This is a genomic window from Klebsiella sp. GG_Kp173 (genome assembly GCF_040062415.1).
Classification (GTDB): domain Bacteria; phylum Pseudomonadota; class Gammaproteobacteria; order Enterobacterales; family Enterobacteriaceae; genus Klebsiella; species Klebsiella quasipneumoniae.
In genome coordinates, this window is record NZ_JBEAFZ010000001.1 from 338,100 (window position 1) to 394,762 (window position 56,663).

Sequence of the window (56,663 nt, forward strand, 5' to 3'; positions counted from 1 at the left end):
CCCGGTAAGCGCAGTGCCTCCGGGCAAGGACAGCGGATGGACAGCCGCGAATGTGCCAGGCGACGACGGCGCCTTGCACGGCCTGAGTCCGTGCAAGCGAAGGTTAATGTCGCCGCCGCCATAACCCCTTGCAACTTGCGACAATCCCCCCTTAGTGATAAAAGGTGCCCCTTCGCAAAAACACACAGGGGAACGACGTGAAAGACGCGTCAACGTCGTCGGATGCCGTAGAAGAGAGCGGCCCGACGCTTCATCGCGGTTTACAGAACCGACACATTCAACTTATCGCCCTTGGCGGCGCGATTGGCACCGGGCTGTTTCTCGGCATTGGTCCCGCTATCCAGATGGCCGGTCCGGCGGTATTACTGGGCTACGCCGTCGCCGGGATTGTCGCTTTTCTGATCATGCGCCAGCTGGGCGAAATGGTGGTGGAAGAGCCGGTATCCGGCTCCTTTGCCCACTTTGCCTACAAATACTGGGGCCCGTTCGCCGGCTTCCTTTCCGGCTGGAACTACTGGGTGATGTTTGTGCTGGTGGGAATGGCGGAGCTGACCGCCGCCGGGATCTACATGCAGTACTGGCTGCCCGACGTCCCGACCTGGATCTGGGCGGCGGCCTTCTTCCTCATTATTAACGCCGTCAATCTCGTCAACGTGCGCCTGTATGGCGAAGCGGAGTTCTGGTTTGCGCTGATAAAAGTGCTGGCGATTATCGGCATGATTGCCTTTGGCCTGTGGATGCTGTTTGGCGGCCACGGTGGCAGCAAAGCCGGGTTCGACAACCTGTGGAAACACGGCGGCTTCCTCGCCACCGGCTGGCACGGTCTTATCCTGTCGCTGGCGGTGATCATGTTCTCCTTCGGCGGGCTGGAGCTTATCGGCATCACCGCCGCTGAAGCGCAAAACCCGGAAAAGAGCATTCCAAAAGCGGTCAACCAGGTGGTTTATCGTATCCTGCTGTTCTATATCGGTTCGCTGGTGGTGCTGCTGGCGCTCTACCCGTGGGTGGAGATCAAATCCGACAGTAGCCCGTTCGTGATGATTTTCCATCATCTCGACAGCAACCTGGTGGCCTCCGCGCTGAACTTCGTCATTCTGGTGGCCTCGCTGTCGGTGTATAACAGCGGCGTGTACTCCAACAGCCGGATGTTGTTCGGCCTGTCGGTGCAGGGCAATGCGCCGACGTTCCTCGCCCGCGTCAGCAAGCGCGGCGTGCCGGTGAACTCTCTGCTGCTCTCGGGGATTATCACCTCGCTGGTGGTGGTGCTGAACTACCTGCTGCCGCATGAAGCGCTGGGACTGCTGATGGCCCTGGTGGTGGCGACGTTGCTGCTGAACTGGATCATGATCTGTATGGCGCACCTGAAGTTCCGCGCCGCCCAGCGCCGCAAAGGGCGTGAATCGAAGTTTAAAGCGCTGCTGGCGCCCGCCAGCAACTACTTCTGCATTGCTTTCCTTGGGCTGATTCTGGCGCTGATGTGCACTATCGATGGGATGCGCCTGTCGGCGATCCTGCTGCCGGTGTGGATCCTGTTCCTGTTTATCGCCTTCAAACTGCTGCGCCGCCCGGCGTAAGCGAGATGCCCCGCCGGACGGCGGGGCTGCCTGGCTTTTTATTGTGATCCTCTTCGCAGGTGGGGCATTTGCCTGGCGATCTTCTTTTTGTAATCGATTACTTTTGTTTTGAGCGATTTTGTAATCGATTACTTTTCTGAGGGCGAGCAACATGGTCACAACAACAGAAGGTCGGGAAAGTGTCCGCGTGAGCCACCGTTTTCTGGTGCCGCGGCTGTCGTTAATGATGTTTATGCAGTTCTTTATCTGGGGCAGCTGGTCGGTGACCCTGGGGCTGGTGATGACCCGCTATGAGATGTCATTGCTGATCGGCGATGCGTTCTCCGCCGGGCCGATCGCCTCCATCCTGTCCCCCTTTGTGCTGGGGATGCTGGTGGATCGCTTTTTCGCCTCGCAGAAGGTGATGGCGGTGATGCACCTGGCCGGGGCGGCGATCCTGTGGTTTGTCCCCCAGGCGCTGGTGGCGCAGAACGGCGCGCTGCTGATTGGCCTGCTGTTCGGCTATACGCTGTGCTATATGCCGACCCTGGCGCTGACCAACAATATCGCCTTCCACAGCCTGGCTAACGTCGATAAAACCTTTCCGGTGGTCCGCGTGTTCGGCACCATCGGCTGGATTATCGCCGGGATCTGCATCGGGGTGACCGGCATCTCTGACACCACCGGCATCTTCACCGTGGCGGCGCTCTGTTCGGTGGCGCTGGCGATCTACAGCCTGACGCTGCCCCACACCCCGGCGCCGGCCAAAGGCATGCCGGTTCAGTTTCGCGATCTGCTGTGCGCGGACGCCTTCGCGCTGCTGAAAACCCGCCATTTCCTGATTTTCTCCCTCTGCGCCACCTTAATTTCCGTGCCGTTAGGCACCTATTACGCCTATACCGCGTCGTATCTGGCGGATGCCGGCGTTAAGGATGTCAGCACCGCGATGTCCTTCGGCCAGATGTCAGAGATCGTCTTTATGCTGGTGATCCCGCTGCTGTTCCGTCGCCTCGGGGTGAAATACATGCTGCTTATCGGCATGGCGGCGTGGTTTGTTCGCTATGCCTTTTTCGCCCTCGGGGTCAGCGAAGAGGGGCGCTTCCTGCTCTATCTCGGCATTTTGCTGCACGGCGTGTGCTATGACTTTTTCTTTGTCGTCGGCTTTATCTACACCGACCGCGTGGCGGGCGAGAAGGTCAAAGGCCAGGCGCAGAGCATGATTGTGATGTTCACCTACGGGATCGGCATGCTGCTGGGCTCGCAGATCTCCGGCGCGCTGTATAACCATCTGGTGGCCGGCCAGAGCGTGCCGCAGGCCTGGGTGATCTTCTGGTGGATCCCGGCGGTGGCCGCCGCGGTTATCGCGCTGATTTTCCTTTTCTCTTTCCAGTACAACGAGAAAGAGCCGCACTAATTTTACAGGAGGGGGTATGAAAACGATCAAGGGACCGGGCATTTTTCTGGCGCAGTTTATCGGCCCGCAGGCGCCGTTCAACACTCTGGCGGGGATGGCGCAGTGGGCCGCCGGCCTGGGGTACAAGGCATTGCAGATCCCCTGCAACCACCCGGCGATTTTCGATGTCGAGCGTGCGGCGGCGAGCCAGACCTACTGCGACGAGGTACGCGGCACCCTGGCGGAGCATGGGCTGGTCATCAGCGAGCTGTCCACTCATCTTGAAGGACAACTGGTGGCGGTGCATCCGGCGTATGACGCGGCGTTTGACGCCTTCGCCCCGGCGGCGCTGCACGGCGATCCGCAGGCGCGCCAGCGCTGGGCGGTGGAGAAAGTGCGCCAGGCGGCGGTGGCCTCCGGCCGCCTGGGGCTGCAGGCGCATGCGACTTTTTCCGGGGCGCTGGCATGGCCCTTTTTTTATCCGTGGCCACCGCATAATCAGTCGCTTCTGGATGAGGCCTTTGCCGAGCTGGCCCGGCGCTGGCGGCCGCTGCTGGACCTCTTCGACGAGCAGGGGGTCGATGTCTGCTACGAGATCCACCCCGGCGAAGACCTGCACGATGGCGTGACCTTTGAGCGTTTTCTCGCGCGGGTGGATAACCATCCGCGCTGCAATATGCTCTATGACCCGAGCCACCTGCATCTGCAGCAAATGGATTACCTGACCTATATCGATATCTATCATGCGCGTATTAAGGCGTTTCACGTCAAGGACGCCGAATTTCGCCGCAACGGGCGCAATGGCGTCTACGGCGGCTATCAGCCCTGGCAGCAGCGGGCTGGCCGTTTCCGCTCTCCCGGCGACGGGCAGATCGACTTCAAAGGGGTGTTCAGTAAGCTGACCGAATATGATTTTGACGGCTGGGCGGTGCTGGAGTGGGAGTGCTGCCTGAAGGATGCCGAGACCGGCGCGCGCGAGGGCAGCGAGTTTATTCGTCGCCATATCATTCCCGTTGCCGGACGGGCCTTCGATGACTTTGCTGCCGGTGGGAGGGAATAACATGATTCAGGTCGCGATTATTGGGGCTGGGTTTATTGGCCCGGCGCATCTGGAGGCGCTGCGGCGGCTGGGGGATATCGAGGTGGTGGCGCTGTGCGACAGCAGCCTTGAGGCGGCGCAGCGCAAGGCGCAAGCGTTGAATATTGCCCATGCCTACGACAGCGTGGCAGCGCTGCTGGCCCATCCGGGGCTGCAGGTGGTGCATAACTGTACACCGAACCATCTGCATGCCCAGATTAACCGGCAGATCCTCGCCGCCGGGCTGCACGTCTTCTCCGAAAAACCGCTGTGTATGACGGCGGAGGAGGCGCGGGAGCTGGTGGCGCTTGCCGCCCGGGCCGGCGTGGTGCATGGCGTCAGTTTCGTCTATCGACAGTTCGCCATGGTCCAGCAGGCGGCGGCGATGATCCGCCATGGCGAGGTCGGCAGGATCTTCGCGGCGCACGGCAGCTATTTACAGGACTGGATGCTGCTGGAGACCGATTACAACTGGCGGGTTGATTCGGCGCAGGGCGGCGCATCGCGGACGGTGGCTGACATCGGCTCCCACTGGTGCGATACCGTGCAGTTTATGACCGGTCGGCGGATTGTCGAGGTGATGGCGGATCTGTCTATCGTCTGGCCGACGCGTAAAGCGCCGGTCAATGGCCAAGCGACCTTCAGCGCCGTTCACGAGGCGCAGGGATATGAAACCCGGCCTGTCGATACCGAGGACTTTGGCTCGGTGCTGTTACGTTTTGACGATGGCAGCAAAGGCAGCTTTATGGTTTCTCAGGTGAGCGCCGGGCGGAAAAACCGTCTGGCGGTGGAGGTTAACGGCAGCCGCTGTTCTCTGGCCTGGGATCAGGAAGTGCCCCAGCGGCTGTGGATCGGCCACCGCGAGCAGCCGGATCGGCGGCTCAGCGACGACCCCAGCCTGCTGCGGCCGGAGATCGCTGACAGCGCCCATTACCCCGGCGGCCATATTGAGGGCTGGCCGGACGCCTTTAAGAATATGATGGGGCATTTTTATCAGGCGGTGCGCGCCGGGAAGATGCCGGAGGCCGGGGCCCGGCGCTTCGCCACTTTCGACGACGGCGCCGATGTGATGTACATCATCGAGGCGATCGTCAAAAGCCATCAGCAGCAGCGCTGGGTGAGCGTCGAACGCTGAGGGCGGGGGAGCGAAGGATTATTTCACCCCAAGATAGCCGTCGAGATAGGCACCGGAGAGTTCGTTGCCGAACAGGACGGCATCTTTATTTTCCATTGCATTATCCCATTTGTCGCTGGCGTTGCCGGTAAAGGCGTGCTCGGTGCGGGTGCCCTGCGCCGCCTGCTGTTTGATGGACTCCGCGGTGCGGCGGGCGTCGCTTTCGCTCATGCCAGCGGCTTTATCCTGCTGGCCGCGGGCGTACATCGCCGTGAAGGTCGGCAGGTTTAAACGGTAATTTTCCTGACGGTTGACGGTGAAGTTGCCGCCGACAAAATCGGAGCGGTGGGCGACGAACGCGTAGGCGTGGCGTTCCGGTGACGATTTTGACGAGGTGCAGCCGGTGATCGTTGCCAGGGCACAGCTGAGGGCGAGAATCGCGGTGGAGAGCCTCATGGGGATATCATCCTTAATCATAAAAGAACAAATGGGGCGCAGGCGGTCTGTTGCGCCTCCTGCGCTAATGAGAATATGAAACGGCAAAAGGATGCGCGTTATCGGGGCGGGAGAGAAGCCCTGATTATTAATAGTGTCCCGAGACGCCGTCTCACTGAGCCACGCTTTCGCGCCAGGCTGGCAGGCCAACCAGAGCTCATTTATGATAGCCTGCAGGATCCACCTCTATCGCAGGAAGTGCAGGGTTTATGTCTATTCAGAAAATTGCTCGTCTGGCCGGCGTTTCGGTGGCCACGGTGTCGCGGGTGCTGAACAACAGCGATACGGTAAAAGCCAAAAACCGTGAGCGCGTGCTGCAGGCGATCAAAGAGAGCAACTATCAGCCGAACCTGCTGGCGCGTCAGCTGCGAACCGCCCGCAGCAATATGATCCTGGTGATGGTCTCCAATATCGCTAACCCTTTTTGCGCCGAGGTGGTGAAAGGGATAGAAGAAGAGGCGGAGAAGAACGGCTACCGCATTCTGCTGTGTAATTCCGGGTCGGATCTGGCCCGCTCGACCTCGGGCCTGCAGCTGCTCTCCGGCAAAATGGTCGACGGCATTATTACCATGAACGCGCTCTCCAGCCTGCCGGAACTGACCACCATGATTGGCGATGCACCCTGGGTGCAGTGCGCGGAGTATGCCGACACCGGCAGCATCTCCTGCGTCGGGATTAACGACGTCGAGGCGGCTCAGGGGGCGGTGTCCCGACTGGCCGACGGCGGCCGCCGCCGCATCGCGCTCATTAATCACGACCTCAGCTATCGCTACGCCCGCCTGCGCGAGCGCGGCTATAAAAGCGTGCTGCACGTGCATGGCCTGGCGTATCAGCAGGTGACCTACGCGCAGGATCTTAGCGCGGCGGCCGGTAAACGGGCGATGGAGCAGCTACTGTCGCAAGACGAGAAGCCCGACGCGGTGTTTGCCGTTTCGGACTCCCTTGCCGCCGGGGCGCTGCGGGCAATTGACCAGGTTGGACTGCGGGTGCCGGAGGATATCGCGGTGATCGGCTTCGACGGCACCGAGCTGGCGGAAGTGGTCTCCCCGCAGCTGACCACTGTTGAACAGCCCTCCCGGGCGATCGGCCGCACGGCGGTGGATCTGTTAATGAAACGCATCGACGATCCCGACGCTGCCGTCGAGCGGGTGATGATGGACTGGCGCGTGATAGCCCGCGCCAGCGCCTGAGGTCAGCGGGAGAAGGCGCCCGCCAGCGCGCGAATGTCGTTGCCGGTGGGCGTCTGATGAATGCGTAAGCCAAACTCCTCCACCACGGCGAAGACATGATCGAAAATATCCGCCTGGATCCCCTCATATTCCGCCCACAGCACGGTGTTGGTGAAGCAATAGATCTCGATCGGCAAGCCGTTGGCATCCGGCGCCAGCTGGCGCACCATCAGGGTCATATCCTGGCGGATGCGCGGATGATGACGTAAATACTCCTGCAGATAGGCGCGGAAGGTGCCGACATTGGTCATTCGCCGCTCATTGAGAACCGACTGTTCCCCTGCATACTGCTGGTTCCAGGCGCTAATCTCCTCGTGGCGCGAATCCATATAGGGTTTAAGCAACTTCGCCCGGATCAAGCGCTGCTGCTCCTGTTCATCGAGGAAATGAATGCTGGTGGTGTCGATGTTGAGGCTGCGCTTAATGCGGCGGCCGCCGGAGGCCGACATGCCGCTCCAGTTTTTAAACGAGTCGGAGACCAGCGACCAGGTCGGAATGGTGGTGATGGTATTATCCCAGTTACGTACCTTGACCGTAGTGAGGCCGATATCGATCACCGCGCCGTCGGCGCCGTACTTCGGCATCTCCAGCCAGTCGCCAAGCTTGAGCATATCGTTGGCCGAGAGCTGGATACCGGCCACCAGACCAAGGATCGGATCTTTAAATACCAGCATGAGCACCGCGGCCATGGCGCCGAGCCCGCTAATCAGGATCGCTGGCGACTGGCCTATCAGCAGGGAAATAATCAGGATGCCGATAATAATCGCCGTCACCAGCTTAATTCCCTGGAATATCCCCTTCAGCGGCAGCTGAGAGGCGGCGGGAAATTTCTGCGCCAGCTTTAAGATCACATCCAGCAGCGAGAAGAAGGACAGCATGGCATATATCATCACCCATAGCTGAGCCACGGTGGTTAATATTTCTGCGGCCTCGCTGCCTTTTTGCAGCCACAGCACCGCCTGCACGTTGACGATGATCCCCTGCAGGGTAAAGGCCAGTCGGTGAAAGAGTTTATTCTGCGTGATGATTTGCAGCCACAGATGGCTGCTGGCCAATGCCCGTTTTTCAAAAGCGCGCAGCACCACTTTATGCAATATCAGATGCACGACGACGGCGGTGAACAAGATAATGCCGAAGATAATCATCAGCGAGCGGGTGGGAGTTATTTCGATTCCTAAGGCGGCAATTTGCGATATTAATTCCTGCATAACGTCTCCTGAATATCCAGCGGGTATGATGACCGCTGGATAACGATTATGCAAATCACCGCCGCCGGTATTACGACGCTACCGTCGCCGGCTGTCGGTTGAGATGATGACGCAGCCACAGCGCGATGGCCCCCAGCAACAGCATCATAGCCACCTCGACCAGCAGAAAATCAATCAGCGCCTGCGGATAGTTTCCGCCGCCGCGACGGGCCAGCGCCAGGAACAGCGAGCCGAGGATAGCCGGCCCAAGGCCGAGGGTCGCCTGCTGCAGGGTACTGAGGATGGCGCTCCCGGCCCCGGCGTCGCTGGCGCTGATATCGCGCATACCAATCCGGTAAAAGCTGTTGACGATCAGCGCCTGGCCGTAGCCGATCAGCGCCGTGGCGGGGACCAGCGTCAGGGCGGTGGTGGCGATCCCGAAGCGGGAGAAGGTGGCGCACAGCAGCAGTAGACCGGCGATCTGCACCGCCAGACCGGTCAGAAGGATCCGCCCCATGCTGTAGCGGGCGATAAGCCGCGGGGCATACAGCGCCGAAATAAAATAGGCCACGCCGAGGGCGATAAAGCTATTGCCGGACTGCCACGGCGCCATCCCCAGCCCTTCCTGCATGGTCAGCGCCATGCAGAACATAAAGCCGGACCAGGCGCTGAAAAACAGCAGGGCGATGGCCATCCCTAAGCGGATGCTGGTCAACTGCAGCAGACGCGGCGGCAGCAGGGGATGATCGCCACGCTGCTGCTGGCGCAGGGCGCTCTGACGCATGGCGAACAGCAGCGGCAGGACCGCCACCAGCATCAGCTGCAGCCACAGCGGCCAGCGCAGCTCCGGACCGAGGGCCATCGGGAACAGCAGGCAGCAGAGGATGAGGGCGAGGTACAGCGTGCCCTGCCAGTCAATCCGCGACGGCGTCTCACGACGGGTTTCCGGCACATAGCGGCGGCTCAGGGCCAGCACCAGCAGGCAGATCGGCACATTGATAAAAAAGGCGTTGCGCCAGCCCAGCCCGGCGATGTCCGCCGATACCAGCCAGCCGCCGCCCATCTGTCCGACAATAAAGGCGATCCCGCCGATCCCGCCGTACAGGCTGATAGCCCGGGCGTGGGCCGGGCCTTTGAGGGTGACGTGCAGGGTGGCGAGGATCTGCGGCACAATCAGCGCCGCACCGGCGCCCTGCAGAGTGCGGGCGGCCAGCAGGGCGCTGATGCTGTTCGCTATGCCGCACAGCAGGGAAGCAATGCCAAAGAGCGCGACGCCCCACATAAACAGGCGCCGGCGGCCATAGTTATCGCCAAGCTTACTGCCCATCGCCAGGCAGACGGCAAAGGCGACACCGTAGAGCGCGACGATAAGTTCCAGCTGCGTGGCGCTGGCCGCCAGGGTATGGGTGATGGCGTCCAGCGCCACATTGGTGATCGAGGTATCAATAAGCGGCAGCATCTGGCCGCCCAGCAGCAGCAACAGACCGGCGCGGCCGGGTGAAACAGCAGACGTTTTCATGGGAATCTCCATTGCGTCATTCAGCAGACCGACGTAGCATTACCGATAAATTAAACGGGTACCAGTTCCTGTCTATACTGGTACTGGAACTACCATGCTGGAGGGGTGATGACCACGATGCCGCAACGGGAGTCGACGTTCGCCGTGCCGGACGATCGGCGCAAACAGCTGGGGGCGTTTCTGCGCGCCCGCCGTGAAAGCCTCGATCCGCAGCGCCTGGGGTTACCCCGGGTGGGCCGCCGACGCACGCCGGGTCTGCGCCGGGAAGAGGTGGCGATGCTCGCCGACGTCGGCGTTACCTGGTACACCTGGCTGGAGCAGGGGCGGGAGGTGAATCCGTCGGAGGCAGTGCTGGTGGGGGTGGCGAATGCCCTGCAGTGCAGTCCGCTGGAGACCCGGCATCTGTTCGTGCTCGCCGGGCTGACCCCGCCGGAAGCCACCCAGGTGACGGCGTGCGAAGGCATTAGCCCCGGCACCCGCCGCATGCTGGACAGCCTCATGCCGCAGCCGGCCAGCATTCAAAAACCGAACTTTGATATTGTGGCCTGGAACGACAGCTTCTGCCGCCTGATGGGTGTCGATTTCGCCACCCTTGCGGAAGAAGATCGCAACTGCATTTATCTGTATCTGACCCATGAGACCTGGCGCAGCCGGATTGAAAATCGCGATGTGCTGCCGACTTTTGTCTCCTATTTCCGCGCCGCGATGGCCGAGCACCGTGGCGATCCGGCATGGGAAAACAAACTGGCGCGCTTTTTCGCCGCCTCGTCGGAGTTTGAAGCGCTGTGGCATCAGCGCTACGAGGTGCGCGGCGTGGAAAACCAGATTAAACATTTTAACCACCCGCAGCTCGGGCGATTCAGCCTGCAGCAGATGTACTGGTATTCGGCGCCGCGCAATGGTTCGCGTCTGCTGGTCTACCTGCCGATGGACGAGGCGGGCGAGCAGGCGCTGACGTGGCTGGACCAACATTAATCACAAGGAATCAGATGGCTGGTAATGTGCCATCTTCGGGTATTGCCCGGCCGGCGCTGCTGGACGGTTCCCTCTCCCGCCGGGAGAGGGCCAGGGTGAGGGAAAGCACTGCAGGGAAGTCTTTTATGTTATCTGCGACTTCAGCGCACATTGCGCTCCCGGTTAATTTTTCTTCATTCTGTTTTCCGTGGCGCAGGGAGCGCACAGGGGGCGGCCAGTCGCCGCCGCCACCTGTACCCCGGGCTCTGGCCAGCAACATCGCCACTTCGTGGTGCCTTCGACTTATCCCTGCAGGCTTCGGGTCGGGCCGAGGCAGCGTCCGTGCAAAACACGGCCCTCAGCCCGCATCCATGCGGGCTGCCCCGGCCTGCCGGGAACGTCTCTGCGATGTTGAGGCCGCCAGCACCGGCAGTTTCAGCAGCCCCAGGACCCGCGGTGAGGCCGGGTAAGGCGTACGCCGCCACCCGGCAAAAAGGCGAGCACATTAGCGAAAACAGGTTTGTCATCAGTCTCAAGGAATGCCTATGAACGTAACCCGAAAAGAGCAGCGCATTATTCAGCGCGCGCTGAATGCCTGGCAGGCCAACGGGGAGTTAACCCCGGGGGACAGTCAGCGGCTGGCGCACACGCTGCGCGTCTCCCCCTTCGACTGGCGGCGCCTGAGCCGCTATGCCTTCTGGACCGCGCTGGCCTGCGTGCTGATTGCTCTGGGCAGTCTGTTTGCCGACAGCGAACTGGTGGCGTGGCTGCTGAGCCTGTTCAGCCACTCGGCGCTGACGCGGATCCTGCTGCCTGCACTGCTGGCAGTCGCCTGCTACGGCTGGGGTTTTCGCCGCCAGCGGCGGGAGACGCAGTGGCACTACAGCACCGAGGCGATTTTGTTTCTGGGCGTCGTCTTTACCGCGGTGGCGCTATGGCAGTTGGGTGAACGGCTGGATAACGGCAGCGGCCATATCGCGCCGCTGTTTCTGGCCGGATGCATGATTTACGGCGCTATCGGCTATGTTGCCCGCTCCGGGCTGGTGTGGCTTTTTTTTCTGCTGGCGCTGGGCAACTGGTTTGGCGCAGAAACCGGCTACGTCTCGGGGTGGGGCGCCTACTGGCTGGGCATGAACTACCCGATTCGCTTCGTCCTGTTCGGCGGCGCGCTGCTGGCGCTCTGCTACGGCGCGCAGTCCTTGCTTCGCCAGCGTCAGCTGTTTACCGTCAGCAAGGCGATGGGCCTCACGTACCTGTTTATTGCGCTGTGGATCCTGTCGATTTTCGGCAATTACGACGCTGACAGCTGGTACAACGTAAGCCAGGCGCGACTCTTGCCGTGGGGGCTGCTGTTTGCCGCGGCGGCCGGCGTCTGCATTTTTATCAGCCTGAAAACCGATGACGCCATGCTGCGCGGCTTTGGGTTAACCTTTCTGGCGATCAATCTCTATACCCGCTTCTTTGAGTTTTTCTGGAACGGGATGCACAAGGTGCTGTTTTTCCTGATCCTTGCCGTCTCGCTGGCGGTGATTGGCCGCTATGCCGAGCGCATCTGGCACGCGGGTGAAGGGCGGGGGAAGAACAACTAACCTCGTTTTGAGCATGCTAACCACTCAGGCCGCGCTAAGTCGCGGCTTTTTTTCGTCCCTGATTCCAGTTTTAGCGCATTTTTCTGCGATTGGCTGCAAATGAGCATAGGCTTGCCGGGTATCTCAAAGATTAGCCTTTAAGGCAATTTATCTTCTATGCTAACATTCAGAGGAAGGGAGTCTGATGTTCAGAATGGTTGTGCATGTGGACGTTAAAAAGGAGTTGCAGGCGCTTCCGGCTATTGTCCAGGCGAAGATGATCAGGCAATTAGACAAGTTACGCCAAAATCCCACCGCGCTGAGAGAACCTGATAGTAAACCGCTTGGACAAGGGCTATTTGAAATTCGAGCGTTAGGTTCGGTACAGGGGCGGGGGATCTACGTTTTTCAGCAAAACAAAACGCTCTTTCTGCTACGGGTTTTTGTCAAGAAAACGCAAAAAACCCCGTTATCGGAAATTCGCCTGGCGCTGAAGCGATTAGAGGAGATGCGCAATGAGTAAAAAGATCATTGACTGGGATACGTTAAAAACAGAACTGCTTAGCCAGCCTGAGGTTCAGGCTGCGTTCGATGCGCAAGAACGTCAGCACCGATTACGTACTATGCTGGCACAATGGCGCGAGCAGGCGGGGCTGACCCGAGCCCAGGTGGCGCAGAGGATGGGGGTGAGTGCGCCAACGGTCTCCAGAATGGAAGCCAATATCACCCGCACCAGCCTGGATACCTTAACGCGATACGCGTTAGCGTGCGGTATAAAGCACCCGCAAGTTTTACTTTACTAAATTAGCGCGCCCGGCGGTGCTGCGAGGTGTAAGCCTGTAAGAGGATCCCGTATGCCGGGTCAGGCGCAGCCGCCACCAGGCATAAAATCGGCTCCGTGCCCGTTGTCATCGCCCGGCGGCGCTGCGCTTGCGCGGGCCTACGGCGAGGAGTAACTATCTGATATATGGATGGTTATGTGGGCCGGTTAAGGCCTGGCCGCCATCCGGCACTGACAAGCGGCACCAGAGGCGCCCGGTTAAAGGCGCCCGTGGAGAGATTAAATCTCGGTAATGGTCGTCGACTGCGGCAGACGCGACTTCGGCAGGGTAGCGTTGAAATCTTCCACGCTATGGTGGCCAACCGGGACCACCACCAGGCTGGTGTAGCCCTTGGCTTTCAGGTCAAATTCCTCATCGAGGATCGCAAAATCAACCCCTTCGATCGGCACGGCGTCGAGGCCCATCGCCGCTACGCCCAGCAGGAAATTGCCGACGTTGAGATACACCTGCTTCGCCATCCACTGATCGTCATCTTTCAGCTCTTTGCGATGCATATCGGCAAAGAAGGTGCGACCCTTGTGGTTAGCGGCTTTTGCGTCAGGAGTGGCGAAACGGCCATCGGCCTCTTCCTGATCCACGACGCGCTGCAGCCAGGCGTCGTCCATCGCGGTTTTCGCGCAGAACACCACCACGTGCGAGGCGTCAAGAATTTTACGTTCGTTGAACACGTAGGTACCGCTGGCGGCTTTCGCCACGCGGGCTTTGCCTTCATCGGTGCTGGCAACGATAAAGTGCCACGGCTGGGAGTTGGTGCTTGACGGGCTGTACTGCAGCAGCGTTTTCAGCTGTTCCGCTTCCCCGGCAGTCAGCTTTTTCGTGGCGTCAAAGGCCTTGGTGGAATAGCGCTTCAAAGCGACCGATACGATATCCATAACTCTTCCTCACAGTTTACAGCACCTTACCGGTGCGTTCAGGAGAGGAAGAGTACAGCGAAGATCGCAAAATGATAAGGGTGAAAAATGCGATAACACTTATCGCGTTTGGCTGAAAATCAGCGCGGACGCAGGCGCTGCTGCGCCTTTTTGCTCAGCTTGTTCACCACCTGGTGCCACGAATCGTCAATCAGCTCGGCCAGCAGATCCTCGCTGATGTCGTCGCCCGGCACCACCGTGATCCAGTGTTTCTTGTTCATATGGTAGCCGGGTTCGATACTGCGATAAATTTCCTGATTGAGCAGCGACTTCTGCGGCTCGGCCTTCAGGTTGACCAGCGCCCGCCCGCGAATGGTCATGGTGATCATAAAGATGCGGCCGTCGACCTTAAACACATCGTACTCCGGCCCAAAGGGCCAGCAGTGTTCGGTAAACGGGTAGGTCAGGGCGATACGGTGAGCGCAGGGATGCAGTGTTTCCGGCGTCATTAGGCGTCCGCCTCATGCAGGGCGTTCCACATGGCTTCAAAACCGAGGGCGATAATCTCCCGGGCGCGTTGCGGATCGTGGCTGGCGAATTCGATGGTGGTTTCCGCCAGCGACAAAAACAGGGCGTCGCCAAAGGCGCGATACGCCTCGCTGAGGAATATCTCTTTCACCGACAGCTGGCACATTTCGTTGAGCTCCGGAAAGCTCTCTTTCACCTGGCGGCGGGTTTCGTCAGTGATGCGCTCGCTGAGCGCCATTCGGCGGATCGCCTTGTGCTCCATCGGGTTGCGCACGCCCCAGTCGATATAGCTGTTCCAGATATTGCGCGCGTTCTCTTTCGGGCGCTTCTCGTCCGGATCCAGCCCGGCGATCATGGTGCGCACCAGGCGCAGCTTAATGGCGAGGTACAGTTCGTTGAGCAACTCATCCTTGGTAGCGAAATAGCGAAACAGCGTCCCCTCGGCCACACCGGCGCTGCGGGCGATGGCCGACGTCGAGGCGGCGATGCCGGACTGGGCGAAAGCCGCGGTGGCAGCTTCCAGTAACGCTTGCTTTTTATCTTCACTCTTTGGACGAGCCACTACTTTTTTCCTCACGCAGGTTTAAACAAACCGCCGATCTTTGCACGTCTGACCTGGTTGCTGCAACGGCGGAACGCAAAAATTGAAAATCGTCTTGACGACTTTCATCACATTCCTAATAATGAGTGCGTACTCACTCATAATCAAGTTATATCATAAAGCCTCCGGGATGGGGGCTTTTGTCTGGTCAGGATATGAACCGTGTCACTTTCAGCGTGGTCGCCATCATGTTACTCGCAGCAGCAACGACATTGCCGTTTGTCCTCAATGCCGGTTTTGGTAAGGCGCCGCAGGGGGCACAGCTTAGCCAGGTGGAAGCGTCCCCCCACTACCGGGATGGCCAGTTCCATAACCAGCTGCCCACGCCGGGGTTCACCGGGCAAAAAAATATGCTGGCGGCATGGTGGGATTTCCTGATGACCAAACGGGAAAACGCCCGTCCCGCGCAGCCGCTGCCGCTGGTGAAGACCGATCTGGCGACGCTGCCCCTCGGGCAGGACGTGATGGTCTGGCTCGGCCACTCCTCCTGGTATCTGCAGCTGGCGGGAAAACGCATCCTGATCGACCCGGTGTTCAGCGATTACGCGGCGCCGTTCTCCTTTATTAATAAAGCTTTCCCCGGCGACTATCCGTGGCGGGCGGAAGGGATGCCGGAGATCGATCTGCTGATCATCTCCCACGATCATTACGACCATCTGGATTACGCCACCATCCGCGCTCTGCTGCCGAAAATTAAGCGGGTCATTACGCCGCTGGGGGTTGGCTCGCACCTGCGTTACTGGGGAATGGACGGGGCGCTGATTACCGAAGCGGACTGGCAGCAGGCGATTCCGGTTAACGACGAGCTCACCGTCCACGTCCTGCCGGCGCGGCACTTTTCCGGCCGTGGGCTGAAGCGCAACCAGACGCTGTGGGCCAGTTTTCTGTTCGTTACCCCGCAGCAAAAGATTTATTACAGCGGCGACAGCGGCTATGGGCCGCACTTTAAAGCGATAGGCGATGAATTTGGTCCGGTCGATCTGGCGATCATGGAGAACGGGCAGTATGACCAGGACTGGAAATATATTCACATGATGCCGGATGAAACAGCTCAGGCCGCCGACGACCTGCGCGCTCGCGCGGTGCTGCCTGGGCATGCAGGACGATTCGTTTTGGCGAAACACAGCTGGGATGAACCGTATCAACGGCTGGCGGCTGCCAGCGAAGAAAGGGCCTGGCGTCTGCTGACGCCTGTGCAGGGCGAGCCGGTGTGGGTCGCCGATAAGACGCAATCATTTAACGCCTGGTGGCGCTAAGCGCCAGTGCAGTATCAGAGGAGAGAGCATATGACGATTTCCGCTCAGGTGATTGATACTATCGTCGAGTGGATTGATGACAACCTGCATCAACCGCTGCGTATTGATGATATCGCTCGCCATGCCGGGTATTCGAAATGGCATCTGCAACGGCTGTTTTTACAGTATAAAGGGGAGAGCCTGGGGCGCTATATTCGCGAAAGGAAGCTGCTGCTGGCCGCCCGCGATCTGCGTGACACCGATCAGCGGGTCTACGATATCTGCCTGAAGTATGGCTTCGATTCGCAACAGACCTTTACCCGCGTCTTCACCCGGACCTTCAATCTGCCGCCGGGCGCCTACCGTAAAGAGAACCACAGTCGCGCCCACTGAGGCGCGCCCTTCCTGGTTTAGCGTTCGAGCGAAAACCAGCGACGCCACACCCAGCGCAGCACCAGATACTCAATGGCGCCCAGTGCTAAGAACCACAAACAAAACAACACCGTATAAAGCTGGTTGAGATCCATCATATGGAATGTCTCAACCAGCTTTTGCGCCAGCGTCAGGCCCAGCGACGGCGCGGGCAACAGCAGACAGGAGAGCAGAGCCAGGAGCAGGATCCCGGCGGCGGAGAGGAGCGTTTCCAGCGGATGTTTCATGTCATGTTAATCATCAGTTAAAAAACATATTGTCCGGCAAAATAATCCCTAGCGCAATATGCTTTGTATTTTACTCGCCTTAATGCACCTCTGTTTAATATTATGGTCTGCCTTTTATTCCCATGTTAATTAATCTGAAATAATTTGTAATTAAATTAAAATCAGTGTCCTGTAAATTACTGTCATTATTATGCCAGCGCTTTTACAAAACTATAAGTGCTATATCCCACCAGCGTGGCAGCGATGATGGCCAGCAAGATGTACAGCGCCAGACGGCGTCCGCGGTAGATTCCAAACATATTTAACCTCGTTTAGTTTTGGTTTATTAATATTCTGTAATAGTTGGTTCGTGGAATTAACTTACCACATATTTTTTATTTTGCGAAAAATTTAGGCTTGTATTGGTTCACATTTTTATCGGCTTTTTCGCCACCTTTTACTGCATTGGCCAGGAATGATTTCAGGCTTTCCGACTCACGGAATTTATAAGGAAAATGTAATTTGACCAAGATGAATAACCCAAAGTTTACGACGCCCTCGGGCGACACCGCGCCACGGCAGGTCTGGCAGCAGACCGTTGACGCAGTGCTGGCGCAGACCAAAAGCCAGGCCGCTGGGTTAAGTTCCGCAGACGCCGCCGAGCGCCTGAATAGCTGTGGGCCGAACGCGCTGCCGGAAAAGAAAGGGAAACCGGCCTGGCTGCGCTTTCTTGCCCACTTTAACGACGTACTGATTTACGTGCTGCTGGCCGCCGCGGCGCTGACCGCCATCATGGGGCACTGGGTCGATACCCTGGTGATCCTCGGCGTGACGGTGATTAACGCCCTGATCGGCCATATCCAGGAGAGCAACGCCGAAAAGTCCCTGCAGGGGATCCGCAACATGCTCTCCAGCGATGCCCGCGTCCAGCGTAACGGCAAACATGAGACTATCCCGACGCGCGACCTGGTTCCGGGGGATATCGTTATCCTGCGCGCCGGCGACCGCGTGCCGGCGGACATGCGGCTAATTGAAACGCACAACCTGCGGGTGGAAGAGGCGATCCTCACCGGCGAGTCGACGGTGGTGGATAAAATCACCGACGCGCTGGAAGGCGACCTGCCGCTGGGCGACCGGGTGAACATGGTCTTCTCCGGGACCACCGTCAGCGCCGGCGGCGGCGTCGGCGTGGTGACCGCCACCGGCGCGCAGACCGAACTCGGCCACATTAACCAGATGATGGCGGGCATTGAGAAGCACCGCACCCCGCTGCTGGTGCAGATGGATAAGCTCGGCAAAGCGATTTTCGTCATTATCCTCGCCATGATGGTGGCGCTGTTTATCTTCAGCCTCGCGCTGCGGGATATCCCGATGGGCGAGCTGCTGCTGTCGCTGATTAGCCTGGCGGTGGCCGCGGTACCGGAAGGACTGCCGGCGATCATCTCAATTATTCTGTCGCTCGGCGTGCAGACGATGGCGCGCAAGCGGGCGATTATCCGTAAGCTGCCGACCGTGGAAACCCTCGGCGCCATGACCGTGGTTTGCTCGGATAAAACCGGCACCCTGACGATGAACGAAATGACCGTCAAGGCGATCATCACCGCCGACTGCTGCTACCGGGTGGAAGGCGACAGCTATGAGCCGCAGGGGCGGATCTTCCTTGAGGGGAGCGATGAGCCCGTGCAGGTTCAGCCGGGTACCGTGCTGGAGACCTGGCTGCGCACCATCGACCTGTGCAACGACAGCCAGCTTATCCAGGATGAGCGCGGCCTGTGGGGGATCACCGGCGGGCCAACCGAAGGGGCGCTGAAGGTGCTGGCGGCGAAAGCGAAGCTCCCGGCGGTGGAGGCCCGTCTGGTGGCCAAGATCCCCTTTGACTCGCAGTACAAATATATGTCCACACTGCAGCACATCGATGGCGATGCCCGGGTGTTAATCACCGGTGCGCCGGACGTCATCTTCGGCATGTGCCGTGAGCAGATGAGCCGCCAGGGCGCGGTGCCGTTCGAGGCGCAGTACTGGGAAGAGGAGATGGCGCGCTTCGCCCGTCAGGGACTGCGCATGGTGGCGGCGGCCTGTAAGCCGGCCAGCCTTGATGCCACCACGTTGAACCATGAGGATCTGCAGGAGGGACTGATTTTCCTCGGCATCGCCGGAATGATGGATCCGCCGCGTCCGGAAGCCATTGACGCTATCCACGCCTGCCAGACCGCCGGCATCCGCGTGAAGATGATCACCGGCGACCACCCGCAGACGGCGATGAGCATCGGCCAGATGCTGGGGATCACCAACAGCAGCCAGGCCATGACCGGCTACCAGCTGGAGCACATGGACGATGCGGCGCTGGCGAAGGCGGCGGTGGAGTACGACATCTTTGCCCGCACCAGTCCGGAGCATAAGCTGCGCCTGGTGAAAGCCCTGCAGGATAACGGCGAAGTGGTCGGCATGACCGGCGACGGCGTCAACGACGCGCCGGCGCTGCGCCAGGCCGACGTGGGTATCGCGATGGGTATCAAAGGTACCGAAGTCACCAAAGAGGCGGCTGACATGGTGTTGACCGATGATAACTTCGCCACCATCGCCAGCTCGGTAAAAGAGGGCCGTCGGGTCTATGACAACCTGAAGAAGACCATCCTCTTCATCATGCCGACCAACCTGGCGCAGGGGCTGCTGATCATCATTGCTCTGCTGGCGGGGAACATGATTCCGCTGACCCCGGTGCTGATCCTGTGGATGAACATGGCGACGTCGGCGACGCTCTCCTTCGGCCTGGCCTTTGAGGCCGCGGAGCGCAACGTGATGAACCGCCCGCCGCGTAAAACCGGCCAGCACGTGATGGATGGTTTCGCCGTGTGGCGGGTGGCTTTTGTCGGGTCTATGATTGCTATTGCCGCCTTTATCCTTGAGGCCTGGCTGGCGCCGCGCGGCCACAGTCCGGAGTTTATCCGCACCGTGCTGCTGCAGATGCTGGTGACGGCGCAGTGGGTCTACATGATCAACTGCCGCAGCAGCGACAGCTTCTCCCTGAGCATGGGCCTGCTGCGCAACAAAGGCATCTGGCTGGTGACCGGTGTCCTGCTGCTGATGCAGCTGGTGATTATCTATGTCCCGCTGATGCAGAACATGTTTGGCACGGAAGCGCTGCCGCTGCGCTACTGGTTTGTCACCCTGGTCATCGGCATCGCCATGTTCCTGGTGGTGGAAATCGAGAAGCGTCTGACGCGCCGGTTCCGCAAAACGGCCTGATCGATCTCGCGCGCCTCGCCGCAGGCGCGCGTTACTGTCGCAAGGATCCCCTATGATTAAAACCTTCCGCTTTGCGCTGCTGGCTAGCGCCCTGGCCAGCAGCGCCCTGACGGCCACCGCCGCGCCGGCGGTGCCGGTCCGCGTCGCCACGGCCGAACTGGCTCCTCATGCTGAAGAACGCGCCATCCCCGGACGGGTCGAGGCAATCCGCGCCGTCGACATTCGCGCGCGCACCGAAGGGGTGATTGTTCAGCGCCACTTCCAGGACGGGCAGTATGTGACCGAGGGCGACCTGCTGTTTACCCTCGACGACGCACAGCCCCGCGCGGCGCTGGCCCTGGCGCAGGCCGAGCTGAAAAGCGCAGAGGCCTCATTACGCCAGTCGCAACAGCTGCTCACTCGCTACGAGCGACTCATCAACAACCACTCCATCAGCCGCAACGACGTCGACACAGCCCGGATGCAGCGCGACGTCGCCGCCGCCGCCGTGCAGCAGGCGAAAGCCCGCGTCGAGGCCCAGCAGATTGTGCTCAGTTATACCCGGATTGCGGCGCCGGTGACCGGACGGGTGGGCCACAGCGCCTTTCACGTCGGGACGCTGATTAACCCATCCAGCGGAGTGCTGGTGGACATTGTGCAGCTGGATCCGGTGCGGGTGTCGTTCGCCCTCGACGAAGCCGCGTTTTTCAGCAAAACCGGCCAGCATGCCGACATCCACGCTCTGAAGCAGGCGTGGCTGGCGCAGATTGACGTGGATGGCAAACGGCGCGATGGGGTGTTGACCTCCATCGATAACCGGATTGACGCCCGCACCGGCAGCGTGGCGGTGCGGGCGGAGTTCGCCAATCCGCAGCACCGTCTGCTGCCGGGCGGCAGCGTAACAATCCTGTTCCGTCCGCAGGAGCTGCAGTCACGGGTGATGATCCCGGCCGCCGCCGTGCAGCAGGATCCGCAGGGCTTTTTCAGCTGGGTGCTGAAGCCGGACCATACCGCCGGGCAGCGTCGTCTGACCCTCGCGGGGCAGCAGGGGCAGCAGTTTGCGGTTGAGAAAGGGCTGCAGGCGGGCGAGCAGGTGATCACCGACGGCGCGCAGCGTTTACGCGAAGGCGCCGCGGTACAGGTGCTGAACTAAGTAAGGAGAAGGGATGCTGACCTTTTTTATCCGTCGTCCGCGATTTGCCATGGTGATCGCGCTGCTGCTGACCTTTGTCGGCGCGGTGTCGCTGAAGCTGATCCCGGTGGAGCAGTACCCGGCGATCACTCCTCCGGTGGTGAACGTTACCGCCAGCTGGCCAGGCGCCAGCGCGTCAGACGTGGCGGAGGCTATCGCCGCCCCGCTGGAGACCCAGCTCAACGGCGTCGATCATATGCTGTATATGGAGTCCACCAGCTCGGATGAGGGAACGTACCGCCTGAGTATTACCTTCGCGGCGGGCACCGATGCCGACCTGGCGGCGATCGACGTGCAAAACCGGGTGTCGCAGGCGCTGGCGCAGCTCCCGGCGGAGGTGCAGCAGAATGGGGTCCAGGTACGCAAGCGCGCCAGCAACCTGCTGATGGGGGTGAGCCTCTACTCGCCGCTGGGCACGCTGTCGCCGCTGTTTGTCAGTAACTACGCCAGCACCCAGGTGCGCGAGGCGCTGGCGCGCCTGCCCGGCGTCGGTGAGGTGCAGATGTTTGGCGCCCGGGATTACAGTATGCGCATCTGGCTGCGTCCGGACCGCATGAACGCCCTCAACATCACCACGGATGACGTTGCCCAGGCGCTGCGTGAGCAGAATGTGCAGGGCGCGGCGGGGCAGGTGGGCACCCCGCCGGTATTCAACGGCCAGCAGCAGACGCTGACCATCAACGGGCTGGGGCGTCTGAACGAGGCGGCCAGCTTTGGCGAGATTATCCTCCGTCGCGGCGCGCAGGGACAGCTGGTGCGCCTCACCGACGTGGCGACCATCGAGCTGGGCGCCCGCAGCTACAGCTCCGGCGCGCAGCTCAACGGTAAAGCGTCGGCCTATCTGGGGATCTACCCGACGCCCACCGCCAATGCCCTGCAGGTCGCCAGCGCAGTGCGCGCTGAGCTTAACCGCCTGCACACCCGCTTTCCGGCGGATCTCACCTGGGAGGTGAAGTTCGATACCACCCGCTTTGTGGCGGCGACGATCAAAGAGATCGGCGTCTCGCTGGCGCTGACCCTGCTGGCGGTGGTCGTGGTGGTGTCGCTGTTCCTGCAGAGCTGGCGGGCGACGCTGATCGTAGTGCTGGCGATCCCGGTGTCACTGATCGGCACCTTTGCGGTGCTCTATCTGCTGGGCTACAGCGCCAACACCCTCAGCCTGTTCGCGATCATTCTCGCCCTGACGATGGTGGTGGATGACGCCATTGTGGTGGTGGAAAATGTGGAAACCAAAATGGCGGAAGGGCTGGATCGCCTGCAGGCCACCGCCCAGGCGCTGCGGCAGATCGCCGGGCCGGTGATCGCTACGACCCTGGTGCTGCTGGCGGTGTTTGTGCCGGTGGCGCTGCTCCCGGGGATCGTCGGCGAGCTGTACCGGCAGTTTGCCGTGACCCTCTCCACCGCGGTGGCCCTGTCGAGCCTGGTGGCGTTAACCCTAACCCCGGCCCTCTGCGCGCTACTGCTGCGCCCGCGTCCCGCCCGGCCGGCGGCGGTGTGGCGGGCGTTTAACCGTCTCCTCGACGGCACCCGCGACGGCTATGGCCGGCTGGTTGGCTGGATGAACCGCCGCCCCTGGCTGGCGCTGGCGGCGACGGTCGCGGCGGGCGCGCTGGTGGCGTTCAGCTTTAGCTCAATGCCGAAAGGCTTCCTGCCGCAGGAAGATCAGGGTTACCTGTTTGCCAGCGTGCAGCTGCCGGAGGCGGCGTCGCTGGAGCGTACCGAAGCGGTGATGGCCCAGGCGCGCAAGCTGCTGATGGCTAACCCGGCGGTGGAGGATGTGATTCAGGTGTCCGGCTTTAACATTCTCAACGGCACCAGCGCCGCTAACGGCGGGTTTATCTCGGTGATGCTCAAGGACTGGCATCAGCGGCCGCCGCTGGATACGGTGATGGCGGATATCCAGCGCCAGCTGCTGTCGCTGCCGGAGGCGACGATCATGACCTTCGCGCCGCCGACCCTGCCGGGCCTGGGCAATGCCTCGGGATTTGACCTGCGCATCCTGGCGCAGGCCGGTCAGTCGTCGGCGGAGCTGGAGCAGGTGACGCGGGAGATCCTTCAACTGGCGAACCAGCATCCGCAGCTGAGCCGGGTGTTTACCACCTGGAGCAGCAACGTGCCGCAGCTGACCCTGACGGTCGACCGCGACCGGGCGGCGCTGCTGGATGTGCCGGTGGCGCAGATTTTCAGCAGCCTGCAGACGGCGTTCGGCGGCACGCGCGCCGGCGATTTCAGCCTTAACAACCGTGTCTATCATGTGGTGATGCAAAATGAGATGCAGTGGCGCGAGCGGGCTGAGCAGATTAGCGAGCTGTACGTCCGCAGCCGCGACGGCGAGCGGGTGCGGCTGAGCAATCTGGTCACCATTACGCCGACGGTGGGGGCGCCGTTTATTCAGCAGTACAACCAGTTCCCGTCCGTGTCGGTGAGCGGTTCAGCGGCCGAGGGGGTCAGCAGCCGTACGGCGATGGCGGCCATGGAGCAGATTCTGCAGGCCCATCTGCCGCCGGGGTATGACTACGCCTGGAGCGGCATCTCCTGGCAGGAGCAGCAGACCGGCAATCAGGCGGTGTGGATCGTGCTGGCGGCGGTGGCGATGGCGTGGCTGTTCCTGGTGGCGCAGTATGAGAGCTGGACGCTGCCGGCGAGCGTCATGCTTTCGGTGCTATTCGCCATCGGCGGAGCGCTGCTCTGGCTGTGGACGGCGGGCTATGCCAACGATGTGTATGTCCAGATAGGACTGGTGCTGCTGATCGCCCTGGCGGCGAAGAATGCGATTCTGATCGTTGAGTTTGCCCGCAGCCGGCGCGAAGAGGGATTGTCGATAGTCGACGCCGCGCGCGAGGGCGCCACCCGCCGCTTCCGCGCGGTGATGATGACCGCGGTGTCGTTTATTATCGGCATCATGCCGATGATGCTCGCCACCGGCGCCGGGGCGCAGAGCCGGCGGATCATCGGCACCACGGTGTTCAGCGGAATGCTGGTGGCGACGATGATTGGCATCCTGTTTATTCCTTCGCTGTATGTGCTGTTTCAGCGTATGCGCGAGTGGGCGCATCGGCGGGGGTAAGCGCGGCGCTACCGGTCGGTGACGGGGATACTCCAGGCTGCAACGACTACCGGGCGGTCCCCTCTCCCTTAGGGAGAGGGGTAGGGTGAGGGTGGGTTTTGCGTTCACGTTGCGTTTGGGCGTCAGCCCCGCCTTATCTGCCGACCTCCGGTTCGCCGATTTCAGCGGGAATCGGCCCTGCTGCACGCCCGTAGATTTCAGGGGCCATACCATAGCGAACAGACTCTGTAGGCCCGGTAAGCGCAGCGCCACCGGGCAAGGACATCGGGCACGGCGGCAATACCTTGCCCGGCCTGTCGTTAATTTATTCACTCTCCTGGCTGGAATGGCCGCCCCCAAACGCGCCCGCTATTTCCTCTCCACCGTTATCATGGTCACGAACGGATGATATTGCCACGGCACGCTGCCGCCTTTGCGGTACATCTTCGACAGGGTGCCGTCGAGATATAGCATCTGCCGCACCCCAAGCTTTGATTGCGCATAGCAGGCAAAATCATAAAAGTTGGTCTCGCGATCGCTGAGCATAAACACCACCCGGCCTTGCTTATCGATGCCAACCCCGTTGCGCAGTTTGCGCGAGCTGGCGGAGGGCTTCAGCCGCCAGTTGATGACGCCATTCTCAATCAGCATCGGGCCGGACTGCACCGCATAGCGGATGGCGGGAGAGCGTTTGTACGCCGGCAGCGGCACGATTTTCGCCCGGCCGTTCTCCACCAGGAATACGCCGCCGGGGCGGATAAAGAAGTTCCCGCCGCCGGCGGAGCGGTTTACCGGCGTCAGGCGTTTGCCGTCTTCGATATACAGCCCCAGCGGCGCGTAGGCCTTATCGTAAATGCCGCCGTTCATCGCCATCTGCACCCGGCCATCGCCATCGATACCCGCCAGCAGCGAACGCAGGGAACCCCAGGCTTTGCCGTGCCGATCCAGCCAGTACATTGCAATGCGCTCTTTCTGCGCATCCACCCGATAGCTCTGCAGGGTTAGCGTCGGGTCGGTGAGGGTACAGGCGGCGCTGGCGACGGCGGCCAGGGGCAGCAGCGCCAGGGGGAGCAGGCAGCGTAATAACATGGGCAATCCTTTCTATGGTCTGCGCCGAGTATACCCGCCTCGCTGTCTTATGCCGCCCAAATCTCACAGTGTTTTTGCACCAGCCCGGAAAGCGAACCGCCGTTGGCGATAAACTCGCGCATCTGCTGCGCCTCGCTGTGCGGCGATTTCGCCTGGCGAACCACCGCCTCCAGCGCCGCCGTCGCCTTCAGCTGATGGGCGAAAGGAGCCAGTCGGTCGGCGAGCTGCAGGATCTCCTGGCGGATGCTGCGCTGCTCCCCGCTGCGCACGTCGGTAAGGGTCCCGTCCAGCCCGTAGCGGCAGGCCTGATAGCGGTTAAAAGGGTACAGCAGATAATCGTCAGGCTGGTGCTTAAAAGGACGCTCCGTCAACAGCCAGCAGGCCAGGGTCTGAATAAAGCCAGCGATATGGATCGCCTGGGCGAGGGTCAGGGGGGTGTCCATCACCCGCACCTCGACGGTACCAAACTGCGGGCTGGGGCGAATATCCCAGTGCAGATCCTTCATGCTGTCGATCATGCTGGTGTAGCTCAGCTGGCGGAACAGGCGACGAAACCCCTGCCAGTCGGCCACCCACGGCATCGGACCGTTGTCGGGATAAGAGGAGAAGCGGTTGAGGCGCGAACAGGCGAAGCGGCTGTCGGTGCTGTCGAACCACGGCGAGGCGGCGTTGAGGGCGATGAAGTGCGGCACAAAGCGCGACAAGCCGTGCAGCAGATAGATGGCGTCGTCGCCGCTCTGGCAGCCGACGTGCACATGCTGGCCAAAGACCGTCGCCTGTTGCGCCAGATAGCCAAAATGCTCGACGGTTTTGACATAGCGCGGATTGTCGCTGATCTGCTGACGCTGCCAGGCATGAAAGGGGTGGGAACCCCCGCCGCAGATCTGCAGATGATGATGCAGCGCCGCGCGCTGGACCGCCTGCTGGATGGCGCTGAGCTGGATTTGCGCATGGCTGATGTCGCGGCACACCCCGGTGGCGATCTCCAGCATGCTCTCGGTGATATCGTGCTTGGCTTCTCCCACGGTCAGCTCATGCTGGACGTCGGCAATCAGCGTCGAGGCATCCTGGCTGAGGTCGTAACCCGGCGGGTTCACCACCTGCAGCTCCAGTTCGATACCGAGGGTAAAAGGATCGGAGCGGTGAAAATCGGCTAAAGGCATAGTCTCTCCCGGTCGATGTGTTCCCTGAAGTATAGAAGGGATTGATCCCGACGGAGAATACGCGGCGGCGGAGGACGGGGATGAATAAAAAAGTGACGCAGAGTGATTATTTGAAATTTGCCATATAGCGGCTGGTGCAATTCTGCAACATATTTCCCGCTGGCGGTGCGACGGAATAAGGTGCAATTATTTTCCCATAATTATCATGGTGATAATATAAGTCCTTCTTATTTTATCGGTCGGTTTCGGCCTATTTCCGCCCGCGCAAGAGCTGGTACGCATTTTGCCTGTTAATTCGTGACACTTTATTTAACAGGGATCATGTGATGCACAAAACAACGTTATTTTCGCGTGCCGGTCGTCTCGCCGTGGCGGTGAGCGGCGCACTGGCCCTGGCGGGCGCCGCCTTACCTGCCAACGCCTCCACGCTGCGGATCGCCATGACCGCCGCGGATATTCCGTTAACCCTCGGCCAGCCGGATCAGGGCTATGAGGGCAACCGCTTTACCGGCATCCCGCTGTATGACGCGCTGGTGGAGTGGGATCTGTCGCAAGGTGAAAAGCCCAGCGGTCTGGTGCCGGGGCTGGCGACCGAGTGGCACATCGATCCGCAGAACACCAGCCGCTGGATTTTCACCCTGCGTCCGGGGGTGAAGTTTCATGATGGGACGGAGGTGAACGCCGACGCCATCGTCTGGAACGTGGATAAGGTGCTCAATAAAGCAGCGCCGCAGTACGCCCCGGGCCAGATCGGCAACACCCTGTCGCGCATGCCGACCCTCACCGGCGCGGAGAAAATTGACGACCACACTGTGGCGCTGACCACCTCGGAACCGGACGCGCTGCTGCCGTACAACATCACCAACCTGTTTATTGTCTCGCCCACGGCGTGGCAGAAGCAGTATGACGCGGTGCCGGCCAGCGCGGGGGATAGCGCCGCGCGCAGCAAACAGGCGTGGACCGCCTTCGCCGCCCATGCGGTGGGCAGCGGCCCGTTCAAACTGGAGAAGCTGGTGCCGCGTCAGCAGCTGATCCTCGCGAAAAACCCCGACTACTGGAACAAAGATCGCATTCCCCGGGTGGATAAGGTGGTGCTGATCCCTTTGCCGGAGGCCAACGCCCGCACCGCGGCGCTGCTGTCGAAGCAGGTGGACTGGATTGAAGCCCCGGCGCCGGACGCCATCGATCAGATCAAGTCTCAGGGTTTTCACCTTTACGCCAACACCCAGCCGCACCTGTGGCCCTGGCAGTTCTCCTTTGAAAAAGGATCGCCGTGGCAGGACATTCGGGTGCGCAAAGCGGCCAACCTGTGTCTGAACCGCGCCGAGCTGAAGAGCTACCTCGGCGGCTACATGACCGAGGCCACCGGGGTCTACGAGGCCGACAGCCCGTGGCATGGCAAACCCACCTTCCAGATCAAATATGACCCGGACGCCGCCCGTCAACTGATGACCGAGGCTGGATACAGCGCCGGCAAGCCGCTGCACGTCACGGTGGCCACCTCGGCCTCCGGCTCCGGGCAGATGCAGCCCTTGCCGATGAACGAGTATATCCAGCAGAGCCTGAAGAGCTGCTTCTTCAATGTGGATATTAAAGTGGTGGAATGGAACACCCTGTTCACCAACTGGCGCCTGGGCGCCCGGGATCCCTCGGCAAAAGGGATCGACGCGATCAACGTCAGCGCCGCGGTCAATGATCCCTATTTTGGCCTGATCCGCTTCTCGACCGCCAAAGCGTTTCCGCCGGTGGCGACCAACTGGGGCTACTTCGCCACTCCGGAGACGGAAAAACTCGCCGCCGCCGTCAAACACGCCTTTACCCCGGAAGCGATGAATAAAGCCGCCGGCGATCTGCACGCCGCGCTGGTGGATCAGGTGCCGTTCCTGTTTGTCGCCCACGACGTCGGGCCGCGCGCGATTTCGCCCGCGGTGACCGGAGTGGTGCAACCGCAGAGCTGGTTTATCGACCTCAGCCTGGTGAGCAAAAAAGAGTAATCGCGAAAGGGGCAACCGATGATCAATACGCTGCTATACCGCATTCTGCTGGCTATCCCCACCATGCTTGGGGTGGCGGTGATCTGTTTCATGCTGGTGCAGATCGCGCCGGGCGACCCGCTGGTGTCGGTGATGCCGCCGGACGCCTCGGAGGCGCTGCGCCAGACGCTGATGCAGGCCTACGGCTTTGATAAGCCGCTGCCTCTGCAGTTTATCCACTGGCTGTGGCGGGCACTGCACGGCGACCTCGGTATGTCGGTCGCCACCGGCCGCCCGGTGATAGACGAGGTGATGACCGCAGTGGCTTACTCCCTGCGCCTGGCGCTGCTGGCGACGGCGATCGGCTTCGTCCTCGGCAGCCTGTTTGGCTTTGTCGCCGGCTATTTTCGCAACAGCGTCATTGACCGTCTAGCCTCGGTGTTGTCGGTGTTTGGCGTCAGCGTGCCGCATTACTGGCTGGGGATGCTGTTGGTGATCCTCTGCAGCGTCAAGTTCGCGCTGCTGCCGGCCACCGGCGGCGGGCCGATAGGCGAGGTGGGCTGGCAATGGGACTGGGCGCACCTGCAGTTCATGCTGCTGCCGGCCATCACGCTGTCGGTGATCCCGACCGGGATTATCGCCCGCACCGTGCGCTCGCAGGTAGCCGATATCCTCAGCCAGGAGTTTATCGTTGGCCTGCGCGCCCGCGGCCTTAACGAATCGCGCATCTTCGTCCACGTCATGAAAAATGCCGCGCCAACCGCGCTGGCGGTGATGGGGCTGCAGGTGGGCTATCTGATGGGCGGCTCGATCCTCGTGGAGACCGTCTTCTCCTGGCCGGGGACCGGGCTGCTGCTCAACACCGCCATCTTTCAGCGCGACTTGCCCCTGCTGCAGGGCACTATCTGGGTGCTGGCGCTGTTTTTCGTGTTGCTCAACCTGTTGGTGGATATTCTGCAGGCCACCCTCGACCCGCGCATTAAGAGGAGCTGACCATGGTGGATACGGCAACGACGAAAGCGGTCCCGGCCGCGCCGGCCAACGCTTCCCGGCAAGGTTACTGGCGCGGCGTGCTGCGCCGCTTACTGCGCGATCCCGGCGGCGTGGTGGTGGGGGTAGTGATCCTCCTGCTGCTGGCCCTGGCGCTGTTAGGGCCATGGCTTATCGTCAAAGACCCCTATCAAACGTCGATGTTCCTGCGCCTGAAGCCCATCGGCAGTGACGGCTTCCCGCTGGGCTCTGATGAGCTGGGGCGCGACATGCTGTCGCGACTGATCCTCGGCACCCGGCTGTCGCTGTTTATGGGGATTGTCCCGGTGGTGTTCGCCTTTTTTATCGGCGGCGCCATCGGGATCATCGCCGGCTACATGGGCGGCAAAATCAATACCGTGATTATGCGCACCGTGGATGTGTTCTATGCCTTTCCCTCGGTCCTGCTGGCGATTGCGCTGTCGGGGGCGCTGGGGGCGGGCATCGGCAATGCGCTGCTGTCGCTGACCCTGGTGTTTGTCCCGCAGGTGGCGCGGATTGCCGAGAGCGTGACCGCCCAGGTACGGCATATGGACTATATCGACGCCGCCCGGGCCACCGGCGCCAGCGCGTTGACCATTATCCGCGTCCAGGTGCTGGGTAACGTGCTCGGGCCGATCTTCGTCTTCTCCACCGGGTTGATTTCGGTGTGCATGATCCTCGCCTCCGGCCTGTCGTTTCTCGGCCTCGGCGTGCGGCCGCCGGAGCCCGAGTGGGGGCTGATGCTCAATACGCTGCGCACGGCAATCTATACCCAGCCGTGGGTGGCCGCCCTGCCGGGCCTGATGATTTTTATCACCTCCATTTCGTTCAATATCCTCGCGGACCGCCTGCGTGCGGCAATGGCGATTAAGGAGTAAGCGATGCAACCCTTTATCAATATCGATCTCGGCGGGCCGGCGCAGCCGCTGCTGAAGGTCAATCACCTGCTGAAGTACTTCCGCGGCGGCAAAGGCCGGGAGGTGGTCCAGGCGGTGGACGATATCAGCTTCACGGTGATGAAAGGTGAAACCCTGGGGGTGGTCGGCGAGTCGGGCTGCGGCAAATCGACCACCGCCCGACTGCTGATGCAGCTGCTCACCCAGGACAGCGGCGAACTGATCTTCGACGGGCTGGAGGTTGGCTCGTCGCGTCTGCCCATGAAAGCCTACCGTCGCCAGGTGCAGATGGTTTTCCAGGATAGCTATGCCTCGCTCAATCCGCGCATGACCATGGAGGAGAGCATCGCCTTCGGCCAGCGCGTCCACGGCGTCAGCGCCAGAGAGGCCAGCGAATACGCCCGCTATCTGCTGGCGCACGTCGGCCTTGAACCGGCGCGCTTTGCCGACCGCTACCCGCATGCGCTCTCCGGCGGCCAGCGGCAGCGGGTGAATATCGCCCGCGCGCTGGCGATGAAGCCGCGGCTGGTCATTCTTGATGAGGCGGTGTCGGCGCTGGATAAATCGGTGGAAGCCCAGGTGCTGCAGCTGCTGCAGGAGCTAAAACGCACCCTCGAGCTGACCTATGTGTTTATCAGCCACGATCTGCACGTGGTTCGCTGGCTGTCGGATCGGATCCTCGTTATGTACCTTGGCGAAGTGGTAGAGATCGGCCCGGCGGAGCAGCTGTTTACCGCCTCCGCCCACCCCTATACCCGGGCGCTGTTAAGCTCGATGCCCTCCATGGACCCGGAACACCGCACCCTGACCTCGCCGCTGAGCGGCGATCCCCCCAGCCCCATCGCGCCGCCGAGCGGCTGTCGCTTTCACACCCGCTGCCCGCATGCGAAGGCGGTCTGCGCCGAAGTGAAACCGCGGCTGGAGGCGGTCGGGGAGGGGCACCAGAGCGCCTGCCTGATGGCGCAGCCGGCCTCGCTATGGCATCAGAACATCCCCCTTAAGGAGGTCAGCCATGTCGGATAACGCCTTTGTCCATGTGCGCGATCTGCGGGTCGTCTTTCGCCGCGACGGGCAGACCATCAACGCGGTCAACGGGGTCTCCTTTGACGTACAAAAGGGGGAGGTGATGGCGCTGATTGGCGAGTCGGGTTCCGGCAAGAGCGTGACCCTGCGGGCGCTGATGCGCCTGCACCCGCCGGGGAGCAGTGAGCTCTCCGGCACCCTGCGGGTGGGTGACGACGCGGTGCTGACGATGAGCGCCAGCCAGCTGCGGCGCTACCGCGGCGGGCGCTGCGCGATGATTTTTCAGGAGCCGCTGCTGGCCTTCGATCCGGTCTACACCGTTGGGCAGCAGATTACTGAAGGGCTGCGCCGCCACGAAGGGCTGTCGCGACAGGCGGCCCGGGACAGGGCGCTGGAGGCCCTGCGCCAGGTGCGCATTCCCAGCCCCGAGCGACGGCTGGACGCTTACCCGCACGAGATGTCCGGCGGGATGCGCCAGCGGGCGATGATCGCCCTCGCGCTCTCCTGTAACCCGCAGCTGCTGCTGGCGGATGAGCCGACCACCGCCCTCGACGCCACGGTGCAAATCCAGATCCTGATCCTGCTGCGCGAGCAGCAAAAGCAGCGCGGGCTGTCGATCGTGTTTGTGACCCACGACATCGGCGCCGCGGTGGAGATCGCCGACCGGGTGGCGGTGATGTACGCCGGGCGGATCGTCGAGGAGGCTTCTATGAGTGAGATCCTGCGCCACCCACGCCATCCTTATACCCGGGTGCTGCTGGGCAGCCGGCCGAAAGAGGGGCTTAAGAAAGGCGATGCCCTGCACTGCATTCCCGGCGCGCCGCCGGATCTGGCGCGCTTGCCGCCCGGCTGCGCCTTTGCCGAGCGCTGCCCGCACCGTCGCCCGGTCTGCGAGCAGAGCCTGCCGCCGACGGAATCCGTCGCGGAGCGCCATGCGGTGAGTTGCCACCGCTGGCGCGAGCTGGCGATTGACGCCAACGCGCAGGCCCTGGCCGTCTGACCGGCGGCAACACACCACGATGAAGACCAGGCGCTGATGCCTTTTTTCCCACCGCCGGTTGCGCTGGCGGCGACCTTGATGTCAGGAGACCACCATGAGCTGTGATGTACTTTTTACCCCCGCCACCGACACCACCGGCTGGCGCATCAATGGCGACCGCCTGTGGGCGTCGTTAATGGATCTCGCGCAGATCGGCGCCACGCCGAAGGGCGGCTGCCGCCGTCTGACCCTCACCGACCTCGACCGTCAGGGGCGGGACCGGGTGATTGGCTGGGCGCGGGAGGCCGGGATGAGCGTCACCATCGATAAAATCGGCAATGTGTTTATGCGTCGGGAAGGGCGCAACCCCAGCCTGCCGCCCATCGTCTCTGGCAGCCATATCGACACCCAGCCCACCGGCGGCAAATTTGACGGCAACTACGGCGTGCTGGCGGCGCTGGAGGTGGTGCGCACGCTCAACGATCTGCAGATTGCCACCGAGGCGCCGATTGAGGTGGTGTTCTGGACCAACGAAGAGGGGTCGCGCTTTGTGCCGGTGATGATGGGCTCCGGGGTCTTTGCCGGGGTTTTCCCGCTGGAGGAGACCTGGGCCGTCACGGATAAAGAGGGCGTCAGCGTCGGCGAGGCGCTGGCGCAGATCGGCTATATCGGCGAGCAGACCCCGGGAGAGCATCCCGTAGGCGCCTATTTTGAGGCGCACATTGAGCAGGGGCCGATTCTCGAAGATGAAGCGAAAACCATCGGTATCGTGCAGGGCGTGCTGGGGATCCGCTGGTACGACTGCGTGGTGACCGGTCAGGCGTCGCATGCCGGGCCCACGCCGATGCGCCTGCGTCAGGATGCCCTGCAGGTGGCGACCCGCATTATGCAGGAGGTGGTAGCCATTGCCGGACGCAGCGAAGAGGGACGCGGCACCGTCGGCAGCGTGCAGGTGTGGCCCAACAGCCGCAACGTGGTGCCCGGAGAGGTCACCTTCTCCATTGATATGCGCAATCTCAGCGATGCGCTGGTGGATGAAATGGATCGCCAGCTACGGGCGTTTATCGCGGAGGTTGAGCGGGAAAGCGGTCTGCAGGTGGCCCTGAAGCAGGTGAGCCACTATTCGGCGGCGCCCTTCGATGGCGAATGCCAGCAGGCCATTGCCGATGCCGCGCAGCGGCTGGGCTACCCGGCGCGGCCGATCGTCTCCGGCGCCGGGCATGACGCAGTGTATATGAGCTACCTGGCGCCGACCGGGATGATTTTTATCCCCTGCAAGGATGGGATCAGCCATAACGAAATGGAGTATGCCTCGCCGGAGCACGTCGCCGCCGGCGCCAACGTGCTGCTGCAGGTGATGCTCCAGTACGCGCGGCCGCTGTAGGCGGTCGCCCTCCCCGGCGGGGCGACCTGTTTCCAGCCGTTTGTCATGCGGTAGCCCGGGTCAGCGGTTACGCCGCCGAAACCCGGGACGGCGGATGTAGGGGCGGTCAATCACTGCTCCTGCTCTCTGCGCTAACCCGCCGGCGGCCACATTTGCGCGAGCCCATCACGCAAAGCACCACGCCGAGGGTAACCGCCAGCATCAAGGGGCTGACGGTTTCGTGCAACAGCGCCGCCGACAGGCCAAGCCCGAAGAACGGCTGCAATAGCTGGAGCTGGCCGACGGCGGCGATCCCGCCCGCGGCCAGCCCTTTGTACCAGAAGATAAAACCGATCAGCATACTGAAGAGCGACACATAGCCGAGCGCGGTCCAGGAGGAGGCCGATATGGCATGCCAGGACGCAGGCTGAACCATCAGCGAGGCGGGGAGCATCAACGGCAGGGCAATCACCAGCGCCCAGCAGATCACCTGCCAGCCGCCGAGCTCCCGCGTCAGCTTCGCCCCTTCCGCATAGCCGAGGCCGCAGGCGATAACTGCCGCCAGCATCAGCAGATCGCCGCTGAGCGACGTCGCCGCACTTTGCGTCAGGGCGAATCCCATCACCAGCAGACTGCCCAGCAGCGAAAAGATCCAGAAAGCGCGCCGCGGACGCTCGCCGCCGCGCAGCACACCAAAAATAGCGGTCATCAGCGGCAGCAGACCAATAAACACAATCGAATGCGCCGAGGTGATGCGCTGCAGGGCCAGCGCCGTGAGCAGGGGAAAGCCGATCACCACCCCTGATGAGATGATGATCAGGGGGACAAGCTGCACCAGGCGCGGGCGTTTCTGGCGAAAGCCGACCAGCAGGGCGATGGCAAGCAGTCCGGCGATGGAGGCGCGCAGAAAGGTCAATAACAACGGATCCATATCCTGCACCGCCAGCCGCGTCGCGGGCAGGGAACCGCTAAAAATAATCACCCCCAGTAAACCATGAAACCATCCGGACCAGGGGCCGGGCGCCGATTTATCTAATATTGAATCTACCACGTTAACCTCGCGTTATCTGATTGGGCTGCGCCCGCTTGAGCATCGTCAGTGGCGATGGTAATGTGGCCAATCTGATACAATCAAATTATTGTCATAGATACATTGCACGATGAAAGCTCGATACAAAGCCGTTGTCGACCGATACGCGCAGGCGATCCGCAGTGGGCAGCTACCTGCCGGCAGCCGTCTGCCAACGCACCGTACCCTTGCCGCCGATGAACGCCTCTCGCTGGCCACCGCCACCCGAGTCTACCGTGAACTGGAAGAGATGGGGCTGGTCAGCGGCGAAACCGGCCGCGGCACCTTCGTGCGCGACCTCGCGCTGCCGCCGGGGCATGGGGTCGATCAGCAGGTGGTGGCCGCTGACGTCGTGGATCTTAACTTCAACTACCCTTCGCTGCCGGCGCAGGGCGATGCGCTGCGCGAGGCGCTCAGGCAGCTGGCGATGGCGGGCGATATTGATTCGCATCTGCGCTATCAGCCTCACGCCGGGCGGCTCGCCGAGCGGGACATTATCGCCCGCCATTTGACCTGCCGACACTTTGCGCCGGCCGCGGAAAATGTCCTGATCGTTAACGGCGCACAGCACGGGCTGGCGGTGACCGTTATGGGGCTGTTACGTCCGGGCGATGTGGTGGCGGTTGATGCTCTGACCTATTCGGGCTTCAAGGTTCTGGCGGCGCTCTATCATCTGGAGCTGGCGGCCATCCCCTGTGGGGCCGAGGGGCCGGACCTGCAGGCGCTTCATGCGCTGTGCCAGCAGCGGCGAGTGCGGGCGGTGTATACCATGCCGACGCTGCACAATCCGCTGGGCTGGGTGCTCAACGCCGGGCAGCGGCAGGTGCTGGCCGACCTCGCGCGCCAGCACGATCTGCTGATTATTGAAGATGCGGCTTACGCCAGGCTGGTGAGCCGCCCGCCGCCGCCGGTGGTCAGCTATGCGCCGGAAAGAACGGTGTATGTCACCGGATTTTCGAAAAATATCGCCACCGGGCTGCGCGTGGGGGTGGTGATTTCTCCGCCGCGCTATCGGCCGGAGATTGAGCGCGCCATCCGGGCCACGACGTGGAATACGCCGACGCTGATAAGTTCGCTGATTTGCGCCTGGATTGAAGATGGCACGGTGGCCCGCTTTGAAACACAGAAACGCCAGGATGCGCGACAGCGGCAGCAGGTGGCCCGCGAGGTGCTTTGTGGGCTTCCCGTTGTCAGTCATCCCGATTCGTACTTCGTCTGGCTGCCTCTGTGGGAAGAGAGCCGGGCCGATCGGCTGGCGAACGCGCTGATGGAACAGCGTATTTCGGTGTCGACCGCCGAGCCGTTCTGCGTCTCCGCCACGATTCCACAGGCGCTGCGCATTGCGCTCGGATCGGTGCCTTTCGACAGTCTGCGCCCGGCGTTGCTCAGCGTGCGCGATGCCGTTGAGTACGAACAATATCGCTAACCCATCTGCTCCAGCTGGCCGCGCAGGACCTCCACCCCCTGGGCGATGGCGTCGGGGTTAATGGCGTGGAATCCCATGCGAAAGTAGTTATCCGGCGGCGCGGCGCTGAGAAAATGGCGCGCCCCGGGCTCAATCAGCACGCCGGCGTGGGCGGCGCGCCAGGTGAGCTGCTGGGTGTTGATCTGCGCCGGGGTCTGCAGCCAGAAGGCGTTAGCGTGTTCGCTCCCCGCCAGCGCGCGACAGGACGGCAGATAGCGCTGCAGGGCGGCGTGTAGACGCTCCCAGCGCTGGGCGGAGTCGTAGTGGTAGCGCCGCAGATGGGTTTCATAATGTCCCTGGGCGAGGAAATGGGCCATCTGGTACTGAATGTTGGTCGGCGGATGGCGATAGACCAACCGGCGCAGGGCGCGCGCCTCGTCGATCAGGTCCGGGTCGGCGACCATAAATCCCAGCCGCAGCCCCGGCGATAGCGCCTTTGACAGGCTGCTGACATACACCACCCGGCCGCTGCGGTCGCTGGCCTTCAGCGCCGGCAGCGGGTTGAGGGTAAAGTTACTCTCCGAGTCATAATCATCTTCAATGATCACCGCGTCATGGCGGGCGGCATGCTCCAGCAGCTGGCGACGCCGCGCGCTGCTCATTGCCACCCCGGTGGGCACCTGGTGGCCGGGGGTGACATAGTAGTAATCGCAGGGACGTTCGTTAAGCACGATCCCCTCTTCATCCACCGGGTGCGGCACCACCTCGGCGTCGGCGAGCAGAAAGGTGTTGATGGCTTCGCGAAAGCAGGGGTTTTCGACGCCAATGCGGGTGGTGGAGGAGAGCAGCAACCGGGTCAGCAGGTAGAGGGCGTTTTGCGAGCCCAGGGTAATGAGAATTTCGTCCGGGGCGGCGACAATGCCGCGCTTGGGCAGCACCCGGGTGCGGATCTGCTCGATGAGCATCGGCACATCCTGGTCAATATGGTCGATGACCCACGCCGGGTCGCGCACCCCGCCGTGCAGCCAGTTCGCTGCCGAGCGCCAGGTGGCCAGCGGGAACTGCCGGGTATCGGGCTGGCCGTAGATAAACGGGTAGCGGTAGTGCATCCAGCCCGCCGGTTTGAGGATCGACTCCTGCTGGCTGGGGGTCATCTGCAGCCGGTCGCCCCAGCGTGGTGCAGCTGCTTCGCGCTGCGGTGCACTCTCGACCGCGGGCGGCGAAGCATCGTGATAGTCGGGATGCAGGTAGTAACCGCTTCGCGGGCGGCTTATCAGATAGCCCTCGTTGACCAGGCTTTCGAACACCAGGGCGGTGGTGTTGCGCGAGACGCGCAGCTGGCTGGCCAGCTGGCGGCAGGAGGGCAGCGGGGTGTCGGCGGCGAAGATCCCGCTGAGAATGGCATTCACCAGCGTCTCTCGCACCTGTTCCTGCAAACCGCGGCCAGGCTCAAAATCAACGTGTAACAGGTGACGGATCATACGGGGCTCCTCTGGCAATAACGCATCGCGACCACCCGCTAAGCTCAGCAAATTCCATACCACCCTTCCGTCATCTGACACAGCGATGCGGCCCATCTGGCTCTATACGGAATTGCAAAACGCTCCCACATTAAAAACGCATTCAGCCGCCGCGGACCGGAACCTCCCGGCCTCCATTTTGCATAAACCTTTTCGCGTTCTGGAATGAACCCGTCTGGCCAATCCATCAGGGGTGAAATAATGAAAAAATCATTGGCATCAATATGTCTGAGCGCTGTATTAACGGTTGCTTTTTCTTATCACGCCGTCGCGGCCGATCTGCCGGAAATAGAAAAATCCGGCACCCTGAAAGTGGCGACGGAAGATGATTATGCGCCGTTTAACTTTATGAATAATGGCCAGGCCGATGGCTTTAACAAAGATATGCTTGAGGAGTTACGTAAATACGCCAAATTTCATGTCGACCAGAGCATATTACCATGGACCGGATTATTAGCGGCTGTCTCCACCGGGCAATATGATATGGCCTTAACCGGGGCGGTTATTACCGATGAGCGGCTGAAGGTTTTTGATTTCACCCCGCCGTGGGCCTCTGCGCAGCACTATTTTGTCAAACGCGCTGGCGATACCTCGCTAAATACCATTGCCGATCTCAGCGGCAAAAAAGTGGGCGTGCAGGCAGGCAGCGCGCTGCTGGCGCGTTTGCCGGAGCTGAAGGCGATGCTGGAGAAGACCGGCGGCAAGCTGGGACCGGTGGTGGAGTACCCCTCCTATCCGGAAGCCTACGCCGACCTGGCGAATAAGCGGCTGGATTACGTGATTAACGTGGTTATCTCGGTAAACGACCTGGCGAAAGCCAAACCGAAGGTCTTCGCCAAAGGGCTGGCCGTCTCCGGACCGGGCTATATGGCGTGGCCGATCCCGAAAAACTCGCCGCAGCTGCTGGCCTATATGACCAAGTTTATGAACCACATGAAGGAGACCGGCAAGCTCGCCGAGCTGCAGAAAAAATGGTTTGGCGAAACCTATGACAACCTACCCACCGAGGCGATCACCAGCCCGGAACAGTTTCATAAGCTTGCCGGTCTGTAATGTTCCGCGGCGGGCGACCGCCGCCTGTTGCTGAGAAGGAGGGCCTCATGGATGCAATTTCCTGGCAGTTATTAATCGAAGGCGCATGGACGACCCTCTGGATTTCGGCCATCGCTATCGCCTTCGGCGTGGTGGCGGGGCTGCTGATCGCCCTGGTGCGGATGCTGCGTCTGCCGGTTATCGACCAGCTGCTGGTGGTCTATATCAGCCTGGCCCGCGCGACGCCGCTGGTGACGCTGGTGCTGTTTCTGTTTCTTTCGCTGCCCACGATGGGTATTAACCTCGACAAGAACGTGGCTGCCATCGTGGCGCTGACGCTTAACACGTCGGCGTTTAACGCTGAGATCTGGCGCAACGCCTTCCGCACCTTTCCGCGCGAACAGCGGGAGGCGGCAGAGTCGGTGGGGATGCGCCGCTGGACCTACTTCCGCTACATCATGCTGCCGCAGATGTGGATCGAAAGCCTGCCGGCGCTGGTCAATGAGATGTCGTTTTTGATCAAAGGTAGCCCGGCGATCGCCGTGATTGGCGTGGTGGATCTTACCCGGGTGACCAACCGTATCTCCTCGGTCACCTACGAGCCGCTGTCGCCGATCCTCGCCGCCGGCCTGCTGTATGTGGCGATCATCGGCTGTTTGTTGAAGCTGCAGGGGATCGCGGAACGGAAAGCCAGGCGCCTGGCGCGCTAGCAACGGGAGGTATTATGAATCAGTGGGGCGTTATCTGGTCGGTACGCGATAGCTTTATTGCCGGGTTATTCGCGACCCTCGAACTGTTTATTACCGCCGCCCTGGCGGCCCTTATTATCGGTATTGCGCTGTGCTATTTGAGTGAATATCAAAAGAAAGTCCTTAACCGGGTTATCATTGGCTTTGTCAGCCTGATGCGCGCGATCCCTTTTTTGATCCTCGCCTATCTGCTGTATTACGGACTGCCGCAGCTCGGTATTAGCATGGAGCCGTGGACCGCCGGTTTATTGGCCCTGATTATTTATCATGGCGCCTACTTCTTTGAAATATTGCGCAGCCAGCGGCGGGTATTTTCCGGCGGATATATTGAAGCGGCGATTGCTCAGGGCTTTTCTCGCTATGCCATTTTTCGGCGGATTATTTTACCCAATATCGTCTCTTCCGCCTTACCGCTGATCGGCAATCAGCTGATTATCTGCCTGAAGGACACCGCTTTCCTGAGCATTATTACCGTTCAGGAGATCACCGCCGCCGCCAACAGCGTCCAGGCGACCTATTTTATTCCCTTTAACGCCTTTATCGTCGCCATTGGGCTTTACTGGGCGATCAGCATTCTGCTGGAGCTGCTGATTAAGCGCCTGACCGCCTGGGGAGCCAAACGAGGAATGAGCCATGCCTGAGTCTATTGCCGTAAGCGTCAAAAACGTCTCCAAGCAGTTCGATAATGTGGAAGTCCTGCGGGATATTAACCTGACGGTGGAGAAGGGGACCGTGGTGAGTATTCTCGGCTCGTCCGGGTCGGGAAAATCCACCCTGCTGCGCTGTATGAACTGGCTGGAACAGCCGGACCGCGGTGAAATTCATATCGGCGGTCAGCGGCTGGGGATTGATGAACAGCGCGGTCGGGCGATGTCGCACCGCCAGCTGGCCAAAATCCGCGAGCGGGTGGGGATGGTGTTTCAGAGTTTTAACCTGTGGCCGCATCTGACCGTGCAGCAGAACGTCAGTGAGGCGCTGCTGCGCGTTAAGGGCATGAAGCGGGACGAGGCGAAGGCCATGGCCATGCAGCAACTGGAGAAAGTCGGCATGGCGCACAAAGCCGATGTCTACCCGATCACCCTCTCCGGCGGGCAGAAGCAGCGGGTGGCGATCGCCCGTTCGCTGGCGATGTCGCCAGAAGTCATCCTCTTCGATGAACCGACCTCGGCGCTGGATCCGGAGCTGGTGAGCGAGGTGTTAGGAGTGATGAAAGCCCTTGCCGCCGAGGGCTACACCATGGTGGTGGTGACCCACGAGATGGATTTTGCCCGCCAGGTGTCCAATGAGGTGGTGTTTCTGGATAAGGGGCTGCTGATTGAGAAGGCGCCGCCGGAGAAGTTTTTCACGCAACCTGACTCCGAGCGCGTCAGGCAGTTTCTGCAAAGCAGCCGCTAGACCGGCCTGTACCCCCTGCCGGCAGCGCCGGCAGGGGAAAAACCACGCGCTCGTCTAGTCCCGGTCAATAGCGAACGGCTGCCACGCCTGACGCACCGGCATCACTTCTACCCGGTTAATGTTCATATGCGCCGGCAGCGTGGCGATATAAAACATCTGCTCGGCGATATCGCGCGCGCTCAGCGGCGTGGTGCCGCGATAGAGCTTATCCGATGCCGCCTGGTCGCCCTTAGTGCGCACCAGGGTAAATTCGGTCTCGGCAATCCCCGGCGCCAGATCGGTGACTCGCACGCCGGTGCCAAGCAGATCGCAGCGCAGGTTATAGCTGAACTGTTTCACGAAGGCCTTGCTGGCGCCATAGACATGGCTGCCGGGATAGGGCCACTGTCCGGCGATCGAGCCGATATTGATAATGCTCGCCCCGGTGCCATGGCGAATCAGCGTCGGCAGCAGGGCGTGGGTGACCGTCACCAGACCGGTGACGTTGGTGTCGATCATCGTTTTCCAGTCCTCCAGCGCCACCTCCTGCGCCGGCAGCGGCGACAGCGCCAGCCCGGCGTTGTTGATCAGGGTGGTGACATCGGCGAAATCGGTGGGCAGCGACGCCACGGCGGCAGCCACTGCCTCGCTGTCACGAACGTCAAGCTCAATAATATGCACCGGCACCTTAGCGGCGAGGCTGTCCTGCAAGGCCTTCAGTCGCGGATAGCGGCGCCCGCTCAACACCAGCGACCAGCCCGCGTCGGCAAACACCTGCGCTGCCGCTTCGCCAAAACCCGAGGTCGCCCCGGTGATAAACACTACGTTGCTCGTTGCCATCTCATTCTCCTGTGCGGTTGTCCCTTCACTATAAAAACGCCGGACGGCAAGGCACAGGGCCAGACGACGGGCGGGGATGTGACACCGTGTCACATCGTTTTGCGCGCACTGGCTCTATCCGATTTGCGCGGCCGCGGCCAATGATGAAGCCAACCACTACGACATGAGAGAGGGCAGGGTATGAAGCTGGCAATTCACAACGAGGTCGCGGTAAGCAATGACGAAGTTCGGCAATTGGATCGCGCCTATGTGTTTCATTCATGGTCGATGCAGGGCAATCTCAACCCGCTGGTCATCGCCGGGGCGCAAGGCTGCGAGCTGTGGGATTATGAGGGGAATACCTGGCTCGACTTCAGCAGCCAGCTGGTGAACGTCAACATTGGCTATCAACATCCCCGGGTGCTGGCGGCCATGAAGGCGCAGCTGGAGACCCTGGTCACCATCGCGCCCGCCACCGCCAACCTTGCCCGCGGCGAAGCGGCGAAGCGCATCGTCGACCTGGCGCCGGCGGGCTTCAGCAAGGTGTTCTTCACCAACGCCGGGGCGGATGCCAATGAGAACGCGATTCGCATGGCGCGGCTCTATACCGGGCGCGACAAGGTGCTCTCGGCCTATCGTTCCTACCATGGCAACACCGGCAGCGCGATCGCCGCCACCGGCGACTGGCGCCGGGTGCCGAATGAGTTCTCCCGCGGCCATGTGCACTTCTTCAACCCCTACCTTTACCGCAGCGAGTTCAACGCCGCGACTGAGGAAGAGGAGTGCCAGCGCGCGCTGGCGCATCTGCGGCGGATCATTGAATGCGAGGGGCCGACGGCCATCGCGGCGATCCTGCTGGAGTCCATCCCCGGCACCGCCGGGATCCTCGTGCCGCCGGCAGGCTATATGCAGGGCGTGCGCGCTCTGGCCGACGAGTTTGGCATCGTGCTGATCCTCGATGAGGTGATGGCCGGCTTTGGCCGCACCGGCAGCTGGTTCGCCTTCGAACAGGATGGCGTGGTGCCGGATCTGGTGACCTTTGCCAAGGGAGTTAACGCCGGCTACGTGCCGGCGGGCGGGGTGCTGATTAGCGAGCCGATTGCCCGCTACTTTGACGACCATTTCTTTGCCGGGGGGCTGACCTATTCCGGCCATCCGCTGGCGATGGCGGCGATTGTCGCCACCATCGACGCGATGAAAGAGGAGAAGGTGGTTGAGAACGCGGCCTATATCGGCAATGAGGTGCTGCGACCCGGCCTCGAGGCGCTGGCGGAGAAGCACGCCATTATCGGCGAGGTGCGCGGTCGCGGCCTGTTCCAGGCGCTGGAGCTGGTAAGCAGCCGTAAACAAAAAACGCCGTTGACCGCCGCCGACATGGCCGCGATCAAAGGGGCCCTGACCGAGGCCGGGCTGCTGGTCTTTGTGGTGGAGAACCGCATTCACGTGGTGCCGCCGTGCACCATTACTGCTGAGCAGGTGGCGCAGGGGCTGGCGATTTTTGATGCGGTATTCGCCCGCTTTGCCAGCCTGGCGAAGTAGGGGAGGGGGCCGGATACTGTTGCCCGGCGGCGCGCTTGCCGGGCCTAAACGCCAGCCGGACGGTTCCCTCTCCCTCCGGGAGAGGGCCAGGGTGAGGGGAAGCACTGCAGGTGGTTGTTTATGTTATCGGTGGCTTCAGCGTAGTTTGCGCTCCCGGCTAATCGTCTGCGTTATGTCATTCATGGCGCAGGGAGCGCACAGGGGGCGGCCAGTCGCCGCCGCCCCCTGTACCCCCGGGCTCCGGCCAGCAAAATCGCCGCTGCGCGGTACCTTCGACTTTTCCCTGCAGGCTTCGGGTCGGGCCGAGGCAGCGTCCCTGCAAAACACGGCCCTCAGCCCGCATCCATGCGGGCTGCCCCGGCCTTCCGGGAACGTCTCAGCGATTTTGAGGCCGCCAGCCCCGGCAGTTTCAGCAAGGCTGGTGAATAAATTAACGGCAGGTCGCACGAATCGTAGGTCGGGTAAGCGAAGCGCCACCCGACAAAACAACCGCGCATCCGCTGCCTTCACCTCATTCGGTGTTCTCCGTTGACCAGCGCGTCGCGATCGAAAAAGCGCTGGATCACGCCCTCCGCCATAAACGCTGCCCGATCGGACATATGGGCGATGACGTCGGCATCATGGCTGACCAGCAGATAGGTCATGCCGTGCTCCTGTTTCAGGCGGTTAAGCAGATTGAGGATTTCCGCCTGTACCGACATATCCAGTGCCGAGGTCGGCTCATCCAGCAGCAGGATCTGCGGGCGCAGCAGCAGGGCGCGGGCAATGGCCACGCGCTGCCGTTGACCGCCGGAGAGCTGATGCGGATAGCGGCGCGCGGCGTCGGCGGCCAGACCCACCTGCTCAAGGGCGGTGGTCACCCGCGGGGCAACGTCGCGGATGCCGTGGATCTGCAGCGGCTCCGCCAGGGTGCGCCACAGGGTATGGTTGGGATGCAGCGAAGCATACGGATCCTGAAACACCATCTGCACGTTGCGCCGCAGCTCGCCCTGAAAGCGGGCGCCCGGCGTAATGGCCTGGCCGAGCAGATCCACGCTGCCGCGCCATTCACGCTGCAATCCGGCGAGCACGCGCAAAATTGTCGATTTACCGCAGCCCGAGGCGCCGATCAGGCTGAAGGTTTCCCCGGCGTCGACACGGAAACTGGCGGCGGAGACCGCCGTCTTCGCGCCGAATGTTACCTGTAAATCCTGAAGATTAACGATCGCCATGGGCCATCTCCGTAAAGTCCTGAGTTCTGTCGAGGGTCGGCAGCATCTGGCCGTAAGTATGCGCATTCGGCCGGCAGGTCCACAGGGTGCGGGTATAAGGGTGCGTCGCCGTCGGTAGCGCCCGCGCTGGCATTTCGTCGACCTGTCTCCCCTGGTACATCACCAGCACGCGATCGCAATGCGCGGCCACTAACGGCAGATCGTGGCTGATCAGTAACATGGCCATCTGCCGCTGCGCGCACTGCTCCACCAGCAGCTCGAGGATCTGGTTGCGCAGGCGGGCGTCAAGGGCCGAGGTCGGCTCGTCGGCTATCAGCACCTTCGGGTTATTGAGCAGCGCGAGGGCGATCATTACCCGCTGCCCCATCCCGCCGGAGAGTTCGCCGGGATAGCGGCTGAGGACCGGGAGATCCAGACCGACGGCGGCGATAGCGTCTTTGACCGCCTCGGCGCGCCCGCGGCGGCTGAGACGCTGATGCAGGGTTAACGCCTCTTCCAGCTGCGTCTGAATAGACTGCACCGGATTCAGCGCATAGCGCGGGTCCTGCAGCACCATAGCGATATCATTGCCGCGCAGCTCGCGCCAGCCGCGGGCGCTAAGGGTCAGCACATCACGCCCCAGCACCTCCAGCCGTTCGGCGCTCACTATCCCGGGCTTGCGCACCAGGCCCATCAGCGCCCGGGCGGTCATTGATTTGCCGGAGCCGGATTCGCCCACCAGCGCCAGCCGCTCGTTGCCGAGGGTGAAGCTGACGTTGTCCACCACCCGGGCGGTGGGGTAGTCGACAGCGAGTCCCTGCACGGTCAGTCGGATGTCAGTCATGTTGCGGCTCCAGAATATCGCGCAGGCCATCGCCCAGCAGGTTAAACGCCAGGCTGGCGAGCAGGATCGCCGCGCCGGGGATGGCAGCGATCCACCACTGGTCGAAAATCACCTGCATCCCGTCGGCAATCATCGCTCCCCACTCCGCCATCGGCGGGCGAGCGCCAAGGCCGAGAAAGCCGAGCCCGGCGGCGGCGAGAATAATACCCGCCAGATCGAGCGCCAGCCGGACAATTGCCGACGGCAGACATAGCGGCAGAATATGGCCGACCAGCAGCCGCCCGCCGCGGATGCCCAGCATCTCCGCCGCGGCGAGATAGTCGCTATGGCGCAGGCGCTGAATTTCGCTGCGCGCCTGACGGGCGTAGGCCGGCCAGGTAGTCAGGGCTAACGCCAGCGCGCCGTTGACCAGCCCCGGGCCGAGCATCGCCACGAACGCGAAGGCGAGGATCAACCGCGGCATCGACATCACCACGTCGGTAAACCGCATCAGTATTCGCTCCAGCCACCCGCCATAGTAGCCGGAGAGGATACCCACCAGCAGCCCGACGGGCAGGGTAATGGCGGTTACCAGCGCCACCAGACCCAGCGCCGGACGGGCGCCGTAGAGCAGGCGCGACAGCAGGTCACGGCCGTAGCTGTCGGTGCCGAGCCAGTGCCCCGCGCCAGGTCCCTGCAGGCGGGCGGCGGCATCCTGCCAGTTGGGATCGTGCGGCGCCAGCCACGGGGCGAACAGCGCGGTCAGCACCAGCAGGATCACCAGGGCCAGGCCGCTGAAGGCGGCGGGTGATCGGCGCAGACGGCGTAAAAACAGATAAGTCGGCATCAGCGCACCCTCGGGTCGGTTAACCGCACCAGCAGGTCGGTCAGGTTATTGATCAGCACAAAGCTCACGCCAATCAGCAGCGTGCCGCCCATGATCGCCGTGGTATCCCCCGCGAACAGCGCCGTGGTGAGGTAGCGGCCGATCCCCGGCCACGAGAAGACGGTTTCGGTGAGCACCGCCCCTTCGAGCATCGAGGTCCAGGCGAGGGCGGTCACCGTCAGCAGAGTGCCGCGGATATTGGGCAGGACGTGGCGCAGCAGAATTGTCATCTCACCAGCCCCTTTGGCCCGCGCCAGCAGAATGTACTCTTTGTTCATCTCGCTCAGGCAGGCGGAGCGGGTCAGGCGGGTGATGCTGGCCAACGAGTAATAGGCCAGCACCAGCACCGGCAGCAGCAGATGGCCGATGGCATTTTTAAACGCCGCCATATCGCCGGAGAGCCAGGTGTCGATCAGCGCAAAACCGCTGCGCGGCTCGACGGTGTACTGATAAATATCGTCGAGGCGACCCGGGCCCGGCGCCCACTGTAGCCGGGCGTAAAACAGGGCCAGCATCAGCAGGCCGAGCCAGAAAATGGGCACCGAGTTGCCCAACAGGGTAAAGGTGCGCACCGCCAAATCCCACGGCGAACCGGCGTAACGGGCGCACAGCACCCCGGCGACGATGCCCAGTACCGCGCCGACGATCAGCGCCAGGGTCGCCAGCTCAAGGGTTGCCGGAAAGACCGCCAGCAGGTCATGGAGCACCGGCTGGCCGGTGGCGCTGGCGATGCCAAGATCGCCATGGGACAGGTTGACCAGGTAGTGCCAGAACTGGACCGGCAGCGGTTGGTCGAGACCCAACTGATGGCGAACCTGGTCGTAAGTCGACTGACTGGCATGGTCACCGACGATCTGCAGCACGCGGTCGACCGGCGACAGCGCGGAGAGCGCGAAGGTGACCAGCAGCAGCCCGAACAGCGTCAGCAGCAGGGTAAACAGCCCCTGCAACAGGCGGGTAAGATGAGTGGAAAACGATGGCATGGAAAATGGAAATTCCTGGTGTATCAACATGGTTCCCGGCGGCGCGACGCCCACCGGACCCGGGTGGCGAAACGGTCATCCGGGCAGGGCGAGGCCGCCATGCCCGGTGACATAACCCGCTTACTTGGTGACGTTATCGTACCAGACCATATCGGCGTTCAGCCCCTGCTGATAGCCCTTCACGTTGTCGCGCACCACGATCTGGGTTTTCCCCTGGTCAATAAAGACGTATGGCGAATGCTGCAGCAGGGTTTCCTGCATCGTTTTGTACAGGTCGAGGCGTTTCGCCGGGTCCGGCTCCGCCACCGCGGCGAGGGTGGCTTTATTCAGCTCAGGGATCTGCCAGCCGTTGAGCCCGGCCACGGTGCTGGATTTACCATCGTTCCATGCAAAGGCGCTGGCGTTGGAATGGGCATCAAAGTAGTCCGGGATCCACAGGCGGATCGCCGCCTGATGCTGCTTCGCGCGCACCCGGGCATAGACCTGGCTGCCGGCGGCGGGTAGCAGATCCACCTTCACCCCACCCTGGGCAAAGCTGGCCTGCAGCGACTGGGCGATGGTGATAAACGGCGGTTTGTTCTCCACGTCGAGGGTGAAGTGGGCATCCTTAATGCCCGCTTTATCGAGGATAGCCTTAGCTTTTTGCGGGTTGAAGGTGAACGGATTGGTCTCCAGCGCCCCCGGCAGTCCGGCCGGCAGGAAGCTTTGATGAATAAAGTACTGTCCTTTCAGCAGATTTTTGGTGATGCCTTCATAATCGACCAGCCAGCGCGCCGCCTCCCAGAAGGCCGGATTATTCAGCAGCGGGTTGGCGCTGTTGGCGGTATTAAACACCAGGTAGTTTTGCTCGGCGGACGGGATGCTCAGCACCTTCACGCCGGGTTTATCCTGCAGGGCGGCTATCTGGTCAGCGCCGAGGTCGCGGGCCACGTCGGCATCCCCCTGCTGGATCAGCAGGCGGCGGGAAGCCGGGTCGGGGACGTTTTTAATAATAATGCTCTTGATCTTCGGCGCGCCGGTGGGGGAGCTGGCGTTGGCCTCCAGCACGATGGCCTGATGCGGCTGGTAGACGCGCATTTTATAGGCCCCGCTGCCCGCCGAGTGCATCTTCAGCCAGTCGTTGCCGAAGTCGTTATTTTTCGCGTTCGGTGCCACCTGTTTTTCATCAACGATGGAGGCGATGGGGGTGGAGAGAATATTCAGCGCCACCGCCGGGCTGACGTCGGCGGTCCAGTGCAGCGTCAGGGTATGATCGTCAACTTTTTTCAGCTGGCTGGCGATGTTGTCCGGCTGCCAGCCGAGCACGTTGAGAATAAACGCTGGCGATTTATTCAGCGTCACCGCGCGGGTGTATGAGAAAATCACATCTTCCGGGCGAAGCGGATTACCGGAGGCGAATTTGGCATCCGGCTTCAGTTTAATGGTCAGGGTTTTCGCCGCCGGATCGGCCTGCCAGCTTTCGGCGAGAATCGGTACGATTTTTTCAGGGTTGTTGCGGTCCGGCTGCACCAGACGCTGGTAGAGGCTGGGGACCGTCTGAATGCTGGAGAGTTCGTTCGCTTCCGCCGGGTCGAGGCTGACGATATCGTCGAGACCCTGGGCGACCACCAGCGTGTTGGGCGGCGTGGCGGCATGTGCGGCGGTGGAGAGCGCCGTCAGTACCAGTAAAGGCAACAGTTTTTTGGTCATGTGCAATCCCTGAAAAATGGTTATTTTAATTTTTTATGCCTCGCTACGTTAGGCCGCTTGCGAAAAGGCGTAAAGTCAAAATAAGGATATCCTTATGCTAAAAACGCATAATCAAGAACGACAGGTTATTGCCGGTCGCGCAGAAGCGCCTTTCTCCGCTGCGGGCTTCTTGCTATAACGCATTGTCTATTGCGAGGAGGTGGGTGTGCCGGAAATCAATGAGTTTGGCCAGCAGGTGAACGACCTTGTCCCAGGCTGGCAGGGGGCGCGAGTCCTGCGACGGACGGCGTTAAATGGCCGTTTTTGTCGACTGGAGCCGCTGGACGTTGACCGTCATGCGGCGGATCTGTTTGCCGCCTATGCGCTCGGTGACAACAGCGACTGGACGTGGCTGGCGTCTACGCGGCCGGAGAGCGTGGCGGCGACCGCCCACTGGATCGCGGGCAAGGTGAATGATGATGCCCTGGTGCCGTATGCGGTGATTGACCTCCATAGCGAGCAGGCGGTGGGCATCGTCAGCTATATGGCGATCGAACGGGAAATGGGCACGGTTGAGATCGGCCATGTCACCTGGTCGCGACGGATGAAAAACACCCCGCTGGGTACCGAAGCGGTCTGGCTGCTGCTGAAGAACGGCTTTGACCATGGCTATCGTCGGCTGGAGTGGAAATGCGATTCGATGAATGTCGCCTCGCGCCGCGCCGCCGAACGGCTGGGCTTTAGCTGGGAAGGACGTCTGCGGCAGAGGCTGGTGCGTAAAGGGCGGACGCGCGACAGCGATATGCTGTCCATCATCGACGGCGAGTGGCCTGCGCGCGATGCGGCGCTGCGGGCGTGGCTGGCGGCGGAAAACTTTACTGCCGACGGGCAGCAGATCAAACGCCTGGAGGCGTTTCGCTAACTCTGCAAAGTGAATGGGCAGAGCGCATCACGCCAGCTCTGCCCATACAAAGGCTATTTCTCGATCATCTGAATAATTTGATCCCGGTTAATGGCATGTTCATTTCCCGCGATATCCTCATAGGTGATTAACCCAGTATCGTCATCGACCTCCGGTTTTCCGTGGGTGATAATCATCTCACCATTTTTTTTCTCTAATACATAATCGCTGGAACACCCCGCAACGGTGAACGTTAATAATGCCAAACCGAATACTGCAACGAACTTTTTCATTGTGCTACCTGTTGTAAGAAAGCCACGGTGGGCCGCAGAATATGACAGACTAACCAGTTATCGAAAGTGGGTCATAATTAACACCGAATAAAGTATTAACATGGCGACTAACGTAATAACCACAATACGACGCTCAAGGGGCGTGGCCTTTTTCTTAGATTCATCATCTGGTTTTGTTAACATAATATTCTCTCTGTTAGCCCTGTCAGTGCTCCCGATTCCGACACCGGCAGAGGTGAGTTCTCGGCAATATTGTCGGGATGAACGACTTGCTAGTTGTTATTTAATACCCAGAGTTAAAGTAACGATTCCAGTGATAACCATTCAAAGACCCGTTCAGGCATTTTTGGCTAACACAACATTAAAAATCTCATTTTTATGGCTGAAGCTGGCTATGCCTGCCGCAGACTCTGTTGCGCAGGCAGCACGCTTATTATCTTTTCGCACGTAACGGATAAGAAATGCCTGTTATTATCAATGCTCCGGGGCTGGAAACGGCAAACCCCGGATGACGTTATCAAATGATTCTCACCAAAATATTAATGAGGCCTATTTAAGATGATGAGAATCACAATTCGCCATTAAGCTAATATAATTCTGCAAATAAGCTATCGATTCGTCGGTTTACAAAATAAAGGTACCTTCAATAACCAGACAGGCTTCGCCTGAGAGTTCAACACGTCCGTTATCTTTGATGTGGCAGAAGAGTTCTCCCTTACGGTTGCCACCTTGCTGGGCATGAAGCGTTTTTTTCGCCAGTTTCTCACTCCACAGCGGCGCCAGAAAAGTATGTGCCGAACCGGTGACCGGATCTTCGTTGACTCCCACCTGCGGACCGAACCAGCGAGAACGAAAATCGAAGGTCCGTGATGCGGCGGTGACCACCACGCCACGGGTGTTGAAGGCATTCAAGGCGTTAAAGTCGGGTTTAAGCGCGTCCAACAGCGCTTCGTCATCAATGACGACAATAATATCGGAGGCTTGCCAGGTTTCACCTGCGTCTTCAGCCAGTCCCAGCGCCTTGAACAATCCTTGCGGCGCGGCGATAGGTGACGGAACAACCAGCGGAAAATCCAGGGTATATTTTCCGTCACGCAACGTGACGTCCAGCGCGCCGCTGCGGGTGAAAAAACGCACCCGATCGCGCGCTTGTTGATTGAGCAGCACGCTGGCCGCAGCCAGCGTGGCATGACCGCAGAGATCGACCTCGACGGCTGGGGTAAACCATCGCAATCCGAAACCGTCAGGCTGCCTGACAACAAAGGCCGTTTCCGACAGGTTGTTTTCCGTCGCAATGCGCTGCAGCACGCTATCTTCAGGCCACGCCTCCAGCAAACAAACCGCGGCGGGATTGCCGGTAAAGGGGCCTTTTGAGAAAGCATCGACCTGATAAAAGCGAATGTGCTGCTGTGAATTATTTTTCATTCATCACCTCAAGGTCATTATAAACCGTATATCGTGTTACCCCCAGGGCCTGAGCCGCCTGCTGCACGCCCCCGCGCATTTTAAAAATACCTTTCGTATGCATTTCAGCGACAATTTTCAAACGCTGCGCTTTTTGTATTTTTTTACCCGGCACTGAATATTTATCAATGATTTCCTGGATTGACTGATCGATCAATCCGCCTAAATTAAGATCGACCGCCTCTGCGGCCTCCGCCGGCGATGGCAGCAGCGCGTCAAGGCTCTTGCGTATTTGCTCATAAGGCGAGGGGTCGACATTAATACAGAAGGCGATAAGCGGATATCCCTCTTCGCTGTAATAAATTGTCGATGCGCTATTGAGCGTTTTCCCTGAAGCGGTGACGGTTTTATAATCGCTTATGGTTCTCGGCTTGTTGTTATTCGTCTTCTGCAGAAGCAGCGCAAAACCGGTATCTTTTTCCGGGCCGGCTAATAAATGATCGCCATTACCCCTGCCGCTAACATGACCGTTAATAATTTTGATAATGGAATGTTCAGGGGTAGTGAGATTATGCAACACCACCTCCTGATTCGCTGATAACGTTCCCGCCATGGCGTCCATGGCTGCTTCAAGCGGCCCGGCGATCTGTGCAACCTGCTGTGTGTACTCTGATGTCATGGATGATCCTCTGCTGGAATCGTGGTCAGGAAGCGACCCCGGAACGCCATTTTACCATGGGAGATACGCTGACAGGATTAAGTTATACGCACAATGTTTAATTATCAACAAAAAGTTGAATTTTTAGTGCTGGCAGCGTAAATTCCGCTGCGCAAAGCGTCAGCGCTCATGTCGGGTGCGTCTTTATGTTATGGAAATATAATGAGAATTTTTGGCTTGATAGTCATTGCCGTTCTGCTGGTGGCCTGCGGAGTCATTCACCCCTTCGGCGACAAAACCATCTATCAGACTTATTCGGTATCCGATCGACTGGGGCTGCACTGGCGCTATGACTGCATACGCAGCGCCCTGAAGCCGCAAGGCTATGAGGTTGAGCGCATCATCCCCGAGCAGAATGCGCCAAACTTCTTTGATATTTCGCAGCACGGCACACGAGTCGCCCAGATCGATATGTATCAGGTGGCTGGGACGAGGGCGATAAGTATCACCCTGATATCCGGTGCAAAACAGGAGAATGCTGCTGTTGATAGCATTATTCAGCCGTGCCTTGAGCGCTAAGGGATGCAGGAAAGGTGAGGAGTGTCCTTTCCGCACGGGAAAGGACAAGCGTTGCTTAAACGGTTAGCGGCGAACCGGCGCGTCGCCAGCGACATAATACGCCGCGGTGCTGCGCGGCAGCGGCTGGCGGCCGCGAATGGCGTCAGCCATCTTCTCGCCGATCATAATGGTGGTGGCGTTCAGGTTGCCGGTGATGATCTGCGGCATAATCGACGCATCGATCACCCGCACGCCTTCCAGACCGTGGACCCGGCCTTCGCCGTCGACCACCGCCATCTCGTCGTAACCCATCTTACAGGTCCCGCACGGGTGGAATGCGGTCTCGGCGTGGTTGCGCACAAACTCATCCAGCTCGGCATCGCTCTGGCAGTCAATACCCGGGCTGATTTCGCGGCCGCGATACTTATCCAGCGCCGGCTGGTTCATGATCTCCCGGGTGATGCGAATGGCGTCGCGGAACTCCTGCCAGTCCTGCTCATGGGACATATAGTTAAACAGGATCGCCGGGTGGGCGTGCGGGTCGCGCGACTTCAGGCGCACGTGGCCGCGGCTGGGAGAACGCATCGAACCGACGTGGCACTGGAAGCCATGCTCTTTCACCGCGTTGGAGCCATTGTAGTTAATCGCCACCGGCAGGAAGTGGTACTGAATGTTCGGCCAGGCGAACTCGGCGCGGCTGCGGATAAAACCGCCCGCTTCGAACTGGTTACTGGCGCCGATCCCGGTGCCGCCGAACAGCCACTCGGCGCCGATCTTCGGCTGGTTCCACCACTGCAGCGCCGGGTAGAGCGACACCGGCTCTTTGCATTCATATTGTAGATACATCTCCAGATGGTCCTGCAGGTTCTCACCCACGCCGGGCAGATCGTGCACCACCGGGATATCGAACTGCCTGAGCAGCTCGGGATTGCCGACGCCGGAGCGCTGCAGGATCTGCGGCGAGGCAATCGCCCCGGCGCACAGCAGTACCTCTTTGTTGGCCGTCGCTTTTGACGGGATAGTGCTTTCCCCCTCCAGCCACTCGACGCCCACCGCGCGCTTGCCGGCAAAAATAATATGATCGGTCAGCGCATGGGTGCGGATGGTCAGGTTGGGGCGACCGCGCGCCTGGTCGAGATAGCCGCGGGCGGTGCTGGCGCGACGGCCCTGCGGCGTCACGGTGCGGTCCATCGGACCAAAGCCTTCCTGTTGGTAACCGTTGAGATCGTCGGTGCGCGGATAACCCGCCTGCACCCCGGCTTCAACCATCGCCTCGAAGAGCGGATTATTGCCCGGCTTCGGCGTGGTGACGCTCACCGGGCCATCGCCACCGTGGTAGTCGTTGGGCCCGATATCACGGGTTTCCGCTTTCCGGTAGTAGGGCAGGCAGTCGAGATAGCTCCAGTGTTCCAGCCCTGGCGCGGCGGCCCAGTTATCGAGGTCCAGGGCATTGCCGCGTATGTAGCACATGCCGTTGATCAGCGACGAGCCGCCGAGCCCTTTGCCGCGTCCGCACTCCATGCGGCGATTGTTCATGTACGGCTCAGGTTCGGTCTCGTAGGCCCAGTTGTAGCGCTTGCCCTGCAGCGGATAAGCCAGCGCGGCGGGCATCTGGGTGCGGAAATCGAACCGGTAGTCCGGGCCGCCGGCTTCCAGCAGCAGGACGGTGGTGTTTGGATCTTCAGTCAGTCGTGTCGCCAGAACGTTGCCGGCGGAGCCGGCGCCAATAATGATGTAGTCAAATTGCAAAAAAACCTCCCGGTTAAAATATGGACTGGAATTTACCCATCTCAACCTGGATGGACTTCACCTGGGTGTAACTCTGCAGGGTCATCACGCCGTTCTCGCGGCCAATGCCGGAGTGCTTATAGCCGCCGACTGGCATCTCCGCCGGGGATTCCCCCCAGGTGTTGATCCAGCAGATACCCGCTTCGAGCTGATGAATGGCGCTGTGGGCGCGGTTCAGGTCGGCCGTGACGATACCCGCCGCCAGACCGTAGTCGGTATCGTTGGCGCGGCGGATCGCTTCTTCATCGGTGTCATAGGTGAGGATGGACATCACCGGGCCGAAGATCTCCTCGCGCACGATGGTCATCTCATCGCTGCAGTCGGTAAACACGGTCGGGGCCACCCACGCGCCGTTGTCAAAGCCTTCGCCCTTCAGCACGTCGCCGCCGCACAGCAGGTTCGCGCCTTCTGCTTTGCCTTTGGCGATGTAGCGCAGCACATTGTCACGGTGCGGGAAGCTGACCAGCGGGCCAAAGTTGGTGCGTTCATCGAACAGATCGCCCGCACGGATGCGGCCCACGCGCTCAACGATTTTCTGCTCAAACGCCGCCTTAACCTTCGCGGGGACGAACACCCGGGTGCCGTTGGTGCACACCTGTCCGGAGCTGAAGAAGTTGGCCATCATGGCGATGTCGGCGGCGAGATCGAGATCCGCATCGTCGAAAATAATCAGCGGCGATTTGCCGCCCAGCTCCATCGTCACCTCTTTCAGGGACGAGCCCGCCGCGTTGGCCATCACCTTTTTGCCGCTGGCGACGCCGCCGGTAAAGGAGACTTTAGCGATACCCGGATGCTCGGTCAGGTACTGGCCGGTCTCCGCGCCCACACCCGGCAGGACGTTAAACACGCCGTCCGGCAGACCCGCTTCGGTATAGATTTCGGCAAGTTTCAGGGCGGTGAGCGGGGTCACTTCGCTCGGCTTGAAGATCATCGCATTGCCGGCGGCCAGCGCCGGGGCGGATTTCCACAGGGCGATCTGGATCGGGTAGTTCCATGCGCCAATTCCGGCCACCACACCCAGCGGTTCGCGGCGGGTGTAGACGAACGACGTCTCGCGCAGGGGGATCTGACTGCCTTCCAGCGCCGGGATCAGCCCCGCGTAATACTCCAGCACGTCCGCGCCGGTGACGATATCCACGGTTGAGGTTTCGGAATACGCTTTACCGGTGTCGAGGGTTTCCAGCTTTGCCAGCTCGTCGTTCCGTTCGCGCAGGATATCGACGGCGCGACGCAGGATGCGCGAGCGTTCCATGGCGGTCATCGCCGCCCAGATTTTTTGCCCGCGTCGCGCGCTCTCGACGGCGCGGTCGACATCCTCGCGTCCGGCAGCCTGCACGCTTGCCAGGACTTCACCGTTGGCCGGGTTAATGGTCTCGAAGGTGCGACCACTGGTGGCGGATGTGTAACCACCATGGATATAAAGCTGCTGTTCTGCCATTCGGGACATAAATTCTCCTCGGTTATTCGGTCGGTAAATGCTGGCTGATGAAGTGGCTGGTCAGCGACTGCGCCAGCGTCTTATCCAGCGGTTTGCCGCTCAGGGCGGCGCGCAGCCACAGGCCGTCTATCAGCGCCGCCAGCCCGTAGCCGGCCTCCTGGGCCTGCTGGCGCGGCAGCTCCCGGCGGAACTCGTACACCAGGTTCGACAGCAGGCGGCGGCTGCTCACCTGCTGCAGGCGGTAGAGCATCGGCTGGTGCATGCTGCTGGCCCAGAAGGCCAGCCAGGCCTTCATCGCCGCGCTGCTGATCTGCGTCTCATCAAAGTTGCCGCCGACTATCGCCTGCAGGCGCTCTCTGGCGCTGCCGTCCGGCAGAGCGTGCAGACGGTTGAGCACCGCGTCGCGTAGCTGGCTGGTGATGTCGCGCATGGTCGCCTCCAGCAGACCATTTTTGTCTTTGAAATAGTGACTGATGATCCCCGTCGACACGCCCGCCCGTCGGGCGATCTGCGCGATGGTCGCGTCGTGCATTCCGACTTCATTTATTGCGTCCAGCGTGGCGTCGATCAGTTGCCTGCGCCGGATTGGCTGCATCCCCAGTTTGGGCATTTTTGCCACTCCATTCATCAGCGTTGGTTAACTATTAAAGCGGTTTTTGATTGGACGTTCAATATAAAATGTGTCTTAATTGTTACGTGATTGAATTTTAATAGTTACAAAAACAGTGGGGATACTGGATGACAGATCTTTCGCAAAACAGAGAAAAGGACAAAATCAATCCGGTGGTTTTTTACACTTCTGCCGGACTGATTTTGTTGTT

Annotated in this window: 52 protein-coding genes (1 of these 52 only partly in view); 29 read left to right on the plus strand and 23 right to left on the minus strand. The window is 61.0% G+C overall.

Features of this window, described 5'->3' with window-relative positions; all coding sequences use genetic code 11:
* Positions 1–197 precede the first annotated feature (197 nt).
* The 4 genes from pheP to ABLU50_RS01665 all read left to right on the plus strand — a co-directional run bounded on the left by pheP (position 198) and on the right by ABLU50_RS01665 (position 5,159).
* The gene (pheP, locus tag ABLU50_RS01650) at positions 198–1,574 is read left to right on the plus strand and encodes a phenylalanine transporter (RefSeq protein WP_004202454.1); all 1,377 of its coding nucleotides are present in this window, start codon (positions 198–200) and stop codon (positions 1,572–1,574) included.
* A gap of 187 nt (positions 1,575–1,761) precedes the next feature.
* Entirely contained in the window at positions 1,762–2,967 is a 1,206-nt protein-coding gene (locus tag ABLU50_RS01655) for an MFS transporter (protein ID WP_176391533.1), read from the plus strand.
* A gap of 16 nt (positions 2,968–2,983) precedes the next feature.
* Positions 2,984–4,006 (plus strand): sugar phosphate isomerase/epimerase, encoded by a 1,023-nt coding sequence (locus ABLU50_RS01660; RefSeq protein WP_004202459.1) that lies wholly within the window; start codon positions 2,984–2,986, stop codon positions 4,004–4,006.
* Between the two features lies 1 nt (position 4,007).
* Positions 4,008–5,159, plus strand: coding sequence for a Gfo/Idh/MocA family oxidoreductase (locus ABLU50_RS01665; RefSeq protein ID WP_087832543.1), 1,152 nt, complete (start codon positions 4,008–4,010; stop codon positions 5,157–5,159).
* An 18-nt stretch (positions 5,160–5,177) separates the two neighbouring features.
* Here the strand turns inward: ABLU50_RS01665 and ABLU50_RS01670 are convergent, their stop codons facing one another.
* Positions 5,178–5,594, minus strand: a complete 417-nt coding sequence (locus tag ABLU50_RS01670) for an Exc2 family lipoprotein (RefSeq protein WP_087832542.1) — start codon at positions 5,592–5,594, stop codon at positions 5,178–5,180.
* A gap of 248 nt (positions 5,595–5,842) precedes the next feature.
* Between ABLU50_RS01670 and ABLU50_RS01675 the strand changes: the two genes are divergently transcribed.
* Positions 5,843–6,823 (plus strand): LacI family DNA-binding transcriptional regulator, encoded by a 981-nt coding sequence (locus ABLU50_RS01675; protein ID WP_087832541.1) that lies wholly within the window; start codon positions 5,843–5,845, stop codon positions 6,821–6,823.
* 2 nt (positions 6,824–6,825) lie between these two features.
* Here ABLU50_RS01675 and ABLU50_RS01680 read toward each other — a convergent pair whose 3' ends face one another.
* Positions 6,826–8,070, minus strand: coding sequence for a mechanosensitive ion channel family protein (locus tag ABLU50_RS01680; RefSeq protein WP_087832540.1), 1,245 nt, complete (start codon positions 8,068–8,070; stop codon positions 6,826–6,828).
* A 70-nt stretch (positions 8,071–8,140) separates the two neighbouring features.
* A complete protein-coding gene (locus tag ABLU50_RS01685) occupies positions 8,141–9,568 on the minus strand; it encodes an MFS transporter (RefSeq protein ID WP_087832539.1) in 1,428 nt (475 codons plus the stop codon).
* A gap of 108 nt (positions 9,569–9,676) precedes the next feature.
* On the opposite strand from ABLU50_RS01685, the gene ABLU50_RS01690 reads away from it, so the two are divergent.
* From ABLU50_RS01690 to ABLU50_RS01705, 4 genes are all read left to right on the plus strand, one after another.
* Positions 9,677–10,543, plus strand: a complete 867-nt coding sequence (locus ABLU50_RS01690; RefSeq protein ID WP_057213832.1) for a helix-turn-helix transcriptional regulator — start codon at positions 9,677–9,679, stop codon at positions 10,541–10,543.
* A gap of 524 nt (positions 10,544–11,067) precedes the next feature.
* Positions 11,068–12,111 carry a hypothetical protein gene (locus tag ABLU50_RS01695; protein ID WP_057213835.1) on the plus strand — a complete coding sequence of 348 codons (1,044 nt, stop codon included), beginning with the start codon at positions 11,068–11,070 and terminating at the stop codon, positions 12,109–12,111.
* 184 nt (positions 12,112–12,295) lie between these two features.
* The gene (locus tag ABLU50_RS01700; RefSeq protein ID WP_017899012.1) at positions 12,296–12,613 is read left to right on the plus strand and encodes a type II toxin-antitoxin system RelE/ParE family toxin; all 318 of its coding nucleotides are present in this window, start codon (positions 12,296–12,298) and stop codon (positions 12,611–12,613) included.
* Entirely contained in the window at positions 12,606–12,893 is a 288-nt protein-coding gene (locus tag ABLU50_RS01705) for a helix-turn-helix transcriptional regulator (protein ID WP_017899013.1), read from the plus strand. The genes ABLU50_RS01700 and ABLU50_RS01705 overlap by 8 nt, the downstream gene beginning before the upstream one ends.
* A 257-nt stretch (positions 12,894–13,150) precedes the next feature.
* Here the strand turns inward: ABLU50_RS01705 and nfsB are convergent, their stop codons facing one another.
* The 3 genes from nfsB to ABLU50_RS01720 all read right to left on the minus strand — a co-directional run bounded on the left by nfsB (position 13,151) and on the right by ABLU50_RS01720 (position 14,873).
* A complete protein-coding gene (gene nfsB, locus ABLU50_RS01710; RefSeq protein WP_004202485.1) occupies positions 13,151–13,804 on the minus strand; it encodes an oxygen-insensitive NAD(P)H nitroreductase in 654 nt (217 codons plus the stop codon).
* Positions 13,805–13,923: 119 nt separating this feature from the next.
* Positions 13,924–14,292 (minus strand): MmcQ/YjbR family DNA-binding protein, encoded by a 369-nt coding sequence (locus ABLU50_RS01715; RefSeq protein WP_004202487.1) that lies wholly within the window; start codon positions 14,290–14,292, stop codon positions 13,924–13,926.
* Complete coding sequence (locus ABLU50_RS01720; RefSeq protein ID WP_017899014.1) at positions 14,292–14,873, minus strand: TetR/AcrR family transcriptional regulator; 582 nt, start codon at positions 14,871–14,873, stop codon at positions 14,292–14,294. Before ABLU50_RS01720 ends, ABLU50_RS01715 begins: the two co-directional genes overlap by 1 nt.
* 179 nt (positions 14,874–15,052) lie before the next feature.
* On the opposite strand from ABLU50_RS01720, the gene ABLU50_RS01725 reads away from it, so the two are divergent.
* A complete protein-coding gene (locus ABLU50_RS01725) occupies positions 15,053–16,168 on the plus strand; it encodes an MBL fold metallo-hydrolase (RefSeq protein ID WP_176391531.1) in 1,116 nt (371 codons plus the stop codon).
* Positions 16,169–16,198: 30 nt separating this feature from the next.
* Complete coding sequence (locus ABLU50_RS01730; protein WP_004202492.1) at positions 16,199–16,540, plus strand: RamA family antibiotic efflux transcriptional regulator; 342 nt, start codon at positions 16,199–16,201, stop codon at positions 16,538–16,540.
* 17 nt (positions 16,541–16,557) lie between these two features.
* Here ABLU50_RS01730 and ABLU50_RS01735 read toward each other — a convergent pair whose 3' ends face one another.
* Positions 16,558–16,806 carry a DUF1158 domain-containing protein gene (locus tag ABLU50_RS01735; RefSeq protein WP_002893037.1) on the minus strand — a complete coding sequence of 83 codons (249 nt, stop codon included), beginning with the start codon at positions 16,804–16,806 and terminating at the stop codon, positions 16,558–16,560.
* A gap of 501 nt (positions 16,807–17,307) precedes the next feature.
* On the opposite strand from ABLU50_RS01735, the gene ABLU50_RS01740 reads away from it, so the two are divergent.
* Genes ABLU50_RS01740 through ABLU50_RS01750 form a run of 3 tightly spaced genes read left to right on the plus strand, consistent with a single transcriptional unit; the run spans position 17,308 to position 24,269 of the window.
* Positions 17,308–20,031 (plus strand): cation-transporting P-type ATPase, encoded by a 2,724-nt coding sequence (locus ABLU50_RS01740; RefSeq protein WP_176391530.1) that lies wholly within the window; start codon positions 17,308–17,310, stop codon positions 20,029–20,031.
* Positions 20,032–20,083: 52 nt separating this feature from the next.
* Positions 20,084–21,163 (plus strand): efflux RND transporter periplasmic adaptor subunit, encoded by a 1,080-nt coding sequence (locus ABLU50_RS01745; protein WP_004202498.1) that lies wholly within the window; start codon positions 20,084–20,086, stop codon positions 21,161–21,163.
* Positions 21,164–21,176: 13 nt separating this feature from the next.
* Entirely contained in the window at positions 21,177–24,269 is a 3,093-nt protein-coding gene (locus tag ABLU50_RS01750; RefSeq protein WP_087832536.1) for an efflux RND transporter permease subunit, read from the plus strand.
* 348 nt (positions 24,270–24,617) lie between these two features.
* On the opposite strand, the gene ABLU50_RS01755 is transcribed toward ABLU50_RS01750, so the two are convergent.
* A complete protein-coding gene (locus tag ABLU50_RS01755) occupies positions 24,618–25,337 on the minus strand; it encodes a phosphodiester glycosidase family protein (protein ID WP_004202500.1) in 720 nt (239 codons plus the stop codon).
* Positions 25,338–25,384: 47 nt separating this feature from the next.
* Positions 25,385–26,500 carry a YbdK family carboxylate-amine ligase gene (locus tag ABLU50_RS01760; protein WP_004202501.1) on the minus strand — a complete coding sequence of 372 codons (1,116 nt, stop codon included), beginning with the start codon at positions 26,498–26,500 and terminating at the stop codon, positions 25,385–25,387.
* Positions 26,501–26,826: 326 nt separating this feature from the next.
* On the opposite strand from ABLU50_RS01760, the gene ABLU50_RS01765 reads away from it, so the two are divergent.
* From ABLU50_RS01765 to ABLU50_RS01790, 6 genes are all read left to right on the plus strand, one after another.
* On the plus strand, positions 26,827–28,494 hold the full coding sequence (locus ABLU50_RS01765; protein WP_106479152.1) for an ABC transporter substrate-binding protein: 1,668 nt from the start codon (positions 26,827–26,829) through the stop codon (positions 28,492–28,494).
* Positions 28,495–28,512: 18 nt separating this feature from the next.
* Positions 28,513–29,466, plus strand: coding sequence for an ABC transporter permease (locus ABLU50_RS01770; protein ID WP_017899019.1), 954 nt, complete (start codon positions 28,513–28,515; stop codon positions 29,464–29,466).
* A 2-nt stretch (positions 29,467–29,468) separates the two neighbouring features.
* The gene (locus ABLU50_RS01775) at positions 29,469–30,362 is read left to right on the plus strand and encodes an ABC transporter permease (RefSeq protein WP_032455678.1); all 894 of its coding nucleotides are present in this window, start codon (positions 29,469–29,471) and stop codon (positions 30,360–30,362) included.
* Positions 30,363–30,365: 3 nt separating this feature from the next.
* Positions 30,366–31,403: an ABC transporter ATP-binding protein gene (locus ABLU50_RS01780; protein WP_004202509.1), complete on the plus strand. Its 1,038-nt coding sequence runs from the start codon at positions 30,366–30,368 to the stop codon at positions 31,401–31,403.
* Positions 31,393–32,403, plus strand: a complete 1,011-nt coding sequence (locus ABLU50_RS01785) for an ABC transporter ATP-binding protein (protein WP_004202512.1) — start codon at positions 31,393–31,395, stop codon at positions 32,401–32,403. Before ABLU50_RS01780 ends, ABLU50_RS01785 begins: the two co-directional genes overlap by 11 nt.
* 94 nt (positions 32,404–32,497) lie before the next feature.
* Complete coding sequence (locus ABLU50_RS01790; RefSeq protein ID WP_069135125.1) at positions 32,498–33,766, plus strand: Zn-dependent hydrolase; 1,269 nt, start codon at positions 32,498–32,500, stop codon at positions 33,764–33,766.
* A 106-nt stretch (positions 33,767–33,872) separates the two neighbouring features.
* Here ABLU50_RS01790 and ABLU50_RS01795 read toward each other — a convergent pair whose 3' ends face one another.
* Positions 33,873–34,796 carry a DMT family transporter gene (locus tag ABLU50_RS01795; protein ID WP_087832535.1) on the minus strand — a complete coding sequence of 308 codons (924 nt, stop codon included), beginning with the start codon at positions 34,794–34,796 and terminating at the stop codon, positions 33,873–33,875.
* A gap of 109 nt (positions 34,797–34,905) precedes the next feature.
* Here ABLU50_RS01795 and ABLU50_RS01800 point away from each other — a divergent pair, with 109 nt between their 5' ends.
* Positions 34,906–36,240, plus strand: a complete 1,335-nt coding sequence (locus ABLU50_RS01800; RefSeq protein ID WP_087832534.1) for a PLP-dependent aminotransferase family protein — start codon at positions 34,906–34,908, stop codon at positions 36,238–36,240.
* On the opposite strand, the gene ABLU50_RS01805 is transcribed toward ABLU50_RS01800, so the two are convergent.
* Positions 36,237–37,700, minus strand: coding sequence for a PLP-dependent aminotransferase family protein (locus ABLU50_RS01805; RefSeq protein WP_032455682.1), 1,464 nt, complete (start codon positions 37,698–37,700; stop codon positions 36,237–36,239). The two genes, ABLU50_RS01800 and ABLU50_RS01805, sit on opposite strands and share 4 nt — an antisense overlap.
* Before the next feature lie 240 nt (positions 37,701–37,940).
* Here ABLU50_RS01805 and ABLU50_RS01810 point away from each other — a divergent pair, with 240 nt between their 5' ends.
* Genes ABLU50_RS01810 through ABLU50_RS01825 form a run of 4 tightly spaced genes read left to right on the plus strand, consistent with a single transcriptional unit; the run spans position 37,941 to position 40,915 of the window.
* A complete protein-coding gene (locus ABLU50_RS01810) occupies positions 37,941–38,792 on the plus strand; it encodes a transporter substrate-binding domain-containing protein (protein WP_023319919.1) in 852 nt (283 codons plus the stop codon).
* Positions 38,793–38,839: 47 nt separating this feature from the next.
* On the plus strand, positions 38,840–39,481 hold the full coding sequence (locus tag ABLU50_RS01815) for an amino acid ABC transporter permease (RefSeq protein ID WP_002893187.1): 642 nt from the start codon (positions 38,840–38,842) through the stop codon (positions 39,479–39,481).
* A gap of 14 nt (positions 39,482–39,495) precedes the next feature.
* Entirely contained in the window at positions 39,496–40,161 is a 666-nt protein-coding gene (locus ABLU50_RS01820; protein WP_004885631.1) for an ABC transporter permease subunit, read from the plus strand.
* On the plus strand, positions 40,154–40,915 hold the full coding sequence (locus tag ABLU50_RS01825) for an amino acid ABC transporter ATP-binding protein (protein WP_087832533.1): 762 nt from the start codon (positions 40,154–40,156) through the stop codon (positions 40,913–40,915). The genes ABLU50_RS01820 and ABLU50_RS01825 overlap by 8 nt, the downstream gene beginning before the upstream one ends.
* A 54-nt stretch (positions 40,916–40,969) precedes the next feature.
* Here the strand turns inward: ABLU50_RS01825 and ABLU50_RS01830 are convergent, their stop codons facing one another.
* The gene (locus tag ABLU50_RS01830; RefSeq protein WP_348864495.1) at positions 40,970–41,734 is read right to left on the minus strand and encodes an SDR family NAD(P)-dependent oxidoreductase; all 765 of its coding nucleotides are present in this window, start codon (positions 41,732–41,734) and stop codon (positions 40,970–40,972) included.
* Positions 41,735–41,914: 180 nt separating this feature from the next.
* Between ABLU50_RS01830 and ABLU50_RS01835 the strand changes: the two genes are divergently transcribed.
* On the plus strand, positions 41,915–43,252 hold the full coding sequence (locus ABLU50_RS01835; protein ID WP_053810671.1) for an aspartate aminotransferase family protein: 1,338 nt from the start codon (positions 41,915–41,917) through the stop codon (positions 43,250–43,252).
* 506 nt (positions 43,253–43,758) lie between these two features.
* Here ABLU50_RS01835 and ABLU50_RS01840 read toward each other — a convergent pair.
* From ABLU50_RS01840 to ABLU50_RS01860, 5 genes are all read right to left on the minus strand, one after another.
* Entirely contained in the window at positions 43,759–44,463 is a 705-nt protein-coding gene (locus ABLU50_RS01840; protein WP_049004470.1) for an ABC transporter ATP-binding protein, read from the minus strand.
* Positions 44,450–45,286: an ABC transporter ATP-binding protein gene (locus tag ABLU50_RS01845; protein WP_057213871.1), complete on the minus strand. Its 837-nt coding sequence runs from the start codon at positions 45,284–45,286 to the stop codon at positions 44,450–44,452. Before ABLU50_RS01845 ends, ABLU50_RS01840 begins: the two co-directional genes overlap by 14 nt.
* Positions 45,279–46,112, minus strand: a complete 834-nt coding sequence (locus tag ABLU50_RS01850) for an ABC transporter permease (protein ID WP_004885647.1) — start codon at positions 46,110–46,112, stop codon at positions 45,279–45,281. The genes ABLU50_RS01845 and ABLU50_RS01850 overlap by 8 nt, the downstream gene beginning before the upstream one ends.
* Positions 46,112–47,134, minus strand: coding sequence for an ABC transporter permease (locus ABLU50_RS01855; protein WP_043521729.1), 1,023 nt, complete (start codon positions 47,132–47,134; stop codon positions 46,112–46,114). The genes ABLU50_RS01850 and ABLU50_RS01855 overlap by 1 nt, the downstream gene beginning before the upstream one ends.
* Before the next feature lie 120 nt (positions 47,135–47,254).
* Positions 47,255–48,823 (minus strand): ABC transporter substrate-binding protein, encoded by a 1,569-nt coding sequence (locus tag ABLU50_RS01860; protein WP_004885652.1) that lies wholly within the window; start codon positions 48,821–48,823, stop codon positions 47,255–47,257.
* A gap of 205 nt (positions 48,824–49,028) precedes the next feature.
* On the opposite strand from ABLU50_RS01860, the gene ABLU50_RS01865 reads away from it, so the two are divergent.
* Positions 49,029–49,724 carry a GNAT family protein gene (locus ABLU50_RS01865; protein WP_017899033.1) on the plus strand — a complete coding sequence of 232 codons (696 nt, stop codon included), beginning with the start codon at positions 49,029–49,031 and terminating at the stop codon, positions 49,722–49,724.
* 53 nt (positions 49,725–49,777) lie between these two features.
* Here the strand turns inward: ABLU50_RS01865 and ABLU50_RS01870 are convergent, their stop codons facing one another.
* From ABLU50_RS01870 to ABLU50_RS01880, 3 genes are all read right to left on the minus strand, one after another.
* Positions 49,778–49,996 (minus strand): YgdI/YgdR family lipoprotein, encoded by a 219-nt coding sequence (locus tag ABLU50_RS01870; protein ID WP_004885657.1) that lies wholly within the window; start codon positions 49,994–49,996, stop codon positions 49,778–49,780.
* Positions 49,997–50,620: 624 nt separating this feature from the next.
* Positions 50,621–51,421: a PhzF family phenazine biosynthesis protein gene (locus ABLU50_RS01875; RefSeq protein ID WP_087832406.1), complete on the minus strand. Its 801-nt coding sequence runs from the start codon at positions 51,419–51,421 to the stop codon at positions 50,621–50,623.
* Positions 51,411–52,079, minus strand: coding sequence for a PAS domain-containing protein (locus ABLU50_RS01880; protein WP_023319927.1), 669 nt, complete (start codon positions 52,077–52,079; stop codon positions 51,411–51,413). The genes ABLU50_RS01875 and ABLU50_RS01880 overlap by 11 nt, the downstream gene beginning before the upstream one ends.
* Positions 52,080–52,280: 201 nt before the next feature.
* Here ABLU50_RS01880 and ABLU50_RS01885 point away from each other — a divergent pair, with 201 nt between their 5' ends.
* On the plus strand, positions 52,281–52,637 hold the full coding sequence (locus ABLU50_RS01885; protein WP_087832407.1) for a hypothetical protein: 357 nt from the start codon (positions 52,281–52,283) through the stop codon (positions 52,635–52,637).
* 63 nt (positions 52,638–52,700) lie between these two features.
* On the opposite strand, the gene betA is transcribed toward ABLU50_RS01885, so the two are convergent.
* Genes betA through betI form a run of 3 tightly spaced genes read right to left on the minus strand, consistent with a single transcriptional unit; the run spans position 52,701 to position 56,452 of the window.
* Entirely contained in the window at positions 52,701–54,365 is a 1,665-nt protein-coding gene (gene betA, locus ABLU50_RS01890) for a choline dehydrogenase (RefSeq protein ID WP_017899036.1), read from the minus strand.
* A gap of 13 nt (positions 54,366–54,378) precedes the next feature.
* The gene (betB, locus tag ABLU50_RS01895) at positions 54,379–55,851 is read right to left on the minus strand and encodes a betaine-aldehyde dehydrogenase (protein WP_004885669.1); all 1,473 of its coding nucleotides are present in this window, start codon (positions 55,849–55,851) and stop codon (positions 54,379–54,381) included.
* Between the two features lie 13 nt (positions 55,852–55,864).
* Positions 55,865–56,452, minus strand: coding sequence for a transcriptional regulator BetI (gene betI / locus ABLU50_RS01900; RefSeq protein ID WP_004885670.1), 588 nt, complete (start codon positions 56,450–56,452; stop codon positions 55,865–55,867).
* Positions 56,453–56,580: 128 nt separating this feature from the next.
* On the opposite strand from betI, the gene betT reads away from it, so the two are divergent.
* Positions 56,581–56,663, plus strand: the start of a protein-coding gene (gene betT, locus ABLU50_RS01905) for a choline BCCT transporter BetT (RefSeq protein WP_004885674.1). 1,951 nt of this gene lie beyond the right edge of the window; only the first 83 of its 2,034 coding nucleotides appear in the window; it begins with the start codon at positions 56,581–56,583; its stop codon lies off the right edge, out of view.

Coding starts and splice junctions, on each gene's coding strand:
- ABLU50_RS01820 (WP_004885631.1), top strand. CDS start 39,496: ATGAATCAGTGGGGCGTTATCTGGTCGGTACGCGATAGCTTTATTGCC.
- ABLU50_RS01875 (WP_087832406.1), bottom strand. CDS start 51,421: ATGAAAAATAATTCACAGCAGCACATTCGCTTTTATCAGGTCGATGCT.
- ABLU50_RS01855 (WP_043521729.1), bottom strand. CDS start 47,134: ATGCCATCGTTTTCCACTCATCTTACCCGCCTGTTGCAGGGGCTGTTT.
- ABLU50_RS01770 (WP_017899019.1), top strand. CDS start 28,513: ATGATCAATACGCTGCTATACCGCATTCTGCTGGCTATCCCCACCATG.
- ABLU50_RS01680 (WP_087832540.1), bottom strand. CDS start 8,070: ATGCAGGAATTAATATCGCAAATTGCCGCCTTAGGAATCGAAATAACT.
- ABLU50_RS01785 (WP_004202512.1), top strand. CDS start 31,393: ATGTCGGATAACGCCTTTGTCCATGTGCGCGATCTGCGGGTCGTCTTT.
- ABLU50_RS01665 (WP_087832543.1), top strand. CDS start 4,008: ATGATTCAGGTCGCGATTATTGGGGCTGGGTTTATTGGCCCGGCGCAT.
- ABLU50_RS01840 (WP_049004470.1), bottom strand. CDS start 44,463: ATGGCGATCGTTAATCTTCAGGATTTACAGGTAACATTCGGCGCGAAG.
- ABLU50_RS01660 (WP_004202459.1), top strand. CDS start 2,984: ATGAAAACGATCAAGGGACCGGGCATTTTTCTGGCGCAGTTTATCGGC.
- ABLU50_RS01780 (WP_004202509.1), top strand. CDS start 30,366: ATGCAACCCTTTATCAATATCGATCTCGGCGGGCCGGCGCAGCCGCTG.
- betB (WP_004885669.1), bottom strand. CDS start 55,851: ATGTCCCGAATGGCAGAACAGCAGCTTTATATCCATGGTGGTTACACA.
- ABLU50_RS01800 (WP_087832534.1), top strand. CDS start 34,906: ATGAAAGCTCGATACAAAGCCGTTGTCGACCGATACGCGCAGGCGATC.
- ABLU50_RS01815 (WP_002893187.1), top strand. CDS start 38,840: ATGGATGCAATTTCCTGGCAGTTATTAATCGAAGGCGCATGGACGACC.
- ABLU50_RS01765 (WP_106479152.1), top strand. CDS start 26,827: ATGCACAAAACAACGTTATTTTCGCGTGCCGGTCGTCTCGCCGTGGCG.
- ABLU50_RS01830 (WP_348864495.1), bottom strand. CDS start 41,734: ATGGCAACGAGCAACGTAGTGTTTATCACCGGGGCGACCTCGGGTTTT.
- ABLU50_RS01845 (WP_057213871.1), bottom strand. CDS start 45,286: ATGACTGACATCCGACTGACCGTGCAGGGACTCGCTGTCGACTACCCC.
- ABLU50_RS01675 (WP_087832541.1), top strand. CDS start 5,843: ATGTCTATTCAGAAAATTGCTCGTCTGGCCGGCGTTTCGGTGGCCACG.
- ABLU50_RS01880 (WP_023319927.1), bottom strand. CDS start 52,079: ATGACATCAGAGTACACACAGCAGGTTGCACAGATCGCCGGGCCGCTT.
- ABLU50_RS01775 (WP_032455678.1), top strand. CDS start 29,469: ATGGTGGATACGGCAACGACGAAAGCGGTCCCGGCCGCGCCGGCCAAC.
- ABLU50_RS01805 (WP_032455682.1), bottom strand. CDS start 37,700: ATGATCCGTCACCTGTTACACGTTGATTTTGAGCCTGGCCGCGGTTTG.
- ABLU50_RS01730 (WP_004202492.1), top strand. CDS start 16,199: ATGACGATTTCCGCTCAGGTGATTGATACTATCGTCGAGTGGATTGAT.
- ABLU50_RS01790 (WP_069135125.1), top strand. CDS start 32,498: ATGAGCTGTGATGTACTTTTTACCCCCGCCACCGACACCACCGGCTGG.
- ABLU50_RS01700 (WP_017899012.1), top strand. CDS start 12,296: ATGTTCAGAATGGTTGTGCATGTGGACGTTAAAAAGGAGTTGCAGGCG.
- ABLU50_RS01870 (WP_004885657.1), bottom strand. CDS start 49,996: ATGAAAAAGTTCGTTGCAGTATTCGGTTTGGCATTATTAACGTTCACC.
- ABLU50_RS01685 (WP_087832539.1), bottom strand. CDS start 9,568: ATGAAAACGTCTGCTGTTTCACCCGGCCGCGCCGGTCTGTTGCTGCTG.
- ABLU50_RS01715 (WP_004202487.1), bottom strand. CDS start 14,292: ATGACGCCGGAAACACTGCATCCCTGCGCTCACCGTATCGCCCTGACC.
- betI (WP_004885670.1), bottom strand. CDS start 56,452: ATGCCCAAACTGGGGATGCAGCCAATCCGGCGCAGGCAACTGATCGAC.
- ABLU50_RS01670 (WP_087832542.1), bottom strand. CDS start 5,594: ATGAGGCTCTCCACCGCGATTCTCGCCCTCAGCTGTGCCCTGGCAACG.
- ABLU50_RS01755 (WP_004202500.1), bottom strand. CDS start 25,337: ATGTTATTACGCTGCCTGCTCCCCCTGGCGCTGCTGCCCCTGGCCGCC.
- ABLU50_RS01735 (WP_002893037.1), bottom strand. CDS start 16,806: ATGAAACATCCGCTGGAAACGCTCCTCTCCGCCGCCGGGATCCTGCTC.
- ABLU50_RS01705 (WP_017899013.1), top strand. CDS start 12,606: ATGAGTAAAAAGATCATTGACTGGGATACGTTAAAAACAGAACTGCTT.
- ABLU50_RS01745 (WP_004202498.1), top strand. CDS start 20,084: ATGATTAAAACCTTCCGCTTTGCGCTGCTGGCTAGCGCCCTGGCCAGC.
- ABLU50_RS01690 (WP_057213832.1), top strand. CDS start 9,677: ATGACCACGATGCCGCAACGGGAGTCGACGTTCGCCGTGCCGGACGAT.
- ABLU50_RS01750 (WP_087832536.1), top strand. CDS start 21,177: ATGCTGACCTTTTTTATCCGTCGTCCGCGATTTGCCATGGTGATCGCG.
- ABLU50_RS01835 (WP_053810671.1), top strand. CDS start 41,915: ATGAAGCTGGCAATTCACAACGAGGTCGCGGTAAGCAATGACGAAGTT.
- ABLU50_RS01860 (WP_004885652.1), bottom strand. CDS start 48,823: ATGACCAAAAAACTGTTGCCTTTACTGGTACTGACGGCGCTCTCCACC.
- ABLU50_RS01760 (WP_004202501.1), bottom strand. CDS start 26,500: ATGCCTTTAGCCGATTTTCACCGCTCCGATCCTTTTACCCTCGGTATC.
- ABLU50_RS01810 (WP_023319919.1), top strand. CDS start 37,941: ATGAAAAAATCATTGGCATCAATATGTCTGAGCGCTGTATTAACGGTT.
- ABLU50_RS01695 (WP_057213835.1), top strand. CDS start 11,068: ATGAACGTAACCCGAAAAGAGCAGCGCATTATTCAGCGCGCGCTGAAT.
- ABLU50_RS01885 (WP_087832407.1), top strand. CDS start 52,281: ATGAGAATTTTTGGCTTGATAGTCATTGCCGTTCTGCTGGTGGCCTGC.
- nfsB (WP_004202485.1), bottom strand. CDS start 13,804: ATGGATATCGTATCGGTCGCTTTGAAGCGCTATTCCACCAAGGCCTTT.
- ABLU50_RS01825 (WP_087832533.1), top strand. CDS start 40,154: ATGCCTGAGTCTATTGCCGTAAGCGTCAAAAACGTCTCCAAGCAGTTC.
- ABLU50_RS01850 (WP_004885647.1), bottom strand. CDS start 46,112: ATGCCGACTTATCTGTTTTTACGCCGTCTGCGCCGATCACCCGCCGCC.